Raw genomic sequence first — 57,671 nt, 5'->3', positions numbered from 1 at the left:
GGTAGAAGAGCGAGGAGCAGGAGAGATTTTATTTACGTCTATGGATAACGACGGCACTAAAGATGGGTTTGCTAATGAAGCATTGGCAAGATTATCAGATCAGTTAAATATACCAATCATAGCTTCTGGCGGAGCAGGAAATACTCAACATTTTGTGGATACATTTATTGATGGAAAGTCAGATGCTGCATTAGCAGCCAGTGTTTTTCATTTTAAAGAAATAGAAATTAAAGATTTAAAATCAATTTTAAGAGATAACGGAATTCCTGTACGATTATAAAGAGAAAAAATATAAATAGAGGGTTAAAAAATAGTGTTGAAAATAAAAATGGTGATTATCATTATAACTAACTAATTACCTGTTACCAAACTGCTAAATACATCCAAGATGGAAATAGATTTTAATAAAAACAATGATGGCCTTGTGCCTGCAATTATTCAGGATGCATTAACAAAGAATGTGTTAATGCTTGGGTATATGAATGAGGAAGCGTATCAAAAAACAGTGGATACGAATAGAGTTACTTTTTTTAGCAGAACTAAAAATCGGTTATGGACAAAAGGAGAAGAGAGTGGAAATTTTTTGAATTTAGTAACTATTAAAAATGATTGTGATCAGGATACCTTATTAATTACAGTGAGTCCGGTAGGACCAACTTGTCATAAAGGAACTGATACCTGTTGGGACGAAGATAATATTCAGAAATTCGGCTTTTTATCTGACTTGGAAGCAGTCATTAAAAATAGAAAAGAAAATGTGGATAATGACAAGTCCTATGTTGCATCTCTCTTTAAAGCCGGTATTAATAAAGTAGCTCAAAAAGTAGGAGAGGAAGCTGTTGAGGTAGTCATTGAAGCAAAGGATGATAATGATGATTTATTTCTAAATGAAAGTGCAGATTTATTATTTCATTATTTGATTTTACTACAAGCAAAAGACTTTAGTTTAAAAGATATCGTAAAGGTTTTAGAGTCAAGAAGTTGAATTATGTTACTTAAATAATCGATAAAGGGTAAATTTCATCGATAAAAGCTTGTTTCTTTAACAGAAATTTTTATTTTTGCTTTTTAAATAAGTGAATTTTGAAATATAAGAAACATTTACTCTCATTTTTAGCGATAGTTTTTTTCAGCATTACAGGAATGTATGCTCAATGTGGTGGTGTACAGTCTGTAGAAATATGTGATATGGAAACTGTTGATTTTGATATGAATAGTATTCCAGATGGTATCATAAATCTGTATGATGAGATAGGTCTTACGGCAGAGCCTGGAGATGTATGGACTTCTACTGGCTCAGAGTCTGCAACAGCAGTTCTCAATGCTACAACAGGAGAAGTACGACTATGGAGTCTCAATAATGCATCAAGCCAATATGAGTTTACACTATCATCCACCAGTTGTGCCCCTGATCCTAGAGTCACAGTTGATTTTACCTTAGGACCATACGCTGGTAAAGCCACGACTACTGGTTTTTTTAGTGTTTGCGATCTTAATGATGATTGTAATGGTGATATAGAAATTGATATTGATCTATTTGAAACTTTAGAAATCAGAGAACAAGAAGCTCCTCCTCATCTTAATGGTACTTGGACATATACAGGAAGTCTTTCAGCTTCTGATTATCGTCTGGAAGGGTCTAATTTTGGTGGTACTGTGCCATATACTCCTTCTGATGGATCTCCCGTAGATAGTCAGGATTATACTTTTACCTACACCGTTGATCAACAAGGACTTTGTGTAAGTGAAAGTGTAGATGTAAGTATAACTCTGGTTCGACCACCTTTTGCAGGATATGCATCCAATTATAATATTTGTGCCACTAGTATAGATACCTCCTGGGATCGGGTGATTAATCTAAATGATGATGAGTATCTTAATCAGGAAAACTTAGACGGTTCATGGAGGTATCAAATTGATGATGATAATTTCATTTCAATTTCTAATCAAATTAATTTAAAAGAGTATGTAGATGATTTTTTAAATTCATCAGAATATATGCCAGGGTTTGGATGTCATTCATTTGATTTCACTTATAGAGTAGAGAGTAGGTCTGCTATTTGTTTTGACGATAATGCCACTGTTTCGTTTACTATTTTTGAAGATTTAAAAGAGTTTCAACAATTAAACCCACCAGAAGAAATATGTACTGCCTCTGATACAAGAACGAGCTTAGATTTATATAGCTTACTTGAGTTTCAACCAGGTTTTGAATATCAAAACCCTGATGATGAGAATGAAATAGTGTTTTGGTCTTTTGAGAGTGGTCCGGCTGGGGCTGGAGATTTGGGGTTGAATTTATTTCTTAACAATACTGAGATTTCACAGCGTCATCGAGGAACGATTAGTTTGCAAAATGTCACCCCAGGAAGATACGAATATAGATATAGCGTTGTATCTGATACATTATGTAGCGGATACAGAGATCAGACCTTATATGGTAGTAACTTTTGTGTTCCTCAGATTTCAAAAGGAAATCCTTGTGGCTCTATATCAGCACCTGTTATTATTGATATTTTAGATTTTGATTATGCAGGAGAAGATACTACGCTTAATTTTTGTATTACTGATACCACAGGTGATGTGAGTTTGGTAAGTTTATTACAGGATAATGGTAATACTATTGATGCAGGTATATGGACAGAGACAGATACAGGAGTTGTAGTAAATGATATGTTTAGTTTTCCCGATAGTGTTGATGACCCTCTGAGTTTTTCATTTACATATACTAGTGATAATGGAACTACGTGTATTGATACAGCTATTTTACAATTTACAATATACCCAGAGGCTAATGCTGGTAATGGTGCAGATGTTTCTGTATGTTCTGATGATCTAACGATCACCTTATTTGATTTATTAATAGATAATCCAGATCCTACTGGAGTATGGTTTGGTCCATTTGGGTATACATCTCCAGACCATTTGGGTGTTTTTGATATGAATGATGTTACGCTACCAATTTTAGGACCTGGCGAGTATGTTTATGTTGTGGCTTCTAATGCCGGATGTCCAGAATCAGATAGGACATCGGTCTTTATATCAATAGAAGATCCAGTAGAAATTGGACAAGATGTTAATGAAACATTTTGCATTCAGGATGGTAGTATAAATTTGTATTCTCTTTTAGATAGGGAAACCGTACGAACTGGTATGTTTCAGGATACTGAGAATACAGGAGCATTAACTACAGAAGGACTAGTAGATTTTACTTTGCTACCAAATCCTGATAATTTAGTAAATCCTATTTATAATTTTAGATATGTAGTTTCTAATAATATACCTTGTGACGAATCCTCTTTAAATGTAGCAATTCAGATTATAGATTTACCAGAGCCCAATGTTCCTGATCAGGAATTTTGTATTCTGGATGCAAAACACTTAGATGATATAGAAGTAGATGTACTTAATTATAATTGGTATACTTCTCTAGAAAGTGATATGCCAGTGATAGACAATCCTATTTTACTTGATAATCAAGTTTTTTATATTACTAATGTGGATGCCGATAATTGTGAATCAGATAGGGTTGCAGTTGCTATTAATATATTGAATATGGGAGAGCGATTCTCTAATGGGGAGCTTTGTACATTAGATTTTCAAGATGGAGTTTCACCAGATGGTAATAATCAAAATGATGTTTTTGAACTTGTTAAGGAAGAACTTGGTGAAGCTTATAATATTCCAGAAGCTTTTCCTGATTTTGAATTAAAAATTTTTAACAGGTATGGGAATACAGTTTATGAGGGAACTATTAATACGGAAAAATTCAGAGGCGAAAGCAATGTCTCTATTCGATTAGGTGATGATCTTCCTTCTGGAACATATTTCTATATTTTTACGCCCAATTTTGAAAATAACCTTCCCATTCAAGGAAGTTTTTACCTAAGCAGATAATTCATGAAATCAATATTTATTTTTAGTATATCGATCATTTTCTGCTCTTTAATGTATGGGCAGCAAGAACCGCAGTATTCTCAATATATGTATAATATGAGCACGGTTAATCCAGGCTATGTTACAAATCAAAGTGGTCTAATTTCAACAGGTTTGTTATATAGAAAACAATGGACAGGATTAGCAGGAGCTCCAGAAACAGGAAATGTTTTTGGTCATATTCCGCTAAATGAGAAAATAGAACTGAGCGTAAACTATGTAAACGATCAGATAGGAGAAGCAATAAGTGTTAATAACCATTTCTTTAATATTGATTTTGCATATATAACCCGTATATCAGATATGTTTAAATTATCATATGGTTTAAAAGCCGGTTTTAATAGCTTTCAGTTTAATGCAACGGATTCAGACGTTTCTGATGATCCTGCCTTTTCTGAGAATACATCAGAACTAGGATTAACGATAGGAGCAGGATTGTTTTTGTTTTCTAATAATTTCTATGCAGGAATATCATCTCCTAATTTATTGCCAAATGATGTTAGTATTACAGAAGTAGGAGTTGCTCAATCAAAAACTCATATATATGCGGTAAGTGGCTATGTATTTGATGTAGTTGATGAGGTAAAACTAAAACCTTCGCTGGTGGTTAAACAAGTACTTGATTCTCCTATGACCTTTGATATTTCTTTAAATTCTTTACTATATGATAGATTCGAATTAGGTATTTCTTATCGATATGAAGATGCTTTTATTGCATTGGCAGGAATCAATATAACAAAGAGTCTTAAAGTGGGATATGCATACGACTTTAGTACTAGTGATTTAAGCGGGTATAATAATGGAAGTCATGAAATTGTATTGTTATACAATTTTGATTTACTCAATTTTAGTAACAAATATACTTCTCCTAGATTTTTCTAAATTATGAATACGAAACTACTACTAATATTTACTTTGTTGATAACTCAGTTTTCTTTTTCACAGAAGAAAAGCAGAGCGGATCGTTTTTTTGAAACCGGAGATTATATTAACGCAGCTATTCAATATGAAGAAGAATTAAATCAGAAAGGGTATTCCAAGCCAATTCTTACTAATATATCTACATCATATTACAATACATTTCAGTTTAAGCAAGCGTATCGATATCTTGCGGTACTCACTACCGGAAGATTTTATCAAAAAGATAAATCATACGATAACTCTTTTAATTTTATGATGTATCAAGTGCTTTCTTCATTAGGTAAGTATGATAAAGCAGTCGATTTTTTGGCATTGTATGAAAAAAATGAAAAAGGTACTGAATTAAATAAATCAGAAGCTATCTCCATCATTGAGACATTCAAGTTAAAAGATGATGATTACACCATAAAAGAGGTGTCATTTAATTCAGTTTCATCAGAGTTTGGTGCTGTAAAACGAGATAGCATTATCTATTTTACTACGGATAATAGTATTGGAGGTTTTATGAATAAAAACTATAAATGGACACACCGCCCATTCTTAGATATTCTGCAGGTTAATGTGGACAATAATAACACGCCGGTGTCAGATGTGCAATCCATATCAGATGAAATTAATTCGAATCTGCATGAAGGTAATTTTTGTTTTACACCCGATGGTAATACCATCTATTTTTCTAAAAGTAATGCTGAAAAAGGAAAAAAGAAATTCGATAGTTTAGGGAATAATGTTATTTATTTATATAAATCATTAAAAGTTGACGGGCTGTGGCAAACTCCAGAAAAACTTCCATTTAATGAAATAGGGTACTCAATGGAACATCCTTCATTAAATGAAGATGGTACAATGCTATACTTTGCTTCTAATATTCCTGGAGGTTATGGAGATTTTGATATTTATTCTTCAACAATTAATATGGATAACACCTATGGAAGTCCTAAAAATTTAGGAGCTTCTATTAATACAATACATAGAGAACAATTTCCTTTTGTTGCTAATGAGGGACATCTTTTCTTTTCTTCTAACGGTCATTTAGGACTAGGGATGATGGATATTTTTGTTTCAGAATTAAAAGAGGGAATACTTACAAAACCAATAAACCTGGGAGCTCCTATAAACTCAGGATATGATGATTTTTCTATATCCTATTATAATGATAAAGACGGTTTTTTTGCTTCAAATAGAAAAAATAAATCAGATGATGATATCTATTCTTTTACTCAGATAGGAGAAATCTTTCCAAAAGAATATACGGCTAATTTTGAGGTAAGAGAATTTGCTTCAGATAGTTATATTCCGAATTCTGATGTGATTTTGTATGATAGTAATCAGCAGATAGTTTATGAGGGCAGGTTGGATTCTGTAGCTGCATTTAGCTTAGCTATCTTTCCCGGTACATATGAGTTAAAAGCATCTTCTGATGGTTATGAAACTAAAGCAAAACCTATTTTGGTAAAAGAAAAGGAAGCCCAAACCTATATTATTTATCTTGATAAGAAGAAATCAATTTCAAAGGATACAGCGCAAGATGACAAAGCAATTACTACTTCTAAGGAAGGAAATAAGGTAAAAGATGCTGATATATCAGCAGAAGAAATCAAACAGGAATTGATGGCAGATACAGAAGGACCTAAAGTAATTGAGAAAAATGGAAAACTCTATTTTGATGTACCTCCTATCTATTTTGATTATGATAAATGGAATATTAGGGCAGATTCTAAAAAAGTATTAGATGAGTTCGCCTTAAAATTAGAAAAATATAGTACTGTTTATATAAAAATTGATGCACATACTGATAGTAGAGGGACCGAATCTTATAATCAGGTATTATCAGAAAAAAGAGCTGAATCAACACGTAATTATCTAGCGCTGGTTGGATACGTAAATGCCAGAAGAATGAAGTTTGAAGGTTTTGGTGAATCAAAGCCTTTGATTGAATGTGATTCTAAAGCTTGTAGCGAAGAAGAGCATCAAATAAATAGGAGAAGTGATTTTGAGATTGTGAAATATTAATATATTTTTTGAGAATAATCTTATGTGTATACAACCATCTAAAAGGTTAGAAAAAAGTAATTTTAAGAAGCTGCCTTTTTGTTATTGCGAATAAAAATTCGTCTTGATGATATTTGATATACTAATTCAAGTACTCTAGAATCTTTAAAGTAAAAAATAATAGATTCATTTACTGATGTTTATGGAGTTTTAGTTATTTACCATTAAAAAACTTAAGTTTGACTTAAAATATAGTAAAAGGCAATTCTAATGATTTCGATTTATAAATTGAAACCCAAATTTCAGCAAATTCTTAATCCAATTTTGCTTTTTTTACATAAACAAAAGGTAACAGCAAATCAAATCACCCTTAGTTCTGTTTTGTTATCTGTCGTCATAGCTGGGTTATTTTGGAATGCAGATATTAATACTTGGTATTTTTTATGCTTACCCATAGGACTTTTGTTAAGAATGGCGCTTAATGCACTAGATGGCATGATGGCTAGAAAATTTAATCAAACAAGCACATTGGGAGAAGTTTTAAATGAAGTAGGGGATATAATTTCAGATGTGCTTATCTTTTTTCCTTTATTAAAATTCCAACCAGAAAGTTTGTATTTAGTGATCACGTTTATATTGCTAAGTGTTATTAATGAATTTTCTGGATTATTGGGTAAAGCAATAGGAAAAAGTCGTCGTTATGATGGTCCTATGGGTAAAAGTGATCGCGCTTTTCTATTAGGTGTTTATGGGCTTATCCAATTTTTTGAAGTACATATTTCGGGCTATTCTAACTTTATTTTTGGAGGCATTATTTTATTGCTCGTTCTTAGTACTTTTACACGTCTTAAGAAAGCACTAAATGAAACCACAAAATAATTCAGAAAATAAATATGCTGATGTTCCTCTTAGGGTAAAGACTTGGGTTTTTATTATTTTAGTTTTTTCTATTTCTATTTCTCATCCTATGACGATGAAAATTTTCGTTTCCTGGATAGGATTTCAGGTTTTTTTTGAATTTTTAAAGATGTTTGCCATCGCAGGGAATAAATATATTCCTTCTTTAGTTGTTGGGGTTACTCAGTTTTTTTTATTGTATTTTTTTAGTTTTGAGAATTATTTCTTTTACGCTCTTTTACTTTTTCTGCTAATAACTATCTTTTTTTTAATTAGATTAAGAACACTAAAAAAAATATCAGGTATACCAATAGCTCTGGTTATAGCTCTTTTCATTTTTCCATATTTGTTTTTTCTAAGAGAGAGTACTTGGGGGGTAGAAGCACTTATTTTCTTAGTAGTAGTTACTGAGTTAAATGATGTTTTTCAATATCTAATGGGCAAGTCTTTTGGGAAACACAAAATAATACCTGCAATCAGTCCTAATAAAACCAGAGAAGGTTTTATAGGAGGTGTATTGCTTACCATTCTTTTGAGTAATGTTTTGGGATACTTTTTATTACCATCTACAATTTTTATTAATACAGTTTTAGGAGTTATACTGGGAGTTTTTGGTTTTTTTGGTGATATTTTTATGTCTTTCCTAAAAAGAAAAACTGGTGTAAAAGACACTGGAGCACTTCTTCCTGGTCATGGCGGATTACTTGATAGAATGGATAGTCTTATTTTTAATACTCCCATCTTTTTTTGGCTGCTTCCTTTATTTTTGAAAAATTAAGATTATGGAGGATACATTTAATAATGCATTTATACTTTCTGGTGGAGGAACAAGATTGATGATATATCTTGGGATGTATGCTGCCTTAGAAAAATTGCAGATGCAACCTGATGTTCTTATTGGTACCTGTGGTGGAGCTTTTGCTGCAACAGTTATTAATGCATTTCCCGATACAACCCTACGAAAAGAGTATTTGAAATCTGAAGAATATTTTCAATTTGTAATTAAAAAAAGGCTTACAAAAGAAAAAAAACTTCTAAAAATAGGTCTTTTATCCTTAAAAAAAATAATAGATAAACGAAATGCGCCTTTTATTGAAGATGTATTTAGTAAATATCTGGCAGACATATCTCAAGATTTTACAAAAGATTTTCCTTCATTAGCCAGTACCAGGTTTTCAAAAGAAGTTCCAACACTGATTTTGGGTTCAGAGATGCTTTTTAGCCCAGATGAGGTAGGGCAGAAAAGAAATGATCGTAAACTATATCAGAAAGTAATATTTACAGATTCAGAAACTGCAAAAAGAATAGATATCGAAAAAATAGTAATTTCATCAGAAAATTACAGAAATAGCGGAGTAGCAGTCACTCCAAAGATAGTAACGGATATATCGCTATTAACGAGTGCAAGAATTTCAATTTCAGACATGTTTTACGTTGCACCTTTTAATTTAGAAGACACATATTTTGCAGGTGGTGCGATAGATTTAATTCCGATAGAGTTGGCAAGACATATCTCGAAGGCAGTGATTATTGAGAAAAAACAATCGTACAGTGCTGTTGAAGAAGCATTTGTTCGTGCGGTTTTAGGATATAGTGGTACCAAAAGATTAGAAGAGATTCAAAACTATACTCCTGATCATGAGATTGATACAAGAAATATCAAAAGAGTATTAGAAGGATACTACGTTAAAAAGAAAATTTGTTGGAAAAGATTAGAGATCTGTTTTGATTACCCTGCCAGTTATCAGCAATTCAGAGAAGATATGGACAGACAATGGAATTATGGATTTCAACAAACATTGAAGAGTATTCAAAGCAAAAGTAAACTATAAAATCACTCAAAACATATATATTTACAGATTACTTATAATCACTGTTACATGATGAATATCTTTATTGCTGGCGGAACTTCGGGAATTGGGTATGCATTAGCTGTGCATTATTTATCAAAAGGATATCGTGTAGGTGTTTGTGGAAGAGATATTAATAAAGTACCAAAAAATAATTTGAACAGCTTACTTGTGTATGAAGCAGATGTTTCTATAATGTCTTCAATTAAAACTGTACTACAAAATTTTCTGGATGGACATAAAAATCTTGATGTTTTTATTAATTGTGCAGGAAGTTATGCTGAGGATGTAGCTGGGCAAATCTCTTATGAAGAGGCGGAGCAAATGTTGCAAACTAATATTTTAGGAACCATTAATTGTTTTGAAGTTGCACGATTGCTAATGCAGCATCAAAAAAATGGACGTATTGCGGTTATAGCATCTGTTTCGGGTATTTTAGATTATAAGAAATCCAGTCTTTATACTAAGACAAAACGTTCTGTAATTAATATTGCAGAAGCTTATCATAGAGCATTAGAACCATTTGGAATCTCTGTGACCACCATTGCACCTGGTTATATTGATACATTAAAATTAAGAGAATTAAATGGTCATGATTTAAGTAAAAAACCATTTCTGGTAGATGTTGATTCGGCAATAAAAATAATTTACGAAGCGATCGATACAAGAAAAAAGTTACTCATTTTTCCAACCAAAATGAAGTGGCTAATGACATTTTTATCGGTATTACCCTCTTCATTCCTCAATGTAATTATGTATAGAAAAGCCAAATGGATGCAACAAGATTAAGTGTAAGAAAGAAAATAAAGGCTGCCCTTATTACTTCCTTATTTTTTGGAGTAATTTATAATTTTGCAGCTTGGTATTCATCAACCTTATCTTATGTACCTTCCTTTGTTTTCAGTATTGAAAAATATATTCCATTCTTACCCTGGACAATTATTCCATACATGACAAGTGGTATTTTTTTTAGCACAATTTTTTTCTTTTGTAAAAAAGAGGAGCAGTTAATAACTTTGAGTAAGAGATTGTTATTCGTTATTCTTGTTGCTGGAATTTTTTATTTTTTAGTTCCTTTAAAATTTTCATTAGTAAAGCCAGAGACCAATAATCTGTGGTTTCAATTTTTATTTGATTTTATAAAAAACGTTGATTCTCCCTATAATCAAGCACCTTCACTACATATTTCATTTGCTTTTGTGTTTTGGACAGTGTTTAGGGATTTCAAAAAAAAATGGCGAATCCTAATCGCTTTTTGGTTAATTTTATTGGGACTTTCAACGCTTACTACATATCAGCATCATGTAATTGATATGGTAACAGCTGCCATATTGGCTCAATTCACTCTTATTATTTTCCCAATACATCAAAATAATTTTCAATTAAGAAACTTTCATATTGCTAATTATTATTTCCTTGGTGGTTGGATTACAATATTATTATCATTATTACTTACTGAGTTCATTAATGGTCTCTGTATTATATTACTTTGGCCATCTTTAGTCATATTTTTAGTAGGGTATTATTATCAAAAGAATCATGTTCATTTTTTAAAGGATAGATCGGGTAATATAGCATGGTTTAAAAAAATATTTTATTTTCCTTATATAATGATCTATTGGTTTTTCTGGAAGTTTTTAAGGAAGAACAAAGAAACAATAGAGATTCTACCTAAAATTTATATATCTTCAAAGCTTGATAAAGAAGAGATTCAAAACTTTAATTTCAATCAAAATACTGTAGTATATGATTTTTCTGCTGAGCTGGAAGAGCATACTGGTATTAAAGAGAATTCAAAATATTTTTGTGTTCCAATATTAGATATAGGTGCATTTGACAGTGTTAATGTAAGAAAAATAGTGTTAGGAATTTCAGGGAATTATGAACAACTTCCTCCAGAAGGAAGAATACTGATTCATTGTACCATGGGATTTACCAGAAGTACCTTTATAGGAATTCTTGTTGTAAAAAACATACTATCTTTATCTACAGAAGAGGCGGTGACAAAAGTAGAAAGCGCACATAAACATGCTGTAATACCTAATTATTTACAGAATTTTTTAAAAACATTTGATATATGAGTACAGGGCAATTTAATAGTTTTGATGGAAGTGAAATTTTTTATCGTACTTGGAATTTTAAACCATCACAAAAAACTATCATCATAATTCATCGAGGACATGAACACTCTGAAAGGTTACAAGATATAGCTACTTCTTCTCAGTTTTCTCAATTTAATGTCTTTGGGTTTGATTTACGTGGTCATGGACATACAAAAACAGAAACCTCTTCGGTTTTTATGGATTATGTGAGAGATTTGGATGCTTTTGTCAAGTATTTACAGTCTAATTATGAGGTATCAACGCACGACGTTTTTGTGGTTGCAAATAGTATTGGGGGAGTGATTGCTGCTGCTTGGGCACATGATTTTGCCCCAAACATTGCCGGCATGGCTCTACTTGCACCAGCTTTTAGAATTAACCTTATAGTTCCTTTAGCAAATGAGATGATAACTTTAGGTACTAAATTGAATAAAGGATTAATTATTAAGAGTTATGTAAAATCAAAAATGCTTACGCACGATGTAGCACAACAAAAAGCGTATGACACAGACCCTCTAATTACCAGATCGATTGACGCAAAATTACTGATAGACCTTGCAGATGCAGGAAAACGATTGGTAGAAGATGCTGAAGCGATTGATACACCAACACTCATTTTATCAGCAGAAAAAGACAAAGTAGTTTTTAATAAAGACCAAAAAATATTTTTTGAGAAATTAGATACTGATGTAAAAGAACTAGTAGTTTTACCAGATTTCTTTCATGGGATTTTGTTTGAGAAAGAAAAGGAAATGGTGTATGATAAAATTAATGCTTTTATAGATAAATGCTTTGCTCAACCACAAAAGGAACCAGGTATACTTCCAGATGAATTTTCGCTAAAAGAGCATAATAGCTTACATAATAATGAAGGAAATAACTTTAATTTTAAATTTCAAAAATGGTCTTTAGGTAAAATAGGGAAGATTAGTGATGGGATGGCGATAGGGTTAAAACATGGCTTTGATTCTGGGGCTTCTTTAGACTATGTATACCATAACCAACCCAAAGGAAAATTAGGCTTTGGAAAACTAATGGATAAAAATTATTTAGAAGCCATTGGTTGGAGAGGAATTAGAATACGAAAACAACACTTATTACAACTTTTAGAAAAGAATATTGAAAATTTACATAAGCAAGGTCGTAACATTAAAATTTTAGATATTGCAGGAGGTACAGGTAATTATCTTTTTGATATTAAGGATGCATATCCGGAAGCAGAAATTGTTATTAATGAATTTGTAAAAGATAATATTGAAATAGGACAAAAAGTTATTGAAGAGAAAAAATATCAAAATGTAAGATTTACAAATTTTGATTGTTTTGACATGGCAACATATACAAAAATAAATTTTGAACCTAATATTATCGTTGTTTCCGGAATTTTAGAACTTTTTGGTGATAACGAATTAGCAAGTAAAGCACTGACGGGGATAAAATCTATTGCAGAAGAAGGTGCTAACGTAGTGTATACAGGTCAACCCTGGCATCCACAACTAAAAATGATTGCGTATGTGTTAAATAGTCATCAAAAGAAAAATTGGGTAATGAGGAGACGGTCTCAAAAAGAATTAGACCGATTGATGGCTTTTAATCATATATATAAAGAAACAATGCTGATTGACGATTTCGGAATTTTTACAGTTTCTTCTGCAACCATTAAATCGTCTTGAATTAAATAGGAGGTGAGTGAGGTATTGATGATGTGAGTACCAAATGGTAATTTGTAGTAACATAGTACAGCTATAGTGTATCAAGAGATATGGTTTGTTTATGATAAATTTTCTAAATTAATTTTATATCCAATACAAGGTTTTATGGAGTACTAAGCTATTTTAATATTATTATTAAAACTTTAGGATGTTGTATTGGATAACTTCTTGTTTTCTATTAAATTAAATTGTAATTTTGCACTCCTTTTTAGCGAGTAAGAGAATAAAAAAGGGTTGAAATTTAAATTTAATTAACGCTTCTGTACGCGTTTCGTGTTGATTCTCTGATGAATACAGAATACAAATTTTATCTTCAATGTCTGAAGAAACAAAAAATACAGATGTTAAGGAAGTAGAAGCGCCAAAGGCCGCTCCTGCAGTATCTCCTCAACAAGCAAATCCAGAACAATTTTTAGCAGATTTTAACTGGCACAACTATGAAGAAGGAATTGATCCTATAGAGGATGCAAAACTGGAAGAATTTGAAACATTAGTGGCAGAGAATTTTGTAGACACTTTAAATGATGAAGTGGTAGAAGGAACAGTAATTAATCTTACTGATCGTGATGCTATCATTGATATCAATGCAAAAAGTGAAGGGGTTATTTCATTAAATGAATTCCGTTACAATCCAGATCTTAAAGTAGGTGATAAGGTAGAAGTATTAATTGATATTCGCGAAGATGCGACAGGTCAATTGATTCTTTCTCACCGTAAAGCACGTGTTATTAAGGCTTGGGATAGAGTTAATAATGCACACGATACAGGCGAAATCGTAAATGGTTTTGTGAAGTGTAGAACAAAAGGAGGTATGATCGTTGATGTTTTTGGTATAGAAGCTTTCTTGCCAGGTTCTCAGATCGATGTGAAGCCTATCCGTGATTATGATGCATATGTTGGTAAAACAATGGAATTTAAGGTGGTTAAGATTAATCACGAATTCAAAAATGTTGTAGTATCTCATAAAGCGCTTATTGAAGCAGATATCGAAGAGCAGAAAAAAGAAATTATTGGTCAATTAGAAAAAGGTCAAGTATTAGAAGGTACCGTGAAGAATGTTACTTCTTATGGTGTATTTGTTGATCTTGGAGGAGTTGATGGACTAATTCATATTACTGATCTTTCTTGGTCTAGAATTAACCATCCTAATGAAATGGTAGAGCTTGATCAGAAATTGAATGTTGTAATCTTAGATTTTGATGAAGCTAAGACACGTATTCAATTAGGTCTTAAGCAATTAAAACCACATCCTTGGGAAGCTTTAGGAAAAGAAGTTAAAGTTGGTGATCAGGTAAAAGGTAAAGTAGTTGTTATTGCAGATTACGGTGCATTTATTGAAGTAGAAGAAGGTGTAGAAGGATTGATTCACGTTTCAGAAATGTCTTGGTCAACACATTTACGTTCCGCTCAGGATTTTGTAAAAGTTGGTGATGTAGTGGATGCTGTTATTTTAACATTAGATAGAGAAGAAAGAAAAATGTCTCTTGGTGTTAAACAATTAACTCCGGATCCTTGGACTGATATTACATCAAAATATCCTGTAGGTTCTAAACATACTGGTATCGTTCGTAACTTTACTAATTTTGGAGTATTTGTAGAATTAGAAGAAGGAATTGATGGATTAATTTATATCTCTGATCTTTCTTGGACTAAGAAAATTAAGCACCCATCTGATTTTACTAATGTTGGTGATAAATTAGAAGTAGTTGTTCTTGAGTTAGATGTAGAAGGACGTAAATTAAGTCTTGGACATAAACAGACTGAGGATAATCCTTGGGATAAGTATGAGACAGAATTTGCCGTTGGTACTAAACATACTAATACTATTGAAGAGATTGTAGACAAAGGTGCTACTATCGTTTTCAATGAAGATATTGTTGCTTTTGTACCTTCACGTCATCTTGAGAAAGAAGATGGTAAGAAATTAGGTAAAGGTGATGAAGCAGAATTCCAAATTATTGAGTTCAACAAAGAATTCAAAAGAGTGGTAGCTTCTCATACAGCTTTATTTAAAGAAGAAGAAGCTAAGATTGTTAAGCAAGCAGCTAAGAAAGCTTCTGCAGCTAGTTCTGGAGAAAAGACAACTCTTGGAGATATCGATGTTTTAGCAGAGCTTAAAGCAAAAATGGAAAAAGGAGGAAATTAAAATAAACTCTTTTTATTTCAGATATAAAACCGTATGATTTTTATCATACGGTTTTTTTGTATAATAAAGCGAAATACAATTGTATATGAATAGTGATAATGGCCAGCAATTGTTTCTAGTTTAGTGTAAATTTCACGGAAAACGGGGTGTTTTTTCTTTTTAAAAGTTTTGTTATTTGTAATACTACTATTTGAGAATTAATTTATAACATCAAAAACTTAACTATGAAATCTCTTAAGACCTTACTAGTAAGACTGTTTTTTCTTTTATTTTTTCACTTTCATTTGCCCAAAATGGAACAAACTTAACTATCAGCCGGAATGGAGTTGACTTTACTTTTTCTTTTACCTGTGATGGAGGAGATTGTCAATATGGACAGTTTGTAACAGGAGATTATTGGATTGTTCCTAACAGTCCTAATGGAACTGTACAGTTTACTGAAATGACTCCAAGTGGTGAGTTTAATGGAGCTGTCGTTAATCCTGATCTATTAAGAGATACTCAAGGAAATTTATTAGCAAATGAAGATCAAAAACAGGGCTTACTGAATCCGTATGATTTTTATAGTGCTGACTTAAATATCATGAATAATCTGCCTTATAATGCTTCTGCTGGTGAATCTATTTATAAGATCAAGGCTAAGAATACTGGATGTGGTACTAGATATATTGAAATTGGATGTGTGGATACTGCAGTGGTTCTAACAATTCTAGCAGAAGTACCTCTCAATAATGGAAGCACAAGTTTTAGACCACCTGTAGCTGGGACTTGGAAACCATTGTATACTATTGATAAAGTTCGCATGGACCGATTGCCTAGATTACCACAAATATCAGATGGTTCTCATGGAACAATTGGTGGGCCCAGAGGCTTCGAAGATTGGTTAGTACCGCAGGTAGATTTATACGGTAAGGTTTCCGGATTTGGAGAATTTTTTAGAGGTACAGTGCCTCATGCAGCACAGCCCGACTATGGTGCCACACAGAGCCAATATTATTTGGAGAGTATTTCTCAATTATTTGGTTTAGAAACAAATGAAGAAAAGGAGCCAGGTACTTATTCTCTCATGCAAAGAGGTATTGATATCTATGCGATTTATAAAATGGGAATATCTTTTTCTTCAGGTGCTGGGCAATTTGCAGGTAAAAAGCCTGCATTAACATTTTTTGCCGCAATGTATGACGATTTGGATATTTTAAACGAAGTGCGAGCAATTGCATCTGATCCTAATGCTTTGGAGAATACTACTTTTCAAGAAGATTCACAAATTTATAGAGGAGTAAATGGTGTAGCTCTGTGGGGAGATCAAAACGGTTTGGATAATATTCATTGGTATTTTTCAGCATTATATCCAAGACTAGATACGCAAGGATCTTCAGCTGATCCTTATGGCTATATTGATGGTCCTGCAGGAGGTATTCACCCTGATCCTGATCAAACAAGGGATAGACAATATGTAACTACAGTAGGAGGTGTTTTTATTGGATATGCATTTTTGCAGAATTTGATGCCTTGGTATGCTTATGCAGCAGGTGATCCAGAAATTATAGAATGGTCAGATAGAATTTATAGAGGATATGGAGTTGATAATTTCGATGGAGGTTTATGGACGGCTCCAGACCCCGTTGCTCCCGTAGATTCCAATGATTATGAAGATTGTAATCCATTTAGGCTGTATTCTACAGGGGTGACAGGATGCTCTGGTTATATGGAAACTTGGGGGCCTAGTCCAGAAGATTTTAGTAATTACATAGCTCATAATGGTGATCCTATGACTGATGGTAGAATGCCTTTACTACATGGTCACCAACTTAGTTTTACGAGATTAATAAGAGTGGTACAAAATCATTGGGATGAATTACGTCCTTGTTCAGATCCTAATAATCCAAGCTATCCTTGTGATGGGCTTGGTTCTACGCCTAATACGCTAAGTGTTGATACTCCAGGAGTAGTTGAATTAGAGAATATGATAGTAACTTCTATAACTAATCAAGGAATTACAGTATCAGATAGAACAGAAAAGTTTTATGATAAAATAGCTATTAAACTATATTCTATTACAGGAGCTTTGATAGCGGAAAAAAACGGAAATGGTACAGAATTAACACTAGAGTGGAATGAGAGTGCTACTTTATCGAAGAGCGAAGTTTATATTGTTCAATTTTATATGGATGACAAGAAATTTGTAAACAAAATAGTGGTCAGTTATTAATTATGATGAGAACAGTTTATTCGGGATTATAAAAATCAAAATAAAGCCACTCTAGACGATATGTTGGGGTGGCTTTGATCCTATTTGCATCATTTGCAATGAAACGTGAATAAATGTTTCTCGTATAAATCATGTATTGGTCTAGATTTAAATTACACGGAAAACGGAGTGTTTTTTTAGATTAAAAGTTAGTTTATAAAATAGCTTAACCATAAAACCCTTAAGAACTTACTAGTATGCTCGGTTGAACCTATGGTTTTGAAAATAGGGTAGTACCATGAGTAGACCTTTATGGTTCTACTTTTTCAGCAACTGGGACAGGAGAGTTTAATTGAGCAACGATTCCAAATGCGGTATAAACCTCTTATATTATGGTTCAATTAAGGGAACATTTACTAGATATTTCTGAACTTTTCGGTTGAGCAACCGAAGAAAAAAAGAAACCAGGAGCATATTCGTTAATATAAAGAGGAATTGATTTTTATGTGATTTATAAAATGAGTATTTCCTTCATCTGGAGCGGGACAGGTTGCATAAAAAAAGCCTGCATTGCGATTTTTTGCAGCAATACATAATGATTTAAATGTCTTAAATGTAGTAAGGGCTATATCTTCAAATCTAAAAGATATAGCCCTACGCTTTTTTCAAGAAGATTCTCAGATATCAGTTGGTGATATCATAAAAGTTGTTAATATAACATTAGATAGAGAAAAAAGAAAAATGTCTCTTGGTGTTAAACGATTAAACTCCGATCCTTGGATTGATATTACATCAAAATACCCTGTGTAGGTTCTAAACATACTAGTATCGATCGTAACATTACTAATTTTGGAGTATTTGTAGAATTAGAAGAAGGAAGAGATGGATTAATTTATATCTCTGATCTTTCTTAGACTAAGAAAAATAAGCACCCATCTGATTTTACTAATGTTGGTGATAAATTAAAAGTGGTTATTCTTAAGTTAGCTGTAGAAGGATGTAAATTAGGTCTTGGACTTAAACAGACTTAGGATAATCCTTGGGATAACACACGCACTTAGTTTGAAGTATGTATTTTATCACTGAAAACAGTGATTTGTGGGAAGGTGTTTTTTCTGATATTTGTGTAATAGAAACAGTTGTATTTATGAAATTAGTATATAGTGTATTCATATTTAATTTATTAACAAATATTATGACAGGTCAATTGGGAAAGATGCATTCTGAGGAAGATTTAAAAAAATTCAAAGAACAAGTAGATCAAACGATTGCATTAGGAAGAGATGCTATCATTGCAACAGCGTCAAAAGCAGTTAGTGACGACCCCAAGTCATTAATAAAGGATGAAAACTTACATGTTTCTGTGTATTATAATGAGATGCGGGTTAAAGTGATATTTATGGAGAGATCCCCTATCATATATCTGAGTTATCTATCTGATTCTGAGTTTTATTTAAAAATAGGGGTGTTTGTTTATTTGGATAAGGTTACAGGATTAGAAGCTTCTTCAATTCCTGATGAATATTCTACTGGTTTTAGTTTGAATAGATATATATATCGTGCTACTAAAGAAAAGGAAATAGCTATTGATAAAGTTCTCGCTCTTAATAATACCAATGACGATATGTATCATATTAACAAAAATTCTATCAATACAATTATTAGAGAACGCGAAAGTTTTTATGCAATCCAGATAGGACATTCCTATCCTATTACTTATAAATTAGATAAAAAATCCGGGAAGATATATGATTATAAAGATCCCTATGCAGACTTTTATCCTTCTCCTGCTAGTCCACCTTATATGATTCCTTATGGCGGTGAATGGGTAGAAATGAAAGAATAATTACCAATTAATCATTGATGAATTAGTATAAAAGATTATTGATGTTCTTTTAAGTTTTTATTGATTTGTTTAATAGCATCCTTCTCATTGGTTACTTCTAAATTTTAATTACTTTTGTAATTAAGGTATTCATTTAGATATTATGAGTCAAAAAATATTACTTAGCGCAAAAGAAGTACATATTATTCTGCATCGTTTGGCTTGTCAATTAATAGAGAATCACACGCATTTTAATGAAACGGTTCTTATTGGAGTGCAACCTAAAGGTGGTTTCTTAGCCAATAGAATTAAGAATATTTTATCAGAGGATTATGGGTTGAAAGATGTTAAATTGGGACATCTGGATATTACCTTTTATCGTGATGATTTTAGAAGAGGAGAAAAAATTTTAGAAGCTAATAAAACACATATTGATTTTACTGTAGAAGATAAACGTGTTGTATTCATCGATGATGTATTATACACTGGTAGAAGTATCAGATCTGCATTGACAGCTATACAATCGTTTGGAAGGCCTAAAGAAATAGAATTATTGACTCTAATTGACAGACGTTTTAGCAGACACCTGCCCATACAACCTAATTATAGAGGTCGGCAAGTGGATGCTATCAATATGGAAAAAGTAAAAGTATGTTGGGTAGAGAATGAAGGAGAGGATGTGGTGCTTCTTGTGAATAATTAAAGAATCTATTCAATTAATAATAGTATTAGAACCGATAATAGAATACAAGAAAATACTTATCTCTAGGATTAGTATAGAAAAAACATAAATTAAGAAACAAAATGAGCGAATTAAGTGTCAATCACTTATTAGGGATCAAATATTTAACCAAAGAAGATATTAATCTAATCTTTCAAACCGCAGATCATTTTAAAGAAGTGATTAACCGTCCGATTAAAAAAGTTCCTTCGCTTAGAGATATTACTATTGCTAATCTGTTTTTTGAAAATAGTACACGAACACGTTTATCTTTTGAACTTGCTGAGAAGAGACTTTCTGCAGATGTAATTAATTTTTCTGCTGCATCTTCTTCTGTTAAAAAAGGAGAAACCCTCATTGATACTGTGAATAATATTCTGTCAATGAAAGTAGACATGGTTGTGATGAGACATCCTAATCCAGGGGCAGGTGTTTTTCTTTCTAAACATGTAGATGCAAGTATTATAAATGCAGGGGATGGTGCCCATGAACATCCTACGCAAGCATTACTGGATTCTTATTCGATTAGAGAAAGATTAGGAGAGGTTCAAGGTAAAAAAATAGTTATTGTTGGAGATATTTTGCATTCCAGAGTTGCACTTTCCAATATATTTGCTCTCAAATTGCAAGGAGCCGAAGTGAAAGTTTGTGGGCCCAAAACGTTAATACCTAAATATATTGAGAAATTAGGTGTTCAGGTAGAAACAGATTTAAAAAAAGCATTAAATTGGTGTGATGTTGCAAATATGTTACGTGTACAAAATGAACGTATGGAAATAAGTTATTTCCCTTCTACTAGAGAGTATACGCAGCAATTTGGAGTAAATAAAGAAATATTGGAAAGCCTGAATAAAGAAATTGTAATTATGCATCCGGGTCCTATTAATCGTGGCGTAGAGATCACAAGCGATGTTGCAGATTCTGATCAGGCAATTATATTAGATCAAGTTCAAAACGGTGTCGCAGTTAGGATGGCGGTTATCTACCTTTTAGCTTCAAAAATAAAACAATAGATATATGATATTCGATAAAAAAGATTCAACCACAATTATCACTCAGGAAAAAGCTACACTAGTAGAGTTTGTAAAAGGAGTAGAAGATGCATATGAGTCCATAAAAAATGACAATATTATCATCAATTTATTTTCAATAAAAAACATTTCATTTGATGGTATAAATGAATTTATCCGGGTTTCTAAAAAGTATAAATCATCTAATAGATCCTTTGTAATTGTTACTGATAAGATTGCTTATGACAATGCTCCGGATGGAATTACCATTGTTCCTACGCTTCAGGAAGCGCATGATTTGATAGAAATGGAAGAGATTGAAAGAGATTTGGGTATTTAGGTTATAAAAAGTTTACGATATTAAGGGATTATTCGTTTATGAAGTGGTTCAGTTTATTATTTTAGCGTTAAAAACGTAAGTGCATATGTTTTATTTCGTCTGATAATTTATGAATACATTAAAACTACTGATTTTCTTACTATCCTTCATTTTTTATACGTCCGTTCATGCACAGGATTGGCAATATAATTTTGAAGATGCGATTGCATTAGCAAAAGAGAAAAATCAAAATATAGTCCTTTTATTTACTGGATCTGATTGGTGTCCTCCTTGTATTAAATTAGAAAAAAGAATTTTTTCGGATCCTGAATTTAAAGAATTTGCAGATCAAAAATTCATTTGGGTAAAGGCCGATTTTCCAAAGCGTTCTAAGAATAAACTGAGTGAGGAACAAGAAAATAGAAACATGAAATTAGCAGAACGCTATAATAAAAAAATGGTTTTCCCTGTGTTATTAGTATTGAATAAACAAGGAACTGTTCTCGGAGCTACTGGATATAGAAAATCAACTGTAGAAGGTTATATTTCTATGCTTACAAATTTTGATTCTTTTGCCAATTGATCTGGTGATGTGCATTTGATTATTTAAAATAGTACCAGTTATTTTGAACAATATTTACCACCACTGTTTTGTTAAATTTTAAATGAATTTAAGGTTATTTTGAAACTAACTATTTTAGGTTGCTATTCTGCAACTCCGCGTACTTTTACTAATCCTACTTCGCAAGTGTTAGAAATCAACAATCATATTTTTTTAATAGATTGTGGAGAAGGAACACAAGTGGAACTGAGACGAAATAAAATTAAATTTTCCAGAATTAATCATATTTTTATATCTCATCTTCATGGAGATCATTTTTATGGTTTAGTTGGTTTGGTGTCTACATTCAGGATGTTGAATAGAGAGAATCCACTTCACATATATGGTCCTAAGGGAATTAAAGAAGCAATTACACTACAACTTAAGCTTTCTAATTCCTGGACAGATTATGCATTACATTTTCATGAACTTACTAATAATCAATCAGAATTAGTTTTTGAGGATGAAAAAGTGGTGGTCAAAACAATTCCCTTGCAGCACAGAATTTATTGTAATGGATTCTTATTTCAGGAGAAACCAGGAGAAAGAAAATTGGTGATGAGCAAAGTGTTAAACTATGATATAGATGTGTCATATTATCGGTCTATTAAGAAAGGAAAAGATGTGATGCAAGATGACGGTACTGTCATCGCTAATGAGTTACTTACTCAAAACCCTGACCCCGTAAAAAGTTATGCTTTTTGTAGTGATACTAAGTATAATGAAGATAAAATATCATTGATAGAAGGAGTAACAGCATTATATCATGAATCAACGTTTCTGGAAAGTCATAAAGCATTGTGTCAAAGAACCGGACATAGTACAGCTATTGAAGCAGCAACGATTGCTAAGAAGGCTTGTGTAGGAACATTGGTTTTGGGCCATTATTCTACTAGATATGGCGATATAGAATTGTTTAGAAAAGAAGCACAAACGGTTTTTGATCAAGTAGAAATCGGAGATGATGGTAAAGTTTTTGAATTTTGATATCAAAATGCTGTAGTTTTGTATTATAAAAATCATAGGATGAATAGAGATCTCAAAACATATAGAAAATCATACGATAAAATGATTCTGGATGAAAATAAAATTTCAGTACAACCTATTGAATTATTTTCGGATTGGTTTAAAGAAGTAGAAGAAGATGGTGGAATAGAAGAGGCGAATGCGATGACAGTAGCTACTCATGGTCTGGACGGTTTTCCTAAGACACGTATTGTCTTATTAAAACATTATGATAAGCAAGGTTTTGTTTTTTATACGAATTATGATTCAGAGAAAGGAAAAGCTATTTCAATAAATAATAAGGTTTGCATCTCCTTTTTCTGGCCTAATTTAGAACGACAAGTTATTATTAAAGGAGAAGTAGATCGAATAAAAGAAGAAGACAGTATTGCTTATTTTCAATCTCGTCCTAAAGGGAGCCAGCTGGGAGCCTGGGCTTCTAATCAAAGTAATGTGGTTAGTTCTAGAAGTATACTGGAAGATAATCTAAGTGCACTAGAAGAAAAATATAAAGATCAATCCATCCCTAAACCTCCGTTTTGGGGTGGTTATGTTGTAAAACCTTTAGAATTTGAATTTTGGCAAGGTAGACCTAATCGATTGCACGATAGGATTAGATATCAGTTATTAGAGGAAAATAAATGGAAAATAGATAGGCTTGCACCATAATCTATTGTGTGTATTAAAGCTACATAATTACAAAACTAGATCTTCTGTTTCTTTTATATTCCTCTTCAGAACAATTTTCTCCGTCGATACACTCATTTACTGGTTTGGCTTCACCAAAACCTACGTATGAAAGTATTCTGTTTGAAGATATTTTCTTACTAATCAGATATTGGTATATTGATTCTGCTCTCTTTTGTGATAGTGTGAGGTTGTAATCAGTATTCCCCCGACTATCAGAATGTGTTTCAATTTTGATAAGCATATCAGGGAAGTCTTTAGTCATTAAAACAACAACTTTATCTAATTCTTCAATTGCACGCTCTGTAATATCCCATTTATCAAATTCGAAGTATATCTCATTAAGATTGATGAGATCGTTTAAAGTGGTATTTTTTTTAATTTTAGATACAAGGCTAGAAGCTGCTTCATTTTCTGTGGTCACAATATCTTCTTCGTTAATACCAGAGTTTTGATTATTTTTTGAATTATCCAAGGTACTTTTCTCTAAGACACTTTTTTCTAAATCATTAGTAGCATAAACAAAATCTGTATTTGCATTTGGACAATTTAGACCACTAATGTCCACCGCCAGTTTTAATTGATAATAATCAGGAAGATTACAAGCATTTAAGTGGTTATATCCTTTAGAATATTTGACCGTTTCATTAAGCGAGCCGTTAAATTCTGCAGTTACTGGCTGGTCCATGATACTAACTTCACCAGTTTCATTTAATGAATCGCAATTAGTGTTAACTTTTACAGTATACTTGATTTCAAAAGGATCACTATCCAATTTTACCATTTTGTTTGGGATTATAAAGCTTAATCCTCTGGTACTTTTATCGTAATTCACTTTTACTCTTTTTGAAGGAAGAATTAAAGATTCTTTAGAAAACAGCACATTTTCTGGTAATATATCTTTTATAACTGTGTTTTTTGCATCATCATTACCATCATTGTACACTGTGAGGCTATATACAATTTCTTGATCTGGAGTTACTATATCACCAGGAAAGACAAAACTGTTATCTACATATTTAGATCTTTTAATGATATGTATAGCAGGCTCATATATTTCAATGCTAAATGCAACAGCATTAACAGAATACCCATCATTATCAGTCAATAAACTAAATTTAGCTTCTGTCTGATTATTACCGATGATGCTATTTCTTGGGTTTTTTATACTAAATAAATCCGCATCATAACCCAGCGTATTTTGACTTGCAGGAACACGTGTGGTTATATTTTTTCCGTCTTCTGTAATATTAGCATTAAAAAAGTTATTCAACGGATTATTATTATCCGACAACCCTTTATATTTATTAGTCTCATTAGAAAGTACTCTAAAACGATCTCCTCGTATTCCTTTATCACCCTCATAAGAAATAATTCCAATTTTACCATATACTGCTCCTTCTGGAATAGTTTGGAAATTATCAAAAGAAAATTCTACAGGTTTAGCTTTAGAATCTATATTAACAAATCCATCATATACGTAAAAACGCTTACGAGGCATAGAAGTATCTTCATAAATAACAATCATAGTCCATCCACCCGCAAGCCCATTCCCTAAAGTTTCATCATTATTTACTGCAGAAGTGGTTGCAGGGATATTAGCCAGCGTATAGGTTCCTAAAGGATTTTCTAAACTTAATACCTCTTTAGTAATATCTTTATAACAAGAATATTGCTTAAAAAGAGATTTTGGATCATTATAATAATCATGGATTATTTTTCCATCACGTATAGTTTTGTAGGTATCAGATCCAGGATATTTTATTTTTACAGATGTTATATCGTGTTCCCTGTTTGTGTCGGCATAAGCTGCAGTCCAGTATAAACCAACATGTTTTATATTAGCACAGTTAGAAGTTACATTTAGATCTGCACTGCTGGAATTAAAGGTAGTAGGATCATTATCTATATCGATAAAACCCATCTGAAACTGATTATTCAACCCTCCTTCATTATAGCTTTTGTTAGGATCAAATATATGAGTACCATCATCATTGCTAATCTTTCCCAAGATAGTATTAGAAACAAATTTCAAATCTCCTTTTATAGTAAATTCTGTTCTTTTTTCAAGAGGAACTTCGACTTGGCTATAGGAACTAATAGCCATAGAACAACATATAAAAAGTAATAATATGTTCTTTATTTTTAATGTTTTCATTGTATTGTAAAGTTTTTCCAAGATCCTTAAAACTGTAAAATTTTTCATTTAACAATCCATTTTAACTGCGTGATCCACAGTTTACTTTGGGCGAAATACTATTTAAATCTAAGGGGAAACCACATGTAAATTTATATTTTAACATTTAATAAAACTGACAAAAACTAAACTTTTCGATATAAGATTAGATTTTATCGATTAAAAGAAGACTGATATTGGCTTCATTCTCATTGTTTTATGCCACTCAAGGCATATGTGAATGCCTGTTTTTAGATTTTTTTGTATATATATGATATATGCAGTTTTAAGAGTAGTTGTTTAATAGAATAACTATTTTATGAGATTATGTTGCGAATTGTAAAAGCTAATTCTTAAACTTGTATGTATAAAATTTATAGGTTTAAAATTCGATTTGAAACAATGAAGACTTTGTATATAATAAGACACGCTAAATCATCTTGGGAGTATGATGTAGAGGATCGTAATCGTCCATTGAATGAGCGAGGAGTAAATGATGCAGGTTTAATAGGTAAAAAGCTAATTTCTTTAATAAACCCGGTAGATCAGGTGCTTTGTAGTGATGCAAAAAGGACACAAATGACAGCAGATATTGTGCTGAGTCATCTTACTATTGATAGAAGTGTATTTAGTTTAGAACCAAAACTTTATGACTTTGATGGGCATCAGGTTATTGAAGTTATAAAAAGTTGTAGTAATCAGGTTAGTAGCCTTATGATTTTTGGACATAACCATGCTTTAACCTCTATTGTAAACATGTTTGGAAGTGAAATAATTTATAATTTACCTACCGCTGGTGTTGTTGCTATCCATTTTGATGTTGAAGAATGGCAAAATATATCTGTAGGAAAAAACTTATTCACATTATTCCCTAAAGAACTGAGATAAATGACTGAAAAAGTAACAAACCCTTATATAAACAGAGAATTAAGTTGGTTACAATTTAATGCACGTGTTTTGCAAGAGGCGTCTGATGATAGTGTGCCGCTTATTGAACGATTACGATTCATAGGAATTTTTTCAAATAATTTAGATGAATTTTTTAAGGTAAGATATGCTACTATCAAAAGAATTGATTTAGCAGGTAGGGGTGGTAAAAATGTTTTAAAAGGTAAGACAGCCAGTCAACTATTAGAGCAAATTACTAAAATAGTGATTAAGCAACAATCAGAAAGTTTAAAAATAATAAACAGTATTGGTGAGCAATTAAAGCAGCATTCTATTTTTATCATTGATGAAAAAGAAGTTACTATTGAGCAAGATAGTTTTATCCGGAAGTATTTTATAAATAAAGTAAGTCCGGCATTGGTTACATATATTCTGAATGATATCGATAAATTTCCACACCTTAAAGATAGTGTAGCATATTTAGCGGTAAAATTAGTGTTAAAAGATAAGGTTCCTAAAGAAGGAGCGATCTCAAAAATGCTCAACCAAAAAACCAAGGAGAAGATTTATGCGCTTATAGAAATCCCTAAAAATACAGATCGTTTTGTGGTCCTTCCTGAAAAAGACGGTAAACAATATATTATGTTATTGGATGATTTGATACGATATTGTATGCAGATCAATTTCAGTATATTCGATTATGATAGTGCATCTGCACATATGATAAAGATTACTCGGGATGCCCAGTTGGATTTGGATAATGATTTTAGTAAAAGTTTTATTCAGAAAATATCAAGTAGTGTGAAGTCGAGACGTGATGGAGAACCTGTTAGATTCGTGTATGATAAAACGATTGATAAAGATACACTTGCCTTTTTGATGAATAAGATGGGTATTGATAATACGGATAGTATTATTCCTGGTGGTAAATATCATAATCGTAGAGATTACATGAATTTCCCTGATCTTGGAAGGCAAGGTTTAGTCTACCAGCCTTTATTACCACTTACGATTGCAGGATTAAGTTTACAAGGAAGTTTGTTGGATAAAATTTCTAAAAAAGACTTTTTACAATATACTCCATATCATACGTTTTCATATACAGTAAAATTTCTAAGGGAATCTGCAATTGATCCTAAGGTTAAGACAATTAAAATTACTATTTATAGGCTAGCTAGCATTTCTCACATCGCAAGTTCATTGATTAATGCTGCAAAGAATGGGAAAAGTGTAACAGTACAGATAGAGCTTCAGGCACGTTTTGATGAAGCTGCAAATATTAGATATGCAGAACAAATGCAACGTGAAGGAGTTCATCTCATTTTTGGAGTTTCTGGATTGAAAGTTCATTGCAAAACTTGTATTATAGAAAGAGAAGAAAGAGGTAAATTAAGAAGATATGGATTTATAAGTACTGGTAACTTTAATGAATCTACTGCCAAGTTATATACTGATTATACATTATTTACGACTAATGAAGCTATCCTTAAAGAAACGAATAAAGTTTTTAAGTTTTTTGAAATTAATTATAAAGTTAGTACCTACAAGCACCTATTAGTTTCTCCACATTACACGAGAAATGCGCTTATTAAATTAATAAATAAAGAAATTAAGAATAGTGAATCCGGAATTCCTGCTGGTATTAAGTTAAAGCTAAACAGTCTTAGTGATTATCCTATGATTGATAAGTTATATGAGGCCAGTAAGGCAGGAGTAAAAATTGATTTAATTGTGAGGGGGATATGTTGTCTTGTTCCGGGTGTTCCGGGAATAAGTGAAAATATTCGGGTTATTAGTATTATAGATAAATTCTTAGAACATTCAAGATTGTATATTTTTCAGAATGGAGGGGATCATAAGGTATATATATCTTCTGCTGATTGGATGACAAGAAATTTGGATAGACGAGTAGAGATTTCCTGTCCTATATATGATATTGATATCAAAGAGGAGTTAATTGATACTTTTGAGATATGCTGGAGTGATAACATCAAAGCAAGAAATCTTTCCAAAGATCAGGATAATTGTTATATTAGAAACGAAAAGGTAAAAGTCAGGTCGCAAATAGCTACTTATGATTATTATTTAAGAAAATCAGGAAATTAGATATTTTGTTGACAATAGAAAAATATGCAGCCATTGATATTGGCTCCAATGCGGTAAGATTATTAATTAGTAGCGTTCACGAAGAGGAAGGCAAAGAGACCAGATTTAAAAAAACAAGTTTAGTACGTGTGCCTATTCGATTAGGAGCAGATGTATTCCTTACTAAAAAAGTTTCAGAGGATAATATTGTAAGGATGCTAGATGCCATGCAATCATACCAACTTCTTATGAAAACCCATAAAGTAGTGCGCTACAAAGCCTGTGCTACCTCTGCAATGCGAGAAGCTGAAAATGGAACTGAACTAGTCTCCTTAATAAAAGAAAAAACAGGGTTACAGATAGATATTATTGATGGTACAGATGAAGCTGCAATTATTGCGATGACTGACCTCAAGGAATTAATCAATTCTGATGCGACTTACCTATATGTTGATGTAGGAGGTGGGAGTACAGAGTTTACATTATATCATAATGGTAATACGATTATCTCAAAATCTTTCAAGCTAGGAACTGTAAGACTACTAAATGATTTAGTTACTAATGATGTTTGGAAAGAAGTAGAGGTATGGATTAGACAACACACAAAGGGTTATACCCGAATATCTTTAATTGGATCCGGTGGAAATATTAATAATATATTCAAAAATAGTGGGAAAAGAATAGGGAAGCCTTTATCATATCTATACCTTAGTTCATATTATAAACTATTAAGTTCATTGACCTATGAAGAACGAATTTGGGAATTAAATCTAAATCAGGATAGAGCTGATGTTATCTTACCTGCAACACGAATTTATTTATCAGCTATGAAATGGAGTGCTGCCAGGCAAATTTATGTTCCAAAAATAGGATTATCTGACGGGATTATTAAATCATTATACAATGAAAAATTAAATATAAAATGATTGTAGACATTTATACACGTGTAAAAACATCAGGTAACTACTAGATTAACTTTTAATCCTCATTTTTTTATGTTAAATTGTCGGCTAATAAATTTTTAAATATTATGAAAAAAGCATTACTTATTGCCACTGTATTATTATTAGGTTCTAATTATGGAGTTGCTCAGGCTTCCAGATATGGTGTAAGAATAGGCGCAAACATAAGCTCTATAAGCTCAGATGATATTGCAGATGATTTTGATACAGGTAGAATAGGAGTAGTAGTTGGTTTTTTTGCAGAATATGCTTTTAATGAAAAGCTTAGTATCCAACCTGAAATTCAGTATTCCGGACAAGGAAATAAAGAAGAAGATTTACGAGCTGATTATATTCAGGTTCCTATATTATTTAAATATAATTTCAATCATATATTTAATATTCAACTTGGACCACAGGCAGGAATTAAAATTTGGGAATGGGAGGATAACCAGAATGATAATGTAGATTTTAATACGTTTGATTATGCTGTGGTAGGTGGAATAGGGGTAAATATAACAGATAACTTTTTTGCAACAGCAAGATATTCATATGGACTGGCTAATGTTTTTGATGATGAAGATTTAGGAATTAGTCTTGATGGTAACAATACCGTTATTCAATTATCTGTAGGGTATAGGTTATAAAAGCGGCAATAAAAAAGTAAAACAAAAACTCACTTTATGTGAGTTTTTTGTTTTTTATCAATAGCATTCTCCTAGGTTCTGAATGTAGCACATAGGATCATAATAAAGGAATCTTTTTTTATGACTGCTTGTAGTGAAGTGGTCTTATTTTTAATACCTTATGCTTTTGGATCGAGGTAGTTTATTTAGAAGAGCAATTTATGTTTTGATAATTAAGTAAATTCCAAAAGTTTGTCTTACTGAGTAAAAGTGTCAAAAATTAATGGTGGCACATTGTTTTTAAGTAGCAATTACATAAAAGTATAAGAAAGTATAAGCGTTTTCAGTTTTTATCCGTGTATAGATTCACTTTTGCTTAATTCTTTCATTATTTGAGCCTCAAATGTTAGAAGTTCTTGCCATTTTTGATCCACTTCTATTCTGTTACCGTACTGTCTGGCAAAATTGAGAAACATGGTATAATGATTAGCTTCACTGACCATTAAGTTTTTATAAAATTCAGCTAATTCTTTATCTTCTAATTCGTTTGATAATAACCTGAATCGTTCACAACTTCTAGCCTCAATTAATGCTGCATATAATAAACGATGTACCAGTTGAGTAGTTCTACTACCTCCTTTGGGAAAGAAACTAAGTAACTGTATCACATAATGATCTTTACGGTCTCTGCCTAAAGTCCAACCTCGTTCAATAATTTTGTCATGAACCATTTTAAAATGGCTGATTTCTTCTTTTACTAATGCTGTCATTTCCTGTACCAACTCTGTATATTCCGGGAAACTTACAATCAATGAAATGGCTGTAGAAGTTGCTTTTTGTTCACAATAAGCGTGGTCAATTAATATCTCTTTAATATTCTTTTCTACAATATTAACCCATCTTGGATCTGTAGGGAGTTTTAGACCTAGCATTAGCATTTTTTTATTAGTACGCAAAATTAATGCTTTCAGGAATAATATCCCAAAGTTAACGAGTATAAGAGAACGGTATAATGAATAAAGATAAAAACACCAGAAAGAATATTTTATTAAGACAGGCTATGACTAAAAAATTTTTGATAAAATTTTTTAGATATCCAAGTCAAAAGAAGATCTTAGTTTATCAATTAATGGATTTTTCTCTTTTAGTTTGTCATATTTATCCTGTGGGGTAAAAGCATATTTTTTAGAAGCTTCTTCATTCACAGTAACTTTCAATTGAATACTATAATTATTTAACTTTCTATATAGAAATTGTAAGAGACCTGATTCTGCATTTTGTAAATCTACTTTCATAGATTCATTGGGTAGTTCTAAATGAATTTCAAATTCCTTTAGTATAGGAGTGTTCATAGCAAACATGGATCCTATGATACGTTCTCCTTTTTTGTCCTGCATTTTTCCGTATTCCTTCCAGGCGGTTTGCATTTGTGATTCATCAAAGGCATCTGTAGGTAGGTTAGTAGGATCTATAACTTTTTCTACTTTATTTTCTTGATGTTCTTTTTTTCTTCGGATACTATTTAATGATAGTCCTGATGTTCTTTTTTCACGAAGATGTGATATAGTTTTATTAGCGATAACAACTGGAGTATCTTCTATATTTGTAGGTAGAACTTCATTTGTTGTGGTGGTTTGTTCTGGTATTTTTACTTTGTTAGTAGAGGCATCTACAGCTTTTTCTGAAATTTGTTCTTTTTCAGTAACAACTGATTGGCTTACTAATTTATCATCTGCCTTTTTTTTGACCTCTGATGTAATATGAATAGGTTGAATTCCTTTTTGTCTAAAATACTCTGGTGGAATTATGTAAGGTTGGTCATTTTTTTTTTCTCCATCCTGAGTAAGGATAGAGGCGAGTTGCATCAAGCACAGTTCGACCAGTAGACGCTGGTTTCTACTAGTTTTATATTTTAAATCACAGTCATTAGCTAATTCTATACCTCTCATTAAAAAGGGATAAGAAGATTGCTGCGATTGTTCGTGATATTTAGTTTTCGTTGCTTCTCCAACTTCTAGCAAATTAATAGTTGCCGGATTTTTACAAACCAGTAAATCTCTAAAATGAGATGCAAGACCGGCTATAAAATGATGTCCATCAAACCCTTGAGCTAGAATTTCATTAAATTCGATTAATAATTGTGGAATATTATTAGTAAGAATAAGATCAGTAGTTTTAAAATAAGTTTCATAATCCAGTACATTCAGATTTTCTGTAACCGCTTGTCGAGTAAGATTTTTTCCGCTAAAACTAACTACTCTATCAAAAATAGAAAGTGCATCACGCATTGCACCATCAGCTTTCTGAGCGATGATTTGCAATGCATCTTCGTCGGCAATGATACCTTCACTTTCTGCAACTTGCATCAAGTGATTTTTTGCATCTGTTACTGTTATTCTTTTAAAATCAAAAATCTGACAACGTGATAAGATAGTTGGTATAATTTTATGCTTTTCTGTTGTTGCCAGAATAAAAATAGCATGTTTTGGTGGTTCTTCTAATGTTTTCAGAAATGCATTAAAAGCAGCTTGCGAAAGCATATGAACCTCATCAATAATATATACTTTATAAGTTCCTACCTGGGGAGGAATTCTAACCTGATCAATAAGACTGCGTATATCATCTACTGAATTATTGGAAGCAGCATCTAATTCGAAAATATTGAAGGCAAAATCTTCATCAGGATCGTGTTCTCCTTGCTGATTGATGGTTTTAGCTAATATTCGTGCACAAGAGGTTTTTCCTACACCACGAGGTCCTGTAAATAATAGAGCTTGTGCAAGATGATTATTATCAATTGCATTAAGTAATGTATTGGTAATAGCTTGTTGACCCACAACATCTTTAAATGTTTGGGGTCTGTATTTACGCGCAGATACTATAAAATGCTCCATAGAAATACAAAGTTAAAAATTGCAGTCAAAATAAGAATCGTATCCTTTGGTTTTTATGCTGAGTTATTAACAGTTTCAAAATTATTTTATTTTTAGTAAATATTAATTTCTTCAGATATTCTATTAAACATAAATAAGTTGAGTGATAGTTCTATGATGATTTGTTTATTGTAGTTTTTACGATAAAAATTAATAAACAAAAATTAATTCAGTATTGAGAATTCAGAACTTAGAATTGTTATACTTTTGCGTTAAAGCAGATCACCTTATCGCTGTCTCATTAATGAGAGAGAGGAAAGTCCGGACACCATAGTGCAGTATAGCGGGTAACACCCGTCCATCGAGAGATGAGGACAAGTGCAGCAGAAAGTATGTACAGGTAAGGCTGTAGTGAAACCAGGTAAACTCTATGCGGTGCAACGCCATGTATACCAGCTTTTAAGGGTTGCACGCCCGATGCTGGAGGGTAGGCGGTTCGATCCTGATAGTAATATCAGGGCTAGATAAATGATAGGGATCCATATTCTGGATACAGAATCCGGCTTATGATCTGCTTTTTTTTAAACAGTAATAAGAAATTTAACTTGAGTTACTTGTAATAAATCTTGTCCATTTCTTTTAAGCCTTAAAATAATTTTATTTTATATTGTCTCCGTAAAAATAGAATGCTTCATTCAATATATCGAATGAAGCATTCAGCATAATTCCCCAATTATGATTGCTAATTATAAATGATTATTGTTGCATCAACTGTTCATTCAACTCTTGTAATTGAGCTGCTTTTGCAGTAGAATAATCACTTAACTTTTGTATATCATCTCCAGAAAGATTTCCTGAAATTTCTTGTGCTTTTACAGAAAGTTCTTGTCCTTTTTGACCTAATGTGGCATATGCAGTCATATCTTTACTCGCTACTACTTTTTTATATTCTGCAATATATGCTTCATAAGAATCCACATATTCCTGTACTTTTGGATCACTAAACTTTGGAGTATCTGTGGATGTGTTTACCTTAGTAACTTCTTCTTCTTTTGGTTCCTCATTATTCTCTGCAACCTCTTCAACATTATCAATGTTATCTTGGTTTTCAGCATTATTTTGATTTTTGCAAGAAGCTGCAACAAGAATAGCAATTACCAGAGCAATGTTTACAAATTTTCTTTTCATGTTTTTCGTTTTAGTTTATGTGTATTTTGTTTTTAAGATGAATGAACAGTACAAAGATGAGAATGCAGGTGGTAATAGCAAACACTCTTTTCAGTGAAATAAGCACCCTGTTTTCAGGGGTTACGTGGATTATAAATGTGAAATTTTATAATTAGAAATACAGTGGTTATTTCAGGAAGAATATTTATATAACAACTTCTCCTTGTGATTCTTTGGAGTTATACCATAAATTATTTGAAGTTTAATCCATAGACTTCCTTGAGACTTTGTTTTGGGTTCAGTATATAGAATCAGGATAGAAGAGTCTTGTTTCCTAATTCTTAAGTGAAGCGGTCTTGTTTTGATACCTCGTAGGCAGTTCATTAAATAAACTTATATTTACTTTGATAATCAACAGATATTATTTCTATGGAGTTTAGTTTTATTTTATTACTTATTTTATTAATTGTACTTATTCATTTTAAGGTCACTCTGAAAGGTAGAATTAATGATTTACAAAAGAATATAAATGACTTGAATGATAAATTAGATAAAGTATTAAAGACAAATAGCATAACTAAAAAAGTGGTTTCTAAAGAAGAAACTAAGAATGAAATAGTACATCAAGAAAATAAACCTGCTACTCCCGTAAAACCTACACAAAAAGAAGAAGCAATCTCAATAAAACCTGTAGAATCAGAGAAAGCAAAACCTATAAAAGCAGCAGAGATAAGTCCTCTTACTCCTATACCAGAAAAAGTAAAACCAGTCGGGAATATAAAAGAGCAATTAAAAAATGAAAAACCTATCTATACTAAACAAGTAAAAAAACAAATCCAACCGCCCAGACCAGGTTTTTGGCAAAGATTTAAAGAGAAAAACCCAGATTTAGAGAAGTTTATCGGTGAGAACTTAATTAATAAAATAGGGATACTCATTTTAGTTCTTGGTATCAGTTATTTTGTGAAATATGCTATTGACAAAGACTGGATTAATGAAACAGGAAGGGTAGGTATTGGGATATTAGCAGGAAGTTTAGTATTAGCTGTTGCTCATAAGTTACGTAAAAAGTATAATGCCTTTAGTTCTGTATTAGTGTCAGGAGCTATTGCTATTTTTTATTTTACCATAGCTATTGGGTTTCATGAATATCAGTTGTTTAGTCAGACGGTTGCATTTGTTATCATGGTGTTTATCACAACATTTAGTTGTTTAATATCGATGTCTTATAATCGTATAGAACTAGCTGTTTTATCTCTTATAGGGGGTTTTGCAGTACCTTTTATGATAAGAACAGGAAATGGTAATTACTTAGTTTTATTTAGCTACATAGCAATTCTGGATATTGGTATTTTAGCTTTAGCATATTTTAAAAAATGGAATCTTGTGAATATTCTGGCATTTATATTCACAACGCTATTATTTATAGGTTGGTTTAGTGATGACATAAATAATGTTGAACCTCATTATACGGGAGCATTTATCTTCAGTCTCGTATTTTACATGATTTTTATTGTTATGAATATTATTCATAATATTCGCAATAAAGGAATATTTACTAAAACACAACTTACGATCTTATCCATCAATACTTTTATTTTTTATGGGATAGGTATGATCATACTATCTGCCGTTTTTCCAATATACAGAGGACTTTTTACTGCAATTTTGGCAATACTTAATTTAATGTATGCATGGGTCTTGTACAAGAAATTCGGATTAGATAAAACGGCTATATATCTATTAATTGGCTTAACACTGTCATTTATCACATTAGCAATACCAATTCAGTTTGAAGGTAATAACATAACGCTTTTTTGGGCAGCAGAAGGGGTATTACTGATTTGGTTGGCACAGAAATCAAAAATAAGAAGCTATCGTTTTGCATCAGGTATCGTTCATATTTTAATGTTATTTAGTTTGTTAATTGACTGGATAAAACTATATACATCTGATGAGATATTGATGGTGGTAGGAAATGCTGCTTTTATTACAGGTATTGTATCCGTAATTTCATTAATATCAGTGTGGTATTTATTAAGAAATGAGATTGTAAAACAAGAAAAACTCGGATTTACTTTTAATCCTGTTATTTACAGAAAAATAGCAGTTATTGTTTCAATTGTACTTGGATATTTTGTTGGAATTTTAGAAGTTTTATATCAATCCTATATGTATTTTGATAATGAATTATATTCATTATTTACTTTGCCTGTGGTATATCACTTATTATTTTCTGCGGTGTTTTGCTTCTTTTTACACAAAAGAAAAAATAATATCAATCATCAATTGGCAACTGTCTTAATCATTATCAATATCATTGTATTCGTATTTTTATTTTCCAGATTACCATTTTTAGAACAAAAAGGGAATTTGATTCTGGTGGAGAATAGTCAATTAGCCTTTTATATGCATTATATCTGTTTATTGATTATTGGATATTTTTGTTATTTACTATTCAAAATAAATAAAAAATCAGGTTTATTTAAGTCCAGAATTATGATTTGGGTTACTGCTTTCGTTTTAGTGTATTTAGCAAGTTCAGAACTTATTCTTCATGGGTTGAAATTTATGAACCCTCAATTGTCTGATATAGCTTTTACTAATGATTCTGCAGGTTATTACAATAACAGATTACATGCAGCACGTGTTATTAATCTCGCAAAATTTAAAATTATTAAAACAGGATTACCGGTATTATGGGGTATTATGGCATTTATTTTCTTATTGATCGGAATTAAAAAAAGTATCAAAGATTTAAGAATAATTGCTTTATCACTTTTAGGTTTGACTATTCTTAAATTGTTCATATACGATATCAGTAATGTTTCAGAAACAGGAAAAATTATAGCCTTCATTCTCTTAGGAGTGTTGGTGCTAATCATATCATTTGTATACCAAAAAATTAAAGTATTAGTTATTGATGAAAAAACAAAACCAGAAGATGATCAAACAGTTACTTAGTTTATTACTATTTATTTTTATAAGCACTATATCTGCTCAACAACATAAGGTAAATGGCTCACTTCATAGTATAGGAGCTGACGGATTATATAAAATTAAGATTCCTCATTTAGTACGTTCTTATACACATAATGATATTCGTGATTTTAGAATTTGGGATAGTAAAGGTGCTCAAGTGCCTTATTTTATACATACAGATGATGCTGAAACTCGAATTTCTAATTTTGAAGAGTTTAAGATTATTTCTCAGACTACTATTGCTGATACCAGTTCAACCTATATTTTTAAAAACTCAAAATTAAAAATAGAAAAAGCAATTTTATTATTATCAAATTATGCAGGCAGTAAGCGCTTTAGCTTACAGGGGAGTAATGATCAGAAACAATGGTTTGGACTTGTAAATAGTCAACAACTATATAATCTTACTAACCCAACAAGTACTAGTGTTTATAAGATTATCAAATTTCCTTTATCATCTTATAACTATGTGAAAATCATATTTGATGATCGTAATTCTTTACCAGTTAATCTTTTGAAAATAGGAACAGCGACTACAAATATTATAAAGTCTAAGCAAGATGTGATTCCTGCACAAACAACTACTATTTCGCAGCTGAAAGAAGAAAAGAAAACCAAAATTCATATTACTTTTGAACATCCTGAAGTTATTAACCAAGTACTTTTTAATATTACTGCACCGGATTTATATAATAGAACTGCTATCATTTATGTCTTGAAAGAAAAAAAGATAAAACATGAAATACATACTTACAAACAGCAATTAACAAGTTTTACAATTCATTCTAATAAGGAAGCAAATTTTTCTTTGAATTCGTTTTTTGGTAAAGAACTATTTATCGAAATAGAGAATCAAGATAATCCTGCATTAGAGATATCTTCTATTGAATTTTTACAAGAGCCCTTATATGTTGTTGCTGATTTAAAAAAGAAGGAAACATATACAATTTCCGCTGGAGATCACAATCTGACAGCACCACAATATGATATAGCATATTTTAGAGATAGGGTTTCTGATAATTTATCTGTATCAGAAATCACTTCAATTACATTAGTAGAGGAAACTGATAAAGAAAAAGTAACGCTATCCATTTGGCAACAACCATGGTTTATGTGGATTTGTATAGGTTTTGCTGCCATATTAGTAACGTATTTTGCTTCTGGTTTATTAAAAGATATGCGAAAAGATGATACATGAATTGGATCAATAGAACTTTTTGAGATTTTGTTTTTAGTACAGCAAATAGTATCAGGATAAAGGAGTCTTATTGCCTGATTCTTATAGGGAAGCACTCTTATTTTGATTATATCCTTGAGTCCAGGTAGTTTATTATAAGTTATTTATGTAAGCTTTTTATGATCACTTCGAAATATGGATTTTTGAGACTTTACCAGCATTGTTTTTGAGTTTTAAATTGGATTTCACTGTTCAATAGTGATGTAGTTAAAATTGAAATTTAATCTGTTTTCAATAATCTATAATTGAGTATATGCTTAATTAATTATTTCCTATATTACAAGAGTTGAGTATTTTATAAAAGGATTAAATATCTAATAAAAATATAGAATCATAGTTTTACTAAGATTAAATTGAACAACCTTAAAATTTTAAACCATTGAAAAATAAATACCTGTTTTACTGTCTTAGCTTAATTGTACAATTTTCTATTTCTCAGGAGTATATTGATCTTGTAAAATTGAGCTATGGAAACGTTTATAATGTGGGTTTTGAGAATAGTGAAGAGAAAACAAATGTAGGTTCACTGAATGTAGGAGTAACCTATCCTATAAAAGTAAGTGATAAAATTGCAATTATTACCGGCTTAGATTATGGTCAGCAAAAATTAGATTTATTTCCTGGTGGCACTACCATTGGTCTGCAATATGCAAGGTTCAAGGGTGGAATCAATGTAAAACATAGTGAACGCTGGTCTGGGAGTTATCTGTTGTTACCAAAAATAGCAAGCCAGGATTTGCATACAGATGGCGATCATTTTTTTATGGGTGGACTGGTTTTGCTAAAATATCAGAAAAACATAAATTTCCAATATCGTATGGGATGGTATCTAAGTCAGGAAGGGTTTGGAATACTAACAACACCTATACTAGGTCTATATTATCTTAGTGAAAATAAAAATTGGGAAATTACTGCTAACCTACCTGTTAATGGAGATGTCAATTATCGTTTTAATGAGGTTTTTTCTTTGGGAATTGGATTTGAGGCACCAGTAAGATCCTATAGTTTACAACAAGAAAATACACTACCTAATTTGTATGTGCAATCTTCTATTATAGAAATAGGACCCTATATACAACATAGTTTTTTAAACAAGAGCATTTTAGTAAAATTACAGGGTGGTTATACTAGTATATCAAATGAAGTATTCGAAGAAGGGGATACATTACCTATACGCTTGTCTGCTTTCGAATTTGATGATGATCGAACCTTAATAAACCCTGAAATGAATGGAAATTTATTTGCAAAAATCGGACTAACCTATAGATTTTATATTAAAAATAAATAGATAAACCAGGTTTAAAGATATACATCCATAAACCCGGTTTAGTGATAAATCATATAATAGTATACGCCTATTATATATTATATCAGTATGTTTTTTAGAATTTTACTTAGTTAAAAGCTTAATCGACCCGTTGATGTACTATCGCAGAAATAGCTATCCCAGCAACTATCAGAACAAGAATTATCTAACCAAACATTAGGTTCGCACCATAAAGAAGATGATCCGGTAGCTGGTAAAGTCTGATCGCTTGTCCATAATTGAACTACAAAATCAGTTACAAACCATCCATCAGTACCTTCCAGATATAAAGTAGCATAATCAATCTCTACCCATTCTACTGCTTGTCCCGGGAATGAAGCTTTAAATAAATAAGCATCCCATCCACCTTCGCGATCATCACCAAAATTATCCATCCAATTAAACGGAGCAGTATATCCACCTGCACTGGTATTAAATCGTACATAAGTTCCAGCATCTCCATCGGTATCATTATTACTTTGATTACCAGTATATGTCCATACTCTGTAAAACCACTCTGTGCTAAACGCTTTATTTTGAATCGGTTGTTTGCTTATATAATCATTAACAGCCTTATCAAATGAAAGAATAGCTTCTTCTTTAGACATGCTATCATCAAAATGCATTTTTAAAATAGGCTTAGTTGCCTCATCCTCAATTTTTAATACCTTATCTGTATGACCAGTGACACTTTTAAACCCTTCTTCTTGTGGATCTCCAATTTGTTCAATCTCATTAGTTACCTCTGATTTTTCACAGGATATAATAAATAAAGCCCCTACTACCAAAGATGTGATCATCTTTAGATTACATAAATTTTTCATGTTTTTTATTTTATAATTAATAATTAGTGAATCAATTGATACAGATCTACATTCACCGGTACAATACAATATCTCATCAATTGTTTGATACAAATGTATTTGATTCTTGTACGTTTTTTTATAGCTAAATACCCTGAATAAATAGTTTTTTTCCCCTGTTAGATAATTGCTTTGTTACAGAAGTGTTATTAATAAATAGTATGTATTGTGAATTCAAAACACTGATTTTCAGAATTTTGTTTATTTAAAGTGAGTATTGATGGAAGGAGGTTATTCGTTATTTATAAAAATTAACATATTGTTTGTTAACTATTTTAAAGCAGATTAATTTGAGTGATATACGATGTGTCTAATATTATTACTATAAATCAAATGCAGTTCTAAAACGTTATTCATTTAAATTCCAGTTATAATCTAAAAAGATTATTATTGCATCTTGTTGTATTTCTATATCAGTATATCTATTTATAAATGGGATGATACCATTTTTGAAATCATCTTTATACCATTCAAATATTTTACTTATTTGTAATTCATTAATAGCAATTTTATTTTTAGAAAGATCATTAATCCAGTTTTTAGATAAGAGCTGCAATTGTGTATTTAGATTAGCCGGTAAAAAAGCTCCATTTAATAATTTAGGACATGAAATTGCTCCACAATTAAATGCAACATGCAATCTGGGTTCAGAATAATTAGAGCGTACTATTGTGTTTTCAATATCATTTAGAGAATACAGATTGGAGCCAGATTTGATAAATTTTTTATCCCAGGGTTTTCCTCCATGTATATCCTTAATACTTTTGACAGGGTAGGAGGTGGCAATGAGCTGTATTGTCGAAGCATTATATAAATTAAACCAATAAGCTAATTTTTCATTTTTAGACCAATTTTTCTGTGGAAATATATTTTGTAGGTGCAGTAAATAAGAATTTAAAATATCTATATCAGATATAAAGCCTGTATAGCTAACATTTCCCGAGGGTGATACATGTTTTTTTGTTAATTGATCCCAGATATTATGATTGGGAAGTGATATTTTTAATGCAATACTATCATTTTTTATATTATTGTTTTTAGTGTAATTTGATTTAGATGTTGCTGTAGTAATTTTAGTTGGTTTATTTAATGTTTGAGATTTAACAATGATGGTATCTTTAATTTTAGTGACCTGATTGGAGACATTAAGATTTATCATAGTATCTTTAAATACTGCGTCTTTAGTCTTAGTAACTTGATTATTTGTGTTTTTTAGAATATCATTTTCGGTTTTATCCTGTTTTGGTTCAGATATACAACCTAGGGAGATGAAGAGATAGAGAAAAGAAATAATAATACGTATTGTCATGATATAATGATTTAAAAGAGCTCTTAGTAACTCTATATAAGTAGATTTTAAGTTTCTAATAAAGGTAAGAAATAAAAGATGCTATTTATTTACTATTATTAGGAGTAAAAAAATGTCAAAATAAAAAAATGGTATAGTTTTTGGAATCATATACTTAAATATTAGTAATTATAAACCTCAAAAATTTAATTTGAATTATAATTTTATAAATTTGCGTTAAGAGGAAAAATAAGTATACAAACTTTTTAAAAATGAGAATATATAGATTAATAACTTTACTTTCGTTTATTTTTTGCTTTCAATTTTCTTTTGCTCAATTAGATGATGCTTTAGAAGCAAGCATTATAAATGTTCAAAAAGATATTGTTGGTAAGCTTACGGGATATGTACCTATTAAGGGTAATAAAAAGTTATCAAGTAGAGCTAGTTCGTCTGAGAGAAAAATTGTTTCGGATTATTTATCAGATTATCTAAAACAGATCGGTTTAAAGCCAAAAAGAAATGATTATAACGTAGCAGATAAACAAGGTAATACTTACAAAGGATCTAATGTATATGCGATCTTACCTGCTACTACTGATAGTAAAGAGTATATTTTATTAGGAGCACACTATGATACTTCAGAAAATAGTCCGGGTGCAGTACATAATGCAACCGGAGTAGCACTCACAATGTATGTAGCTGGTCAATTAAATGAGCTTGAGGATAGGTCTAAAAATTTTATTATTGTATTTTTTGATCAACAGGAGACGAATATGATTGGATGCAGGATGTTTGTTGATAAGTTGAAAAAAGATAAAATGAACGTTACTTCAATGCACAGAGTGGATTATATGGGATGGGATATTGATGAAGATAGGGCAATAGAATTACTTGCTTCTAATATAAGCTTAGAATCTGCATATAGATTAGAATCACCTTCACCAGTTTTTAAACGATTAGTATCTACGCCTGAAACCAGAATTTTTTCTACTTTAGGTTTTGAAAATATTACGATTACGGCAGAATTAAAAAATGGTGATAACTCTCCATATGTTCATCAACCTTCTGATACGTATACAACAGTTAATTTTAAATATCTTGCTGCTACATCTAATATTGTTTATAAAGTATTGACTACAATGTCCAGATAATTAATTATAAATTGGATAGTATAGTATAAAAAAAGCCTAATAGATTTTTATCTATCAGGCTTTTTTCATAGTGTTAACAAACAGCAGGTAAGTGGTTTTGTGTTACCTCCTGGGCGGTGCTTTAACATTAGCTCATTTACTTATATTAAGTAAAAAATCTTTTAGTTCTGTATAGCCTTTTATTTTGACACTCACTTTCTCTTTATTCATCACCTTTTCAATCTGATCAGGAATAGCAATAGATGTATCTAAAGTCTCTTCTACAATGTCTCTAAATTTAACAGGATGTGCCGTTTCTAAAAAAATACCATATTCGTTTTGTTGCATCCCTTTTTTCTTCAGCCCAAGATATCCTACTGCACCATGTGGATCTGCTATATAGTTAGATTGCTTATAAATCTTTTTCATAGCTTCTTTTGTAGAATCATCATCAAAACTGTAAGCAGAGAATAAACTTTTAAGCGCTTCAAAATTAGTATCAAATAATTCTTGAATCCTTATGAAATTACTAGGGTTTCCTACATCCATTGCATTAGAAATAGTAGCTTTAGATGGTTTAGGTGTATAAGTAGACGTCTCCATATATTTGACTACAGTGTCATTAATATTTGTAGATGCCACAAACTGTTTTACAGGAAGTCCTAATTTATGAGCTACAATACCAGCGCAGATATTACCAAAATTTCCACTAGGAACAGAAAAAACTATATCTTTTCCTTTACTTTTTACTTGTTTATATGCAAAAAGGAAGTATAGTAATTGAGGTAACCATCGTGCAACATTGATAGAGTTAGCAGAAGTTAGTTGCATATAATCGGTAATACTTGTATCAAGAAAAGCAGTCTTCACCATATCCTGACAATCATCAAATACACCATCCACTTCTAGAGCAGTAATATTTTGTCCCAAGGTAGTCAATTGTCTTTCTTGTATATCACTAACTTTGCCTGATGGATATAGAATAACGACATCAACTCCTTTAACGCCTAAAAAACCTTGAGCCACAGCTCCTCCAGTATCCCCAGAAGTTGCTACCAGTACAGTAACTTTATTTTCATTGGTCTGATTGAAATATTCAAGACAACGTGCCATAAAACGGGCGCCAACGTCTTTAAATGCCATGGTAGGACCATGAAAAAGTTCTAAGGTGCCAATTGAATCTTCGATTTCCACCACTGGAAAATCAAAGCTCAATACATCTTTTAAAATATCTCTTAGTACAGGTTCAGGAATTTGATCCCCTACAAATTGTTTTATCGCCTGATATCCGATTTCTATATTATCAAGACTTTTAATCTTATCAAAGAAAGAAGTGGGTAAAGGACTTATTTTCTCAGGAAAATATAATCCTTTATCAGGAGCTAACCCCTTGATAACAGCTTCAGAAAAAGGTACATTAGGAGCGTTATGATGTAAACTATAATATTGCATGTGTTTAGTTCTTTCTGGTATATTAAGGAATAATAGCTGAAAACTCAATTTCTACAAGGATTTCAGGATCTATTAATTTTGAAACTTCGACCATAGAAGTAACAGGTTTTATCTCACCAAAATATGCTCCGTGTGCCTTTCCTATTTCTTCCCATTGTGAGATATTAGTACAGTAGATTCTGGTTCTTACCACGTGGTTCAACTCTGCATCTAATTCAGCTAATACTTTCTTTACAGATTCAAAAATTGCTACAGTTTGTTCATATTCATTCGCTCCTGCTGCTGTAGTTCCTGATACCTCAATAGTATTACCCACTTTTATGGCTCTGGAGTAGCCTACAATATCTTCCCAAGGTGATCCTGTTGCTATTTTTTTTATTTGTTTCATGAGGTTATATTCTTATGTTTTATGATGATTTTTAGTTATAAAAATTGATTCAGTCGATTATCTTTACACCATAATTATTAATGATCGAGGTATGAATATCAAAATCTAACCCTGTAGTATTATATACTTTCCTAATTGCATCTGCTACCTTAGTCGCAGTATCCATTCCCTTACTCAATGCAAATATAGAAGGACCAGATCCTGAAATCCCACAACCTAATGCGCCGTGTGTCATAGCCGCTTCTTTTACATTTTTAAATTCAGGAATTAATATAGAACGCAAAGGTTCAATGATTACATCTTCCAGACTTCTTCCTATAAGTTCATAATCTTCTGTGTAGAGACCAGATATCAATCCTCCTACATTACCCCATTGATGTATGGCCTGCTGTAGTGTTACTTTCTGTTTAATCACGGATCGTGCGTCTGATGTTTTAACCTCAATTTGGGGATGAATAACAGTCATAACCAGATCTTTAGGTGTATGTAGTTTAATAACATCAAGAGGAGTGTAACTACGAACTAATGTGAATCCACCAAGTAGTGCGGGGGCTACATTATCAGCATGAGCATTTCCACTGGCTAATTTTTCGCCCACCATGGCAAAACCTACTAATTCTTGGGGAGTAAAAGGTTTATCCAGTAAGTGATTCACTGCCCAGACAGCACCTGCACTACTTGCAGCACTGCTCCCAATACCACTACCAGCTTTTATTTTTTTGTATATTTCAATTGCTACGCCAATAGATTTGCCGTATTTTTCTAATAAAGCTTCTACAGCAACACCTGCTACATTTTTGTGAGTTTCCATTGGTAGATCTGCACCCTCCAACTTTGTAATTCGAACTCCTGGTTCCTGGGTTAATGTAATCACCATTTCATCTCCAACCGTATCAAGACAACATCCCAGAACGTCAAAACCGCAGGATAGATTGGCAACAGTGGCAGGAGCAAATATTTTAATACTTTTCATGTTACCGTACTCATTATTTTTTACCAATTCTAATAATATCTGCAAATATACCAGAAGCTGTTACTTCAGCTCCTGCACCAGCACCTTTTACAATTAGTGGTTGTTTTGGATACCTATCCGTAAAGAAAAGAACTATATTATCACTTCCTTCCAGATTATAAAAGGGATGTCCTACAGGAATATGCTGTAATCCTACTTTGGCTTTGCCTTCCTCATATTGTGCAACATATTTTAAGCGACAATCCTGTTGATCTGCTGCATCTAATATCTTTTTAAAATGAGCTTCATTTGCTTGTAATGATTCAAAAAAGTCAGGTACACTGGTAGTATCTAAACTTTCCTGAGGTAAAAAAGCCTCATTTTCAATATCTTCTAATTCTAATACATTTCCGCTTTCTCTTGCCAAAATTAATATTTTTCGAGCCACATCAACACCACTCAAATCAATTTTAGGATCAGGCTCTGTATATCCTTCTTCTTGTGCCTGCTTTACTACATCATAAAAATTAGCTCCTTCCTTATAATTATTAAATACAAAATTAAGACTACCAGATAATACCGCTTGTATTTTATGAACATGATCACCAGAAGCAATCAAATTATTTAAAGTATCAATAATAGGTAATCCTGCACCTACGTTGGTTTCATATAAGAAAGATGCACTAAATTTTCTGGACAGTTCTTGTAGCTCTTCATAATTAGAGTATTCATCGGCGCAGGCGATTTTGTTACAGGTAACTACCGCCATACTCTCTGCCAGATATTTTTTATACACTTTTGCAATATCAGGATTGGCCGTATTATCTACAAAAATAGAATTACGAATATTCATGTCCTTAGCTTTCTTAAAAAAGGTATCAGCATTCGCTTTTTCTCCTTTTTGGAGTTCCTCTTCCCAGGAGTCTAGATGAATTCCATGTTCATTAAAAATCATAGTTCTGGAATTAGAAATCCCGACCACTCTAATTTTAAGACGAAGTTTATCTTTAAGATATTTTTTTTGCTTTTCTAGTTGAGATAGTAGTTTACTTCCCACATTTCCTACGCCAGTTACAAAGAGATTGAGCTGCTTTGTTTTTACTTCAAAAAAGGCTTCGTGTAATATATTTAATGCTTTTTTAATATCCTTTTTCTCAATCACTACAGAAATATTTTTCTCTGATGCCCCCTGAGCAATAGCTCTGATATTAACATTGTTTTTACCTAAGGTACTAAACATTTTACCACTTAATCCCTGATGATGATACATATTATCTCCAACCAAAGCTACAATAGCAGTATCGTTTTCTATTTTTACCGGATCAATTTTATGCTTGGCGATTTCAAATTCAAAAGTAGTGTCTAGTACTATTTTTGCTTTTTCTGCTTCAGACGCTTCTACAGCAAGGCAAATAGAATGCTCTGAGGAAGCTTGTGTAATTAGTATAACATTGATATTTTCAGAAAACAAGGCTTCAAATAACCGTTTAGAAAAACCAGGTATACCTACCATACCACCACCTTCTAATGAGATAATGGCAATATTATCAATATGACTGATCCCGGTGACGGGTCTTTGTGTCTGTGAAACATCTTTAGTAATTCGTGTCCCTTTATCAGTAGGTTCAAAAGTGTTTTTTATGGAAATCGGAATATTAGTATCCAATACGGGTTGTATGGTAGGAGGATAAATAACTTTAGCTCCAAAATGCGATAATTCCATTGCCTCTTTATAAGATATATGGGATACAGGTTTTGCTTGTTTAACTAACCTTGGATTTGCAGTATACATACCACTTACATCAGTCCAAATTTGTAATTCGTCAGCCATTAGAGCTGCGGCTATAATTGCGGCCGTAAAATCAGAACCTCCTCTACCCAGAGTGGTAGGTTCTCCTTCTGATGTCATCGCAACAAAACCGGGAAATAAATGAATTTGATGATTGCTTTCTTCTGCGTATTTTTTTATTCTGGCATTGGTCTCATCATACTGAATTGTGATTTTTGCAGTGTCACCGGTAATAATAAGATCCCGTGAATCTTTAAGTGCGATATCTAATCCTTTTACCTTTGCCGCTTCAGAAATAATGAATGAAGATAACATTTCACCAAAACTAGCAATAACAGACTCCGTTTTTGGAGAGAGTTCACTTAACAAATAAACACCTTCACAAAGCGCTTCCAGCTTATTTAATTCTGATTTCACTTTGCTAATGATAGCACTCTGAGAGATCACAGGAATTAATTCTTTGATCGCTTCAAGATGTCTCTTTTCTATAAGGGCCAGTGTGGTTTTATACTCTTCTTTATTAGCAGAAGCCTCTTTGCCAGCTTGTATAAGTAAATCAGTTATCCCACCTAAAGCGGAAACGATAACATATAAGGATGTTTTCTGAGATTGTTCTCTTATAATTTCTATAACCTTTTCGATAGTTGCTGCATTTGCAACTGAAGAACCTCCAAATTTTAGAACGTTCATGATATTTTTTTTAATTTATTGTAATAATAAGCTTTTTTTAGTAAGTATCTTACTAAAAACTAACAGCACATTTGATTTTGTTGATATATAAGTTGATTAACCCCAAGGGGTACGAATAGTAGTTGTCGTCAGCATGTATGAAGGTATGGCAGAAGCCATTATTATTTCTGGAATACTAGGTAAAACCGAAATTGAAACTGTACGAAACATTAGTTTGCTTTATATTAAATATCAAAAGTATAATTTTTTACTTTTGAATAAAATTAAAAGGAAAGGAATCGGTAAATTTTATTAATCCATTAAATATTGATTGGATTCATTAAAATATTCATAATAATTGAATATAATGAATCTTTAAATAACCAAGTTAATGATGATACAGTGGCAGATGACACCGATTTTTAACCAATATCTAAAGCTACTAATTTCAAAAACAGTAAAATACCTCTGATCTATGAAAATATTTTCTGCATCACAAATAAGAAAAGCAGATGAAGTAACTCTTCAATCAAAACAAATAACATCTCTGGAGCTGATGGAGCACGCAGCTACACAAATTTTTAATTTGATACATCAACGTCTACAGGGAGCACCAGTTCCTATTCATGCTTTCTGTGGTTTGGGAAATAATGGGGGAGATGGTCTGGTGATTTCTCGTTTATTAGTAGAGCATGGATATACAGTAAAAACCTATATTGTTAATTTTAGTGAACAACGATCAAAAGATTTTTTAACAAACTATGATCGATTAAAAGCTATAGCTTCAGAATGGCCAATACAATTAAAATCAGAAGAAGATCTTCCTGAAATTCATCAACAGGATATGGTTATCGATGCAATCTTTGGTATTGGGTTAAACCGTCCTCTATTGCCTTGGGTCATTAATCTGATAAAACATATCAATGCTGCCAGATCTTTTACATTATCCGTAGACGTGCCTTCTGGTCTGTATGCAGATAAAGCACCAGACGATCCTGAAGGAGTTATCTATGCATCCAGTACGGTAACTTTTCAATTCCCAAAATTGATTTTTTTCTTACCAGAAACAGGTCAGTATTCTCAGGATGTAGAGGTAGTAGATATAGGATTGGATCAAAAGTATATCCAGGAAACCAGTGCTTTTGCTGAATTAGTCGCAAAACCAGAGGCTTTAACTTTATATAAACCCAGACATAAGTTTGCTCATAAGGGAGACTATGGTCACAGCCTATTAGTAGGAGGTGGTTATGGTAAAATAGGAAGTGTACTACTATCTGTAAATGCTGCGTTACGCACTGGTGCCGGTTTGGCGACAGCATACATTCCAGAATGTGGATATGAAATTTTGCAGACTGCTGTACCAGAGGCCATGGTGATTACTGATACTGAAGATGATTACATCACAAAAATTACTATTAATTTTGAACCAACTGTCATTGGTATTGGTATGGGAATGGGAACTCATGATAAGACGGTAACAGCATTTTCAGAATTTTTAAAACAGAATACATCAAAACTTGTCATCGATGCAGATGCAATCAATATACTAGCTAAAGAAACTAATTTATTACCATTATTAGGTGCACAAACGATATTGACTCCGCATCCCGGAGAATTAAAACGGTTAATTGGGACTTGGAAGGATGATTTTGATAAAATTAAAAAGGTAAAAGAATTTTCTATAGCCCATGATTGTATTGTTGTTGTTAAAGGAGCAAACACACTAGTGATTTATAAGGATGATATCTATGTAAATACTTCGGGTAATCCAGGCATGGCTACTGCGGGCAGTGGAGATGTACTTACCGGAATTCTTACGGGACTAATTTCTCAGGGATATGAACCATTGTATGCTGCTGTGCTGGGAGTATATTTGCATGGGAGTGCAGGAGATCTGGCAATACAAGAAACAGGGTATCAAGGGTTATTAGCAAGTGATATTGTATCTCATATTGGAAAATCTTACTTAGAGTTGTTTAAAAAACCACCACAGCAACCTGTAGAAGCATAGGCTTTTTAAATATAGTATGCATTCAATACTTTAACCTTTTCAGAAATATCATAAATTCAATTCTCTGTATTGAATCGATTAATTTTCGTCCTTTTTAACTATAGATCAAACAATGAATAATAATTTTAACATACAATTTTGATTCATTTTTGTAGTTATTAATTCTGATGAATTCTATAAATTTACATATTAATTAAAAAGCAAAAAAATGATGATAAAAAAGATAACTGTAATGGGGATGATTGCCCTGGGAGTATTAGGTACTTCTTGTTCTAGCGATGATGGTCCAGCGACTGCAACTATGGAGTTAGATACATTCGGATTAGAAGAACTTACAGATGGTTCCAGGTATCAGGGGTGGTTAGTTTCTGATGGTGAAGTTATACCAACAACAAAATTCACTAATGCAGATGAGCAAATATTTACTTTTGAAGCTTCAAAACTGGAAGCGGCTACAGAGTTTATATTAACGATAGAACAGGCAAGTGATAATAACAACACACCATCTGATACTAGAATTCTTAAAGGGACGTTTAGTGGTAATGCTGCAACACTAAGCTTTGAGGAAGCTGTTACCTCATTTACTGGCAATGCTGGAACTTTTGAAATGGCTACACCTACAGATAATGATGAGACAAATGAAGCATCAGGTATTTGGTTTACTGAATCCACACAAGGATTGACATTAAATACGCTTAGAGCAGGATGGAAATATGAAGCTTGGGCTGTGGTTAATGGAACTCCTATTTCTATGGGTACTTTTACTGATCCTAGTGGTCCAGACGAATTTAATTCATCAAGTAGTACTATAAATGCAGCACCACAATATCCAGGAGAAGATTTTTTGAATAACAATGTAGCTCCAACTGGGCTGGTATTTCCTTTGGATCTAAGAGGTGCAACAATTTCTATATCTGTAGAACCTTTTCCGGATGAAGACAGAGCTCCATTTTTTCTTACACCACTTACAGGAACGATCCAATCAACGGATGCTCCTGGAGACTTACTTTTAATGTCAGTTAATTCAGCGATTCCACAAGGGCAAGTAGTTCGATAAAAGGAACTTTATTATATGCTAAAAAACTCTCAAATTAATTTTTGAGAGTTTTTTGTTTTTATCTTCTGGGATGAAAAGCGTTCATTATTTCACTGAGATGACTGCGATCAATATGCATATAAATTTCTGTGGTAGTAATACTCTCATGACCTAGCATAACTTGTATAGCACTTAGGTCTGCACCATTTTCTAATAGGTGTGTTGCAAAAGAGTGTCTAAAGGTATGCGGGCTTATTTTTTTATGAATTCCGGCTTTTTCTGTTAAGCGTTTCACTATTGTAAAGATCATGGCTCTGGTTAACTGTTTACCTCTTCTATTTAGAAATAAAGTATCCTCATGTCCTTTTTGAATATTCTTGTGAATCCTTATTTCATTTCTATAAATATTAATATACTTTTTAGTAAGATCTCCTATAGGTACAAAGCGTTGTTTATCTCCCTTACCGGTGACACTAATATATCCTTCATCAAAAAAGAGATGAGACAATTTTAGTTCAATTAATTCTGTGACACGGAGACCACAACCGTACAAGGTTTCTATAATAGCTCTGTTACGTTCACCTTCAGGACTACCAAGGTCTATTTCTGCTATGATATTATCTATTTCATCTACAGATAAAGTGTCAGGTAGTTTTCTGCCTATTTTCGGAGATTCTATCAGCTCCATGGGGTTGGTTTCTCGATAATCTTCAAAAACGAGGTAATTAAAAAAACTTTTTAGACCAGAAATAATTCGCGCTTGTGATCTGGCATTGACCAGTTTTGCCGTTTCATAAATAAACTGTTGCAAAATATCTTTTTCTATAACCAAAGGTGAGGATTCGATTTCATTGGTTTCCATGTATTTGATCAACCGCTCGATATCCAGACTATAACTTACAATAGAATTATCAGAAAGACCTCTCTCAATACGGAGATAGTGTGTGTAATCTTTTAAAGCATGTGTCCATTTCATTTGTTTATTCCTGTTTTTAAGCGATCAATAAAATTTAATTGTTAGTGTCATAGAAACACTTATTATTCATGTTGCAGAAATAAAATGTAAGGTAATCAATTAGGAAATTTTAAATCAATATTTTTTATTTTAAGTATAAGATGTAAACCCTAATAAGTAAAGTAACTGTTGAGTAAAGATATTTTTAACACTAATTTTATCAAATACCTTCTATATAATAGAAAAAACCATGCTAAAGTATTAACATGGTTTTCATAATATTTAAAATATTGATATTTTATAAATGAACAGCAAATCCAATGTTAAGCTGGAATACACTTTGGGCAATTTCATCATCCAAAGTTAAATTATATCGTACTCCTGGTTCGATACTAACAACATCACCTAGAAAAATAGCATATCCAGCCTGCAATCCTAAGAATGATGGATTATCATCTGCATCTTTAACACTAAGACCACTATAATCTACTTGTAAAGGAATTTTACCTGTAACATAATATTTAGCACCAATTTTGTAACTAAATGTGCTAAATGAATCTGCATCAGAATTTTGTTTATTAGAACCATACCCTAATCCTACTTTAAGAGCTAGGTTGTCCATTACAAAATAACCACCTTCTAACCCTAAATTATATCCAGAACCTCCGTCATCAGAAATAGCATAATATCGAAATCCTGTATTTGCTGTGTGAGCCGCTCCAAATCCAGTATTTGCTTCAATAAGCCATTTTCCTGTAGCTGTTTGCTCTGTGTCCTGTGCATTTGCAAAAGTAAAAGCTACTAGTGCTAATGCTGATAAAATAATTTTTTTCATGTTTATTATTTGTTTAAAGTTTACAGCGAAATTATAGTAATTTTCAAACCAACGTGTTAAAAAAATATTAAAATTAACACTTTATCGGTTTTTTGTGAGTTTAAACGTACAAATTTTTATAAAAATAAAGTCTATTCATGAAAAATATATTTGCCTAAAAATTTTAAAAGATTTATCATCTTATTTTATATATCCATCGTCATTTTAAAAAATAAAGTTATTTTTGAGTATAAACGTATTTTAATTATGGTAAAACAAACTTTTCTATCCTTGCTAATGATTATATGCTTTGTGTTAAGCAGTCATGCTCAGAAAATTGATGAAGATCCTCAATATGCACGTGCAGGGTTTAAAGGAGGGGTTAGTTATACTGGTATTACGGGTGATTTGGATAACGCTGGTTCACGGATCCGGGTTCATCTTGGAGCGGTAGTAGAATACCCAATATCCAGTACTTTTTTTATACAAGGAGAATTACTGTATTCTGCTCAGGGATATACGGTGGATATAGAAAATATGGAACAGAAAATTAGTCTTAACTATCTATCATTACCTATAATTGCCAAATATTATGTTACTGAGCAAATAAGTATAGAAAGTGGTCCTCAATTCTCTACGTTAAGTACAGTTAGAAATGAGGATGTTGCTGATAACGATGATTTTTTTAATTCCTTTTCTAATTTTGATTTTAGTTGGGGGTTTGGTGCAGGATATAAATTAGAGAGTGGTCTTTTCTTTCAATTACGATATAATCTGGGATTATCAAATATTAATGATACAGCTGTTTTTGATGTAACAAATAGAAATTCAATAGGACAGTTATCTATAGGATACCTTTTTAAAACCAAAAATAATCGCAGAATTATCAGGCAAGAGGAATAAGTATCGATTTAATTTAAATATGGTGTATATAGCGCTATAGAAGGAAATAACAGTTAAAAACAATTATAGAAAAATATAAGTAATGAAGCTTTTAATTATAAATGGTCCTAACTTGAATTTATTAGGAAAAAGAGAACCCGATATTTACGGAAGTCAGACTTTTGTTACTTTTTTTTCTGAATTACAGATGCAGTTTAGGAATACCGAATTAGCCTATTTTCAATCTAATATAGAAGGTGAATTGATTACACAGATACAAGAGGCAGATTTGGTATATGATGGGATTATTCTTAATGCAGCGGCATATACACATACTTCTATTGCTATAGGAGATGCTATAAAAGCAGTGACAGTACCTGTGGTAGAAGTGCATATTTCTAATACTTTTGCCAGAGAAGAATTTAGACATCAATCCTATATTTCGTCTCATGCTAAAGGAGTCATTCTTGGTTTCGGAATGCAAAGTTATGCATTGGCAATACAAAGTTTTTTATAGCCTCATTCATGCACAAGACCTATTTTAACTGGAGTAGTGGTAAAGATTCATGTTTAGCATTATACGAAATATTACAGCAACAAGAATACCAAATCCTAACATTAGTTACAACAATCAATAAAGATTTTAATCGTGTTTCTATGCACGGATTACGTGAATTGTTATTAGATCAACAGGTTGAAAACTTAGGTTTTCCTATAAAGAAAATAGAGTTTCCTAAAGATGTATCCATGACTTCTTATAATGAGGTGATGCAAAGAAATGTCATTGAATTAAAAAATGAAGGATATACGCATTGCATTTTTGGTGATATTTTTCTTGAAGATCTTCGAAAATATAGAGAAGAACAGCTTCAAACTATAGGAATGAAAGCTGTATTTCCTCTGTGGAAAAGAAACACAAGAGAATTACTTTTAGAATTTATTAAACAAGGATTTAAAGCAATCACGGTGTGTGTAAATGCCAAATATCTTGATGCCTCTTTTTGTGGAAGAATCTTAGATAAGCGGTTTCTGGAAGATCTGCCTGCAAATGTAGATCCTTGCGGAGAGCATGGAGAGTTTCATACGTTTGTATTTGATGGTCCTTTATTTAAAAAACCAGTACAGTTTGAGATAGGAGAGAAGGTATTAAGAACTTATGAACCTTCTGAAAATGATGATGATACTTGTTTTACAAAAAATGAAGATCAACAGTGGGATACATCGTTTTGGTATTGTGATTTATTACCAATTTCCTGAGATATCATGTAACTACCAGATGGACTTTTTGTTTTGTAAATTTTTAAACAACAATTCTCTGGTTTTTTTAGCGCCTCAAAGTTTATATGTTACTTTGAGATTTAGAATACTTTCAATGATATTTTATTTAGTTGCGTTAGGATGATTTGTAGGAGCGCTAGAGTATTTTTTTAATCCCTCAAAACCTTCTTTTTCGAACCTACTTATCAACTTAAAAGCCGTTGGTCTGGAGATATCAAAACTTCTACATAATTCGGTGATGGAATATTTTCCAGTTCACCATTCACAGATAAATTCAATTTTTTTTTCATAGTTGTTGTGTTTTTCCAAGGCATAATAATTTGATTTTTGTCTCAAATTATAACTTGAAAAAGTGTAAACTATGTGCCTTTAACGTACCAGCTTGCAGGTAACGTGATTGTGTATGATTTCGTTGCGTGTTTAAGTACTAAAGTTAGTAAAAATGGAACGAATCATAGTAAAATCCGTAGGGTTTTCCGAGTATGCTACAGCTAAGTAATTATTTTTACACGTTGTTAGCATTAGATTTTTTTATTTCTTTTTTTAGTTTTTCAATCAGTTCGTTTTCGCTCATCATATCCTGAAATACTTTGCTTTTTGGAAGAAAATATAGTTTCTTTAATTTTCCTGATTCCACATACTTTATTTTAAATGGGAAGTCATCAAAAAGAAAAGTCCGTTCAATATTTTTTATGTCAGTGAATGAAATTAAATTCTTAGACTTTATATTTCCAATTGATAAAGATTGCTCATTCCAATAGACCGTTCTTAATTTAGTTATCCCCATTCTGCACAAAATAAATAGACCAATAAACCAACAAGTAACTATTATCAAGTTTGTTTTTAAGTCAAATATGAATAGTGTAATAAAAAATACAATAGATAAAGTGATAAATTTCACAATCAATACTATCTGAAAGATTTTAGTTATGTTAGAAGATATTTTTCTATTCATTTTCAATTTAATGCTAACGGTCTCGTATAACCGCCAGTCACGGGTTAAATTAGCAATTATTTCAGATTAAACACAAGCTTTAGTAATTCCGAGTGGATTCGGACGTAGTCGAATCCGCCGTAATTGCGGATACATTGTTAGCACAAGTTATTAATTTTATTCAGCCATCAATTTTGCATTAAGTTTTTTTAGATATACTTTCTGTAGTTTACTCCAAAAACTTGATGTTATTTTACTAACGTATTCTTTGTTTTCTTTTCTATCTAAAATTCTAAATTTTTTGACATTATAAAGTGGCGCTCTTGTAGATCCATCAGCTCTTACTACGTCATAACCAGGTGATATGTAATTATAATCAAAAACAAATCTATACTTATTTAAGTCCTCGTATTTATCATTTGTTTTAAACTCATCTTCTGAGACAAGTTCATAATCGCCTTTATATATTTTTCTAGTATTTTTTTTCAAATATTTATTGTAGCTACTATGATGAGTAATGAATAATAAAGTATTTTTTTCTTTTCCAAATTCAGGTGGAATAGCTCCTTTTTCTTCCGTTAAATATTTATTCCCTTTTGATTTTACTATTGCACCACAAGAGGTTAGAAGAGTCAATGTTAAAATTGAAAAAATTAAGAATAAGTTGTTTTTTAATCCAGTCATAATTTTTTTGTTTGTCTAATTTGTGCTAACGTCTCTTATATGTTGCGTTTACTTCCTAAAGGGAGCATATGCAATATAGCAACAATGTAAAAGCCGTACCCTAAGTTATATAATAAAAACAATCTAATTTCTTTATTATGAAAACAAAGGATACTACCGACTCAAAGTTATTTATTGGCATCGACGTACACAAGCGAAGTTGGAAAATTCATACGGCTACAGATTTGTTCGATGGATCTTCTATTACGACTCCACCTAATGGCTACGTTTTACAAAAATATGTTGAACGTCATTTTAAAGATTATCAGGTGTTTTGCTGTTATGAATCGGGCTGTTGTGGTTTTAGC

At 31.8% G+C, this 57,671-nt stretch carries 48 protein-coding genes, 1 other RNA gene and 2 pseudogenes (1 of these 51 running past the window's edge); 36 read left to right on the top strand and 15 right to left on the bottom strand.

Features of this window, described 5'->3' with window-relative positions:
• From hisF to pdxH, 21 genes and pseudogenes are all read left to right on the top strand, one after another.
• Positions 1-280 carry the end of an imidazole glycerol phosphate synthase subunit HisF gene (gene hisF / locus ABD816_RS09110; protein WP_344926642.1) on the top strand. 476 nt of this gene lie to the left of the window's left edge, so only the last 280 of its 756 coding nucleotides appear in the window; the start codon falls outside the window, past its left edge; its stop codon occupies positions 278-280.
• Positions 281-388: 108 nt separating this feature from the next.
• Entirely contained in the window at positions 389-985 is a 597-nt protein-coding gene (hisIE, locus tag ABD816_RS09105) for a bifunctional phosphoribosyl-AMP cyclohydrolase/phosphoribosyl-ATP diphosphatase HisIE (RefSeq protein WP_344926639.1), read from the top strand.
• 98 nt (positions 986-1,083) lie between these two features.
• Positions 1,084-3,897 carry a T9SS type B sorting domain-containing protein gene (locus ABD816_RS09100; RefSeq protein WP_344926637.1) on the top strand — a complete coding sequence of 938 codons (2,814 nt, stop codon included), beginning with the start codon at positions 1,084-1,086 and terminating at the stop codon, positions 3,895-3,897.
• 3 nt (positions 3,898-3,900) lie between these two features.
• Positions 3,901-4,818, top strand: a complete 918-nt coding sequence (locus tag ABD816_RS09095; RefSeq protein ID WP_344926635.1) for a PorP/SprF family type IX secretion system membrane protein — start codon at positions 3,901-3,903, stop codon at positions 4,816-4,818.
• 3 nt (positions 4,819-4,821) lie between these two features.
• Positions 4,822-6,870 (top strand): OmpA family protein, encoded by a 2,049-nt coding sequence (locus tag ABD816_RS09090; RefSeq protein WP_344926633.1) that lies wholly within the window; start codon positions 4,822-4,824, stop codon positions 6,868-6,870.
• Between the two features lie 249 nt (positions 6,871-7,119).
• A complete protein-coding gene (locus ABD816_RS09085) occupies positions 7,120-7,728 on the top strand; it encodes a CDP-alcohol phosphatidyltransferase family protein (RefSeq protein ID WP_344926630.1) in 609 nt (202 codons plus the stop codon).
• Positions 7,712-8,524: a phosphatidate cytidylyltransferase gene (locus ABD816_RS09080; protein ID WP_344926628.1), complete on the top strand. Its 813-nt coding sequence runs from the start codon at positions 7,712-7,714 to the stop codon at positions 8,522-8,524. The genes ABD816_RS09085 and ABD816_RS09080 overlap by 17 nt, the downstream gene beginning before the upstream one ends.
• A gap of 4 nt (positions 8,525-8,528) precedes the next feature.
• Positions 8,529-9,578, top strand: coding sequence for a patatin-like phospholipase family protein (locus ABD816_RS09075; protein WP_344926627.1), 1,050 nt, complete (start codon positions 8,529-8,531; stop codon positions 9,576-9,578).
• Between the two features lie 51 nt (positions 9,579-9,629).
• Complete coding sequence (locus tag ABD816_RS09070) at positions 9,630-10,385, top strand: SDR family NAD(P)-dependent oxidoreductase (protein ID WP_344926991.1); 756 nt, start codon at positions 9,630-9,632, stop codon at positions 10,383-10,385.
• The gene (locus ABD816_RS09065) at positions 10,367-11,677 is read left to right on the top strand and encodes a phosphatase PAP2 family protein (protein ID WP_344926626.1); all 1,311 of its coding nucleotides are present in this window, start codon (positions 10,367-10,369) and stop codon (positions 11,675-11,677) included. The genes ABD816_RS09070 and ABD816_RS09065 overlap by 19 nt, the downstream gene beginning before the upstream one ends.
• Complete coding sequence (locus tag ABD816_RS09060) at positions 11,674-13,371, top strand: bifunctional alpha/beta hydrolase/class I SAM-dependent methyltransferase (protein WP_344926624.1); 1,698 nt, start codon at positions 11,674-11,676, stop codon at positions 13,369-13,371. The genes ABD816_RS09065 and ABD816_RS09060 overlap by 4 nt, the downstream gene beginning before the upstream one ends.
• Before the next feature lie 355 nt (positions 13,372-13,726).
• Positions 13,727-15,556 (top strand): 30S ribosomal protein S1, encoded by a 1,830-nt coding sequence (gene rpsA, locus ABD816_RS09055; protein ID WP_344926622.1) that lies wholly within the window; start codon positions 13,727-13,729, stop codon positions 15,554-15,556.
• Positions 15,557-15,998: 442 nt separating this feature from the next.
• Entirely contained in the window at positions 15,999-17,768 is a 1,770-nt protein-coding gene (locus tag ABD816_RS09050) for a hypothetical protein (RefSeq protein WP_344926620.1), read from the top strand.
• A gap of 660 nt (positions 17,769-18,428) precedes the next feature.
• Positions 18,429-18,775, top strand: a pseudogene (locus ABD816_RS09045) (S1 RNA-binding domain-containing protein); the annotation flags it as partial.
• Between the two features lie 119 nt (positions 18,776-18,894).
• On the top strand, positions 18,895-19,593 hold the full coding sequence (locus ABD816_RS09040) for a hypothetical protein (RefSeq protein ID WP_344926618.1): 699 nt from the start codon (positions 18,895-18,897) through the stop codon (positions 19,591-19,593).
• A gap of 142 nt (positions 19,594-19,735) precedes the next feature.
• A complete protein-coding gene (gene pyrR / locus ABD816_RS09035; RefSeq protein WP_344926616.1) occupies positions 19,736-20,275 on the top strand; it encodes a bifunctional pyr operon transcriptional regulator/uracil phosphoribosyltransferase PyrR in 540 nt (179 codons plus the stop codon).
• A gap of 101 nt (positions 20,276-20,376) precedes the next feature.
• Positions 20,377-21,306, top strand: coding sequence for an aspartate carbamoyltransferase catalytic subunit (locus tag ABD816_RS09030; protein ID WP_344926615.1), 930 nt, complete (start codon positions 20,377-20,379; stop codon positions 21,304-21,306).
• 4 nt (positions 21,307-21,310) lie between these two features.
• Positions 21,311-21,643, top strand: coding sequence for a ribonuclease Z (locus tag ABD816_RS09025; protein ID WP_344926613.1), 333 nt, complete (start codon positions 21,311-21,313; stop codon positions 21,641-21,643).
• 109 nt (positions 21,644-21,752) lie between these two features.
• On the top strand, positions 21,753-22,205 hold the full coding sequence (locus ABD816_RS09020) for a thioredoxin family protein (RefSeq protein WP_344926611.1): 453 nt from the start codon (positions 21,753-21,755) through the stop codon (positions 22,203-22,205).
• A 99-nt stretch (positions 22,206-22,304) separates the two neighbouring features.
• A complete protein-coding gene (locus tag ABD816_RS09015) occupies positions 22,305-23,210 on the top strand; it encodes a ribonuclease Z (protein WP_344926609.1) in 906 nt (301 codons plus the stop codon).
• A 39-nt stretch (positions 23,211-23,249) separates the two neighbouring features.
• Entirely contained in the window at positions 23,250-23,897 is a 648-nt protein-coding gene (gene pdxH / locus ABD816_RS09010) for a pyridoxamine 5'-phosphate oxidase (protein ID WP_344926607.1), read from the top strand.
• Between the two features lie 19 nt (positions 23,898-23,916).
• Here pdxH and ABD816_RS09005 read toward each other — a convergent pair whose 3' ends face one another.
• Positions 23,917-26,073: an OmpA family protein gene (locus tag ABD816_RS09005; protein WP_344926605.1), complete on the bottom strand. Its 2,157-nt coding sequence runs from the start codon at positions 26,071-26,073 to the stop codon at positions 23,917-23,919.
• A gap of 420 nt (positions 26,074-26,493) precedes the next feature.
• Between ABD816_RS09005 and ABD816_RS09000 the strand changes: the two genes are divergently transcribed.
• The 4 genes from ABD816_RS09000 to ABD816_RS08985 all read left to right on the top strand — a co-directional run bounded on the left by ABD816_RS09000 (position 26,494) and on the right by ABD816_RS08985 (position 30,652).
• Positions 26,494-26,979 (top strand): SixA phosphatase family protein, encoded by a 486-nt coding sequence (locus ABD816_RS09000; protein ID WP_344926603.1) that lies wholly within the window; start codon positions 26,494-26,496, stop codon positions 26,977-26,979.
• Positions 26,980-29,085, top strand: coding sequence for a polyphosphate kinase 1 (gene ppk1 / locus ABD816_RS08995; protein WP_344926601.1), 2,106 nt, complete (start codon positions 26,980-26,982; stop codon positions 29,083-29,085).
• Positions 29,086-29,090: 5 nt separating this feature from the next.
• On the top strand, positions 29,091-29,990 hold the full coding sequence (locus tag ABD816_RS08990) for a Ppx/GppA phosphatase family protein (RefSeq protein ID WP_344926599.1): 900 nt from the start codon (positions 29,091-29,093) through the stop codon (positions 29,988-29,990).
• 104 nt (positions 29,991-30,094) lie between these two features.
• A complete protein-coding gene (locus ABD816_RS08985) occupies positions 30,095-30,652 on the top strand; it encodes a porin family protein (protein ID WP_344926597.1) in 558 nt (185 codons plus the stop codon).
• A 329-nt stretch (positions 30,653-30,981) separates the two neighbouring features.
• Here ABD816_RS08985 and ABD816_RS08980 read toward each other — a convergent pair whose 3' ends face one another.
• Together ABD816_RS08980 and ABD816_RS08975 are read right to left on the bottom strand one after the other, a co-directional pair.
• The gene (locus ABD816_RS08980; protein WP_344926595.1) at positions 30,982-31,563 is read right to left on the bottom strand and encodes a MiaE family protein; all 582 of its coding nucleotides are present in this window, start codon (positions 31,561-31,563) and stop codon (positions 30,982-30,984) included.
• A 156-nt stretch (positions 31,564-31,719) separates the two neighbouring features.
• Entirely contained in the window at positions 31,720-33,525 is a 1,806-nt protein-coding gene (locus ABD816_RS08975; RefSeq protein WP_344926594.1) for a DNA polymerase III subunit gamma/tau, read from the bottom strand.
• Between the two features lie 253 nt (positions 33,526-33,778).
• On the opposite strand from ABD816_RS08975, the gene rnpB reads away from it, so the two are divergent.
• Positions 33,779-34,086: RNase P RNA component class A (gene rnpB, locus ABD816_RS08970), an RNA gene on the top strand.
• Between the two features lie 174 nt (positions 34,087-34,260).
• On the opposite strand, the gene ABD816_RS08965 is transcribed toward rnpB, so the two are convergent.
• Positions 34,261-34,692 carry a hypothetical protein gene (locus ABD816_RS08965; protein ID WP_344926592.1) on the bottom strand — a complete coding sequence of 144 codons (432 nt, stop codon included), beginning with the start codon at positions 34,690-34,692 and terminating at the stop codon, positions 34,261-34,263.
• A gap of 408 nt (positions 34,693-35,100) precedes the next feature.
• Here ABD816_RS08965 and ABD816_RS08960 point away from each other — a divergent pair, with 408 nt between their 5' ends.
• From ABD816_RS08960 to ABD816_RS08950, 3 genes are all read left to right on the top strand, one after another.
• Positions 35,101-37,635: a DUF2339 domain-containing protein gene (locus ABD816_RS08960; protein WP_344926590.1), complete on the top strand. Its 2,535-nt coding sequence runs from the start codon at positions 35,101-35,103 to the stop codon at positions 37,633-37,635.
• The gene (locus ABD816_RS08955) at positions 37,616-38,851 is read left to right on the top strand and encodes a hypothetical protein (protein ID WP_344926588.1); all 1,236 of its coding nucleotides are present in this window, start codon (positions 37,616-37,618) and stop codon (positions 38,849-38,851) included. The genes ABD816_RS08960 and ABD816_RS08955 overlap by 20 nt, the downstream gene beginning before the upstream one ends.
• Positions 38,852-39,269: 418 nt before the next feature.
• Positions 39,270-40,178: a DUF6268 family outer membrane beta-barrel protein gene (locus tag ABD816_RS08950; RefSeq protein ID WP_344926586.1), complete on the top strand. Its 909-nt coding sequence runs from the start codon at positions 39,270-39,272 to the stop codon at positions 40,176-40,178.
• A gap of 110 nt (positions 40,179-40,288) precedes the next feature.
• Here the strand turns inward: ABD816_RS08950 and ABD816_RS08945 are convergent, their stop codons facing one another.
• Complete coding sequence (locus tag ABD816_RS08945; protein ID WP_344926584.1) at positions 40,289-41,020, bottom strand: hypothetical protein; 732 nt, start codon at positions 41,018-41,020, stop codon at positions 40,289-40,291.
• A gap of 388 nt (positions 41,021-41,408) precedes the next feature.
• The gene (locus ABD816_RS08940; protein WP_344926582.1) at positions 41,409-42,368 is read right to left on the bottom strand and encodes a DUF547 domain-containing protein; all 960 of its coding nucleotides are present in this window, start codon (positions 42,366-42,368) and stop codon (positions 41,409-41,411) included.
• Positions 42,369-42,619: 251 nt separating this feature from the next.
• On the opposite strand from ABD816_RS08940, the gene ABD816_RS08935 reads away from it, so the two are divergent.
• Positions 42,620-43,501, top strand: a complete 882-nt coding sequence (locus ABD816_RS08935; RefSeq protein ID WP_344926580.1) for a M28 family metallopeptidase — start codon at positions 42,620-42,622, stop codon at positions 43,499-43,501.
• Positions 43,502-43,633: 132 nt separating this feature from the next.
• Here the strand turns inward: ABD816_RS08935 and thrC are convergent, their stop codons facing one another.
• The 4 genes from thrC to thrA are packed head-to-tail and all read right to left on the bottom strand — an operon-like array spanning position 43,634 to position 48,751.
• The gene (gene thrC / locus ABD816_RS08930) at positions 43,634-44,932 is read right to left on the bottom strand and encodes a threonine synthase (protein ID WP_344926579.1); all 1,299 of its coding nucleotides are present in this window, start codon (positions 44,930-44,932) and stop codon (positions 43,634-43,636) included.
• 22 nt (positions 44,933-44,954) lie between these two features.
• Positions 44,955-45,320, bottom strand: a complete 366-nt coding sequence (locus ABD816_RS08925) for a RidA family protein (RefSeq protein ID WP_344926578.1) — start codon at positions 45,318-45,320, stop codon at positions 44,955-44,957.
• A 49-nt stretch (positions 45,321-45,369) separates the two neighbouring features.
• The gene (locus ABD816_RS08920; RefSeq protein WP_344926576.1) at positions 45,370-46,293 is read right to left on the bottom strand and encodes a homoserine kinase; all 924 of its coding nucleotides are present in this window, start codon (positions 46,291-46,293) and stop codon (positions 45,370-45,372) included.
• 13 nt (positions 46,294-46,306) lie between these two features.
• The gene (gene thrA, locus ABD816_RS08915) at positions 46,307-48,751 is read right to left on the bottom strand and encodes a bifunctional aspartate kinase/homoserine dehydrogenase I (RefSeq protein ID WP_344926573.1); all 2,445 of its coding nucleotides are present in this window, start codon (positions 48,749-48,751) and stop codon (positions 46,307-46,309) included.
• A gap of 454 nt (positions 48,752-49,205) precedes the next feature.
• Between thrA and ABD816_RS08910 the strand changes: the two genes are divergently transcribed.
• On the top strand, positions 49,206-50,741 hold the full coding sequence (locus ABD816_RS08910; protein WP_344926571.1) for an NAD(P)H-hydrate dehydratase: 1,536 nt from the start codon (positions 49,206-49,208) through the stop codon (positions 50,739-50,741).
• Positions 50,742-50,949: 208 nt separating this feature from the next.
• Entirely contained in the window at positions 50,950-51,798 is an 849-nt protein-coding gene (locus ABD816_RS08905) for a hypothetical protein (protein ID WP_344926569.1), read from the top strand.
• 58 nt (positions 51,799-51,856) lie between these two features.
• Here the strand turns inward: ABD816_RS08905 and ABD816_RS08900 are convergent, their stop codons facing one another.
• On the bottom strand, positions 51,857-52,753 hold the full coding sequence (locus ABD816_RS08900) for a site-specific tyrosine recombinase (protein ID WP_344926567.1): 897 nt from the start codon (positions 52,751-52,753) through the stop codon (positions 51,857-51,859).
• A gap of 277 nt (positions 52,754-53,030) precedes the next feature.
• Positions 53,031-53,567: a hypothetical protein gene (locus ABD816_RS08895; RefSeq protein WP_344926566.1), complete on the bottom strand. Its 537-nt coding sequence runs from the start codon at positions 53,565-53,567 to the stop codon at positions 53,031-53,033.
• Between the two features lie 246 nt (positions 53,568-53,813).
• On the opposite strand from ABD816_RS08895, the gene ABD816_RS08890 reads away from it, so the two are divergent.
• From ABD816_RS08890 to ABD816_RS08880, 3 genes are all read left to right on the top strand, one after another.
• Positions 53,814-54,449: a porin family protein gene (locus tag ABD816_RS08890; RefSeq protein WP_344926565.1), complete on the top strand. Its 636-nt coding sequence runs from the start codon at positions 53,814-53,816 to the stop codon at positions 54,447-54,449.
• Positions 54,450-54,531: 82 nt separating this feature from the next.
• Positions 54,532-54,945: a type II 3-dehydroquinate dehydratase gene (aroQ, locus tag ABD816_RS08885; RefSeq protein ID WP_344926564.1), complete on the top strand. Its 414-nt coding sequence runs from the start codon at positions 54,532-54,534 to the stop codon at positions 54,943-54,945.
• Between the two features lie 8 nt (positions 54,946-54,953).
• Complete coding sequence (locus ABD816_RS08880; protein ID WP_344926563.1) at positions 54,954-55,685, top strand: Dph6-related ATP pyrophosphatase; 732 nt, start codon at positions 54,954-54,956, stop codon at positions 55,683-55,685.
• A gap of 123 nt (positions 55,686-55,808) precedes the next feature.
• Here the strand turns inward: ABD816_RS08880 and ABD816_RS22295 are convergent, their stop codons facing one another.
• From ABD816_RS22295 to ABD816_RS08870, 3 genes are all read right to left on the bottom strand, one after another.
• Positions 55,809-55,946: a helix-turn-helix domain-containing protein gene (locus ABD816_RS22295; protein ID WP_425549112.1), complete on the bottom strand. Its 138-nt coding sequence runs from the start codon at positions 55,944-55,946 to the stop codon at positions 55,809-55,811.
• A 265-nt stretch (positions 55,947-56,211) separates the two neighbouring features.
• Entirely contained in the window at positions 56,212-56,493 is a 282-nt protein-coding gene (locus ABD816_RS08875) for a hypothetical protein (RefSeq protein WP_344926561.1), read from the bottom strand.
• Between the two features lie 324 nt (positions 56,494-56,817).
• The gene (locus ABD816_RS08870; protein ID WP_344926559.1) at positions 56,818-57,324 is read right to left on the bottom strand and encodes a hypothetical protein; all 507 of its coding nucleotides are present in this window, start codon (positions 57,322-57,324) and stop codon (positions 56,818-56,820) included.
• A 137-nt stretch (positions 57,325-57,461) separates the two neighbouring features.
• Here ABD816_RS08870 and ABD816_RS08865 point away from each other — a divergent pair.
• Positions 57,462-57,671 (top strand): annotated as a pseudogene (locus ABD816_RS08865) (IS110 family transposase); the annotation flags it as partial.

Source organism: Aquimarina addita, from assembly GCF_039539305.1.
GTDB classification, from domain to species: domain Bacteria; phylum Bacteroidota; class Bacteroidia; order Flavobacteriales; family Flavobacteriaceae; genus Aquimarina; species Aquimarina addita.
Note: the sequence above shows the minus strand (reverse complement) of the source record. Positions and strands in the feature narration are given on the sequence as shown.

Coding starts and splice junctions, on each gene's coding strand:
- ABD816_RS08980 (WP_344926595.1), bottom strand. CDS start 31,563: ATGCTAGGTCTAAAACTCCCTACAGATCCAAGATGGGTTAATATTGTA.
- ABD816_RS08870 (WP_344926559.1), bottom strand. CDS start 57,324: ATGACTGGATTAAAAAACAACTTATTCTTAATTTTTTCAATTTTAACA.
- ABD816_RS08975 (WP_344926594.1), bottom strand. CDS start 33,525: ATGGAGCATTTTATAGTATCTGCGCGTAAATACAGACCCCAAACATTT.
- ABD816_RS08910 (WP_344926571.1), top strand. CDS start 49,206: ATGAAAATATTTTCTGCATCACAAATAAGAAAAGCAGATGAAGTAACT.
- ABD816_RS08985 (WP_344926597.1), top strand. CDS start 30,095: ATGAAAAAAGCATTACTTATTGCCACTGTATTATTATTAGGTTCTAAT.
- thrC (WP_344926579.1), bottom strand. CDS start 44,932: ATGCAATATTATAGTTTACATCATAACGCTCCTAATGTACCTTTTTCT.
- ABD816_RS08875 (WP_344926561.1), bottom strand. CDS start 56,493: ATGGGGATAACTAAATTAAGAACGGTCTATTGGAATGAGCAATCTTTA.
- ABD816_RS09085 (WP_344926630.1), top strand. CDS start 7,120: ATGATTTCGATTTATAAATTGAAACCCAAATTTCAGCAAATTCTTAAT.
- ABD816_RS08880 (WP_344926563.1), top strand. CDS start 54,954: ATGCACAAGACCTATTTTAACTGGAGTAGTGGTAAAGATTCATGTTTA.
- ABD816_RS09000 (WP_344926603.1), top strand. CDS start 26,494: ATGAAGACTTTGTATATAATAAGACACGCTAAATCATCTTGGGAGTAT.
- ABD816_RS08900 (WP_344926567.1), bottom strand. CDS start 52,753: ATGAAATGGACACATGCTTTAAAAGATTACACACACTATCTCCGTATT.
- aroQ (WP_344926564.1), top strand. CDS start 54,532: ATGAAGCTTTTAATTATAAATGGTCCTAACTTGAATTTATTAGGAAAA.
- pyrR (WP_344926616.1), top strand. CDS start 19,736: ATGAGTCAAAAAATATTACTTAGCGCAAAAGAAGTACATATTATTCTG.
- ABD816_RS08960 (WP_344926590.1), top strand. CDS start 35,101: ATGGAGTTTAGTTTTATTTTATTACTTATTTTATTAATTGTACTTATT.
- ABD816_RS08925 (WP_344926578.1), bottom strand. CDS start 45,320: ATGAAACAAATAAAAAAAATAGCAACAGGATCACCTTGGGAAGATATT.
- rpsA (WP_344926622.1), top strand. CDS start 13,727: ATGTCTGAAGAAACAAAAAATACAGATGTTAAGGAAGTAGAAGCGCCA.
- pdxH (WP_344926607.1), top strand. CDS start 23,250: ATGAATAGAGATCTCAAAACATATAGAAAATCATACGATAAAATGATT.
- ABD816_RS09075 (WP_344926627.1), top strand. CDS start 8,529: ATGGAGGATACATTTAATAATGCATTTATACTTTCTGGTGGAGGAACA.
- thrA (WP_344926573.1), bottom strand. CDS start 48,751: ATGAACGTTCTAAAATTTGGAGGTTCTTCAGTTGCAAATGCAGCAACT.
- ABD816_RS09070 (WP_344926991.1), top strand. CDS start 9,630: ATGAATATCTTTATTGCTGGCGGAACTTCGGGAATTGGGTATGCATTA.
- ABD816_RS08940 (WP_344926582.1), bottom strand. CDS start 42,368: ATGACAATACGTATTATTATTTCTTTTCTCTATCTCTTCATCTCCCTA.
- ABD816_RS09025 (WP_344926613.1), top strand. CDS start 21,311: ATGATATTCGATAAAAAAGATTCAACCACAATTATCACTCAGGAAAAA.
- ABD816_RS09090 (WP_344926633.1), top strand. CDS start 4,822: ATGAATACGAAACTACTACTAATATTTACTTTGTTGATAACTCAGTTT.
- ABD816_RS09050 (WP_344926620.1), top strand. CDS start 15,999: ATGACTCCAAGTGGTGAGTTTAATGGAGCTGTCGTTAATCCTGATCTA.
- hisIE (WP_344926639.1), top strand. CDS start 389: ATGGAAATAGATTTTAATAAAAACAATGATGGCCTTGTGCCTGCAATT.
- ABD816_RS09060 (WP_344926624.1), top strand. CDS start 11,674: ATGAGTACAGGGCAATTTAATAGTTTTGATGGAAGTGAAATTTTTTAT.
- ABD816_RS09030 (WP_344926615.1), top strand. CDS start 20,377: ATGAGCGAATTAAGTGTCAATCACTTATTAGGGATCAAATATTTAACC.
- ABD816_RS09040 (WP_344926618.1), top strand. CDS start 18,895: ATGAAATTAGTATATAGTGTATTCATATTTAATTTATTAACAAATATT.
- ABD816_RS08920 (WP_344926576.1), bottom strand. CDS start 46,293: ATGAAAAGTATTAAAATATTTGCTCCTGCCACTGTTGCCAATCTATCC.
- ppk1 (WP_344926601.1), top strand. CDS start 26,980: ATGACTGAAAAAGTAACAAACCCTTATATAAACAGAGAATTAAGTTGG.
- ABD816_RS09095 (WP_344926635.1), top strand. CDS start 3,901: ATGAAATCAATATTTATTTTTAGTATATCGATCATTTTCTGCTCTTTA.
- ABD816_RS09005 (WP_344926605.1), bottom strand. CDS start 26,073: ATGAAAACATTAAAAATAAAGAACATATTATTACTTTTTATATGTTGT.
- ABD816_RS08895 (WP_344926566.1), bottom strand. CDS start 53,567: ATGAAAAAAATTATTTTATCAGCATTAGCACTAGTAGCTTTTACTTTT.
- ABD816_RS09065 (WP_344926626.1), top strand. CDS start 10,367: ATGGATGCAACAAGATTAAGTGTAAGAAAGAAAATAAAGGCTGCCCTT.
- ABD816_RS08890 (WP_344926565.1), top strand. CDS start 53,814: ATGGTAAAACAAACTTTTCTATCCTTGCTAATGATTATATGCTTTGTG.
- ABD816_RS09020 (WP_344926611.1), top strand. CDS start 21,753: ATGAATACATTAAAACTACTGATTTTCTTACTATCCTTCATTTTTTAT.
- ABD816_RS08955 (WP_344926588.1), top strand. CDS start 37,616: ATGATCAAACAGTTACTTAGTTTATTACTATTTATTTTTATAAGCACT.
- ABD816_RS08935 (WP_344926580.1), top strand. CDS start 42,620: ATGAGAATATATAGATTAATAACTTTACTTTCGTTTATTTTTTGCTTT.
- ABD816_RS08965 (WP_344926592.1), bottom strand. CDS start 34,692: ATGAAAAGAAAATTTGTAAACATTGCTCTGGTAATTGCTATTCTTGTT.
- ABD816_RS08905 (WP_344926569.1), top strand. CDS start 50,950: ATGATGATAAAAAAGATAACTGTAATGGGGATGATTGCCCTGGGAGTA.
- ABD816_RS09080 (WP_344926628.1), top strand. CDS start 7,712: ATGAAACCACAAAATAATTCAGAAAATAAATATGCTGATGTTCCTCTT.
- ABD816_RS08945 (WP_344926584.1), bottom strand. CDS start 41,020: ATGAAAAATTTATGTAATCTAAAGATGATCACATCTTTGGTAGTAGGG.